The sequence below is a fragment of the Paraburkholderia sp. OAS925 genome, assembly GCF_040543975.1.
In the GTDB taxonomy this organism is placed as follows: Bacteria; Pseudomonadota; Gammaproteobacteria; order Burkholderiales; family Burkholderiaceae; genus Paraburkholderia; species Paraburkholderia graminis.
The window spans coordinates 1,606,192-1,663,436 of record NZ_JBEUNO010000001.1 but is presented as its reverse complement, the minus strand read 5'-3'; the positions used below and the strand labels follow the sequence as shown (position 1 = coordinate 1,663,436).

Sequence of the window (57,245 nt, the reverse complement as noted above, 5' to 3'; positions counted from 1 at the left end):
GTGGAATAGAGGCGGATACGATGATGCCATGGAATTGTGGCGGGGCTCGGGGCGCGGGGCGCGGCGGGGGTGGTGGCGGTGGCGGTGGTTGGGGTGGAGGGATGCCGGGGGTTCGCAGACGGATGGTCGTGTGGCGGTAGGAGGCGAGGCGTCATACGATGTCTGTGCTGGCGGCGGACGCATATCGTTAAGGTTTATTCGATGCCTGCCATCGGCCGCAGGAATGTGCATGCATCCGCCCGTGTCGGCAGGCGTCGAATAAACCCGATGGAGGAAACCGCGGGGTGCGCCGGTGCGGCTGGAGGCTTCGTGGCTATGGCGATTGATAGGCCGCTATGCTTTGTGGTGCAGGATGCGGCACGCTCAGGCGGGGTGCCGGAGCGTCGCTAACGCCGGAGCGAAGCGGTGCAGTCGTGCATTCACGGTGATGAAGTGGGTGGGCGAAGCGCTTTGCGAAGCGACACACGCAAACGTCCTCTCGTGGGCTGCGTTGCCGCAAAGCCGACGGTCGGTTCGGATATCGAGGACCCGTGTAGTTCATGTCTGATCCCGGCGCATCGGCGGTGCGCGGATCGGGGCGCTGCGCGCGAGGATATCGGTGACGATCATCGGCGCGCCGCAGTGCCGGCAGGTGAAGACGGGCCGGACTTCGATGATGGCGTCGTCCGTTGGCGGGCGGATTTCGGGTACGACGTGCAGCAGATCGCGTATCCTCGCGAGCCTGGCGCAGCGCACCGGGTTCGCAAGCAGTCCGTAGTGACGGATCCGGTGGAATCCACCGGGCAGCACATGGAGCAGGAAACGGCGCATGAATTCGCTGGCCTCCAGCGTCATGGTCTTGTAGCGGGTGCGTCCCTTCGCACGGTAGTCCTTCCAGCGGAACGTCACGCCACGCTCATCGAAGGCGACCAGGCGCTGGTTGGAGATCGCGACGCGGTGCGTGTAGCGTGAGAGGTATTCAAGTACCGCCTTCGGTCCGGCGAATGGGTGCTTGGCGTAGACCACCCATTCGCATTTATGCATTGGCGCAAGCCACCGCGCAAAGGTGGCGGGATCAGCGAGCCCGGCGTACTCACCGAAGAACTGTAGCTGGCCATGCCGGTGTGCCGCTTCGAGCGCTTCGAGGAAGCGCCGGCGAAACAGGCGTGAGAGCACGCGCACCGGCAGGAAGAAGCCGGGCCGGCACGCAATCCAGCGCTCGCCATCGGGAGAGAGTCCGCCGCCGGGTACGATGCCGTGCACGTGGGGATGATGCGTGAGTGCCGAGCCCCAGGTGTGCAGGACGAGCGTGGCCCCGATCTGCGCGCCGAGATGCCGGGGATCGGCGGCGATCGTGCGCAGGGTGTCGGCGGCGATGTCGAGCAGCAGGCCGTAGATGATCCGTTTGTTGTACCAGGCGATCGCACTGACGGGCGCGGGAAGCGTGAAGACGACGTGGAAGTATTCGACGGGTAGCAGATCGGCCTGACGTGCCTCCAGCCAGCGGTGTGCGGCGCTGGCCTGGCACTTCGGGCAATGCCGGTTGCGGCACGAGTTGAAGGACACCTCTGTCCTTGCGCAGCCTGAACAGCGCAGCACATGCCCGCCCAGTGCCGCCGTGCGGCACCGTTCGATGGCCGACATAACCTTCAGCTGCCCCAGGCTCAGGTGCGTTGTAGCCCGCCATGCTGGCCCGTGGCTGCCGAAGATGTCCGCAACCTCCAGCATGAGGCGCTAAAGCCCAGGAGCCGACTCGGTGGGCAGACGGTCCAGCGGACTGGTGACCTCGCGCAGCAGGTCGGTGGCCACCTGGACGTAGAGCGCGGTGTTCTCGAGCTTGGCATGGCCGAGCAGCACCTGGATCACGCGGATGTCTACCTTCTGTTCAAGGAGGTGTGTCGCGAAGCTGTGCCTCAGCGTGTGCATGGATACACGTTTGTCGATGTGCGCAGCCTCGGCGGCGGCATGAATGGCGCGGTTCAGTTGCCGCGTGCTCAACTGATCGAGCGGATCGAGCCCGGGAAACAGCCACCCACCATCGGGCATCTTGCCCTGCGCACGGGCCACGCGCCACCACACACGCAGACGCTCGAGCAGCACCGGCGAGAGCATGGCGTAGCGGTCACGACGGCCCTTGCCCTGCTCGATACGCAGTGTCATGCGTTCGCTGTCGACGTCGGCGACCTTCAGCGCGACCACTTCGCTGGCGCGTAGCCCCGCGCCGTACGCGACCGACAACGCGGTCTGGTGCTTCAGGTTGCCGGCGGCCTCGATAAGCCGCCGCACTTCGTCGGGGCTGAGCACGACGGGCAATACGCGGGGCACGCGCACGGGTCGCATCCTGACCATCAGTTCGGGCCGGTCGAGCGTCACCGTAAAGAAGAACTTCAGTCCGGTGATCGCGTGATTCAGCGACACGGCTGATGTGCCGTGGTCGACCAGATAGAGCTGGTAGCGGCGCAGGTCCTCGACGGTGGCTGTGTCTGGCGAGCGCCCGAGAAACCGGGTGAACTCACGCACGATGTGCAGATAGATGTCCTGCGTCTTGGGGGCAAGCTGGCGCATGTGCATGTCGTCGATCATGCGCTGGCGCAATGGGCTGACGTTTGCTGGTAAGGAGGTCATGATTCGGCTCCTGCTGAAGAACGAGGCGGATTGCCTCATTCGCCAACATAAAGCCGCGTGACCGGCCTCTCCCTCACCTCCAGCGTCAGCCCGTAGCCCCTACCGCGCGAGCGGTTTAGTCCGTCGACCCTTTGCGGCCAGTCACATCGTTACAGCCGAACGTCTTATATTAGAGCGAAGCAGACGTCCGAATGCCCCTGTCTGAGCGAATACGAATGGCGCTTACCGAACGACATCTCGTGATCGACGGTGTCAAGGGAGAGAAAGGCGGAGTTAGATCTCCACACAAACCGGACGGACCATTAGTCGGAGCGATGAGCGGACTGAGCACCGATAAATCGGGTTCCCTGTGAATTTTCCGGATCTATATCTAAGGCGCCTAGGCCGACATTTGCGATCAGAGATGCAAATGAGAGCCTGGTCTCAAGCCGATGATGTCGCGAGCCTCCGCCGGCGTGGCCGGCTCGTAACCCATCTCGCGTACGAGCCGCACGATGCGCTCGGTGAGTTGCACGTTCGTGGCGAGTTCGCCGGGACCGTAGTACAGATTGTCTTCGAGACCCACGCGCACGTGGCCGCCAAGCAGGAGCGAATTCATCGCCGAAGGCAGTTGCGCCGGGCCAATGCCACTCACGCAAAAGATACTGCCTTTCGGCAGTAGATCCACCATCGACTGCAAGACGCGCGGCGTATACGGCATGGCGTTCTGAAAGCCACGATGCGCGCCCAGCACGATGTTGACGAAGAACGGTTCTGTGTCGAAACCGGCGGCCGTGAGCGTCGCCACGTCCTGCGCGATATGCGTCGGGCTGAAAACTTCCCACTCGGGTTTGATGCCGCGCTTTTTCATTTCTGCCGCGAGCTGCTTCGAGCGCTGCGGCGATGTATGCATGAGCAGTTCCTTGTCATCGAAACTCGCAATGATGGTGGTCGCGTCGAGCGTGCACATTTCTGCGCCCGCTTCGAGTCCCTTCAGCCGCTCCTCCCAGAGAATCTCCCAATAGCCGTTGGGCGCCTGCGCGATCATGTCGCCGTGCACGCCGCCACCCGTCGAGTTGTTGATGACGATGTCGCATTGCGCGCGAATGCGGGCGTTGATGTCGCGATAGATCGCGGGATCGCAGGTCGCGCCGTCGTCGGGCCGGCGCGCGTGGATCGCCACGACGCTCGCGCCCGCGTTGAAGCAGTCGTACACGTCGCGCGCGATTTCGTCGGGTTGCGTGGGCAAGTGCGGATTCTGCTTTTTGCTCGCCATGCCGCCCGTTGGCGCGATGGTCACGATGACTTTCGGTTTGCTCATGGGTGTCGTCTCCGGGAAAAGTTGCTTCGGTGATTTTTTTGGCCGAAGAACAGTTTTTTGTTGTTCATCGTACAATGAAATCTATTCCCGCTTGGCGGACGCATCAACCTGGGGATAACGTGAGCCTGTAACAGTTCACGCTCGCCGCTTCCGCCGCTCTAATGGACGCCGCAACATGAACGAACCTCTTTCACGCAAGGGTCGCATTCAGACCGTGCTCGGTCTGATCGAGCCCGACGAGCTCGGTCCCACGCTGATGCACGAGCATCTGCTGATCGACCTCGTGCCGCCGCGCCTTGCCGAAGACGCGGATCACGATCAGACCGACATCGACATTTGCAATTGCTGGAAGATCAACTATGGGCAGGTGCCCTCGCTGAAGAACTATCGGCTCGACCAGAAGGACGTGGCGATCGAGGAACTGGCGGAATTGCGCGCGGCGGGCGGCGCTGCCATTGTCGATTTGACTACGGGCGGGCTAAAGCCCGATCCCGAAGGACTCGCGCAGATTGCGTGCGAAACGGGCGTGCAGGTGGTGATGGGTTGCGGCCATTACGTGCACGAGTATCAGGACCCGGCAAACGCGCAGCGCAGCGTCGACGACTTCGCGCGCGAGATGATCGGGCAGATCACGGAAGGCGCGTGGGGCACGGCGGTGCGCGCGGGCATGATCGGCGAGATAGGCTGCCAGTCGCCGTGGACGGATCAGGAAAAGCGCGTTGTGCATGGCGCGCTGCTCGCGCAGCAGGAAACCGGCGCGGCGCTCAACCTTCATCCGGGGCGTCACGCCGATCAGCCGCAGGAGCTCGTCGATACGATCCGGCGTTTGGGCTTTCCGCTGGAGCGCGTGATCATCAGCCATATCGACCGCACGATTTTCGACGACGAGCGTCTGCTGCGTCTCGCTGACTCGGGCTGCGTGATCGAATTCGACCTCTTCGGCTGGGAGCAGAGCGCGTATCCGATGTCCGACATCGACATGCCCAACGACGGCGCGCGCCTGCGCATGGTGCGCTCGCTGTTCGACCATGGTCACGCGGAGCGCGTGCTGATCAGCCATGACATCTGCACGCGCACGCGCCTGGGTCGTTACGGCGGCCACGGCTATCAGCACATTTTCGCCAATATCGTGCCGCGCATGCTGCGGCGCGGCTTCACACAGGACGAAATCGACACGCTGCTTACGCGCAATCCTCGCCGTCTGCTGACGTTCGTTTGACGCGGCTCGATCCCCAACTCACTGCGCGAGCATGCGTTCCATGCCCGCGATGGTGACTTCCACGAAGGTGTCGAAGCTCGAATCGAGCGGCACCTCGCTGCCGCTTTGCCAGCGCACGATAAACGCGCGATTCGCGAGCGCGGGGAGATGACGCGCGAGTGTCGGGTATTCGAGCGCGCGAATATCGTGAACTTTCTCCTGCAACTGGTTGGTCCAGATCGCGAGATCGTCGGTGGGCAGCGGCGCGAATTCGAGCGTGGCGAAGCCGACCATGCTCGCGACCGCCACGTTGTACATGTCGACGAGGCGCGTTTCGTCGCAGCCCGCCTGCAATAGCACTGCGAGGATGCGGTCGATTAGCAGCGGGCTCAGACTGGCGTTCGACACGAGTTGCGCGCCCACGAGTTGCGCCACATTCGGATGCTGCTGCACCGACTTGCGGTAGCGGCGGAACAACTCGCGAAACCAATCCTGCCAACTGAGCTTGCCGATTTCGGGTGTGACGCCTGCCATGGTTGCTTCGACCACGGCGGCGAGCACTGCGTCGCGATTGGGCACGTGCCAATACACGGCGGTGGGATAGACGTCGAGCTGGCGCGCCACTTCGCGCAGGCTGAAGGCCGCGAGGCCGTTCTGGTCGATCTGCTCGATCGCCACCGCGACGATGCGCTCGCGCGTAAGCGCCTTGTTGGCAGGTGCCGCTTTCTTTCTGGTCGTGCTGCTGGTGCGTTTCGCGGGCGTTTCCGCCGATGCTTTGGCTGACGTTTTAGCCGCCGATTTGACTGACGTTTTAGCCGGCGATGTCGTTGAATGGGCCGTGCCGTTTGCCGTGGCTTTCGCCGCCGTCTTCGTCGTTTTTGCTGCGGCTTCCTTTGCAGTGATAGCTTTCTTCACATGTGATCCGTTATTCGATGAAGCGCCCAGTGCGCCACCCTGGCCAGTGAGGTCAAGTAGGGCCGGGTCGGACAAGCTTTCATTGTATACCGCACAACTGTCTCTTCACCGCGACGCCAGACGCATCTCCGTTTTTTTCCTGGTTGCGTTTCCATTTTGATCGCCATATAACCTTGTCTTGTTCACTGAACAACAAAACAATGTTCGAAGGACAGATGAGCGGCTGGCAACGTTCAGCCGCGACATTCACACGACGGGTATCGGAGATCGTTATGAAACGGAAACTGTTGGGGAGCGCAATAGGCCTGATGGCGGCGAGCGTCGCTGCGCACGCGCAATCGTCGGTCACGTTGTACGGCGTGATCGACGACGGGCTCACATTCGTGTCGAATCAGGGCGGCCATCACGCGTATCGCATGGACGACAGCATCAGCCAGGGCGACCGCTTTGGTTTTCGCGGCGCGGAAGACCTGGGCGGCGGCCTGAAGGCTATCTTCAATCTCGAAGGCGGCTTCAATCCCAACACGGGCGCGTCGCGTCAGGGCGGCCTGGAATTCGGACGTCAGGCATATATTGGGCTGCAAAGCGACCGCTTCGGCACATTCTCCCTCGGCCGCACCTACGACCAGATGACGACCACGCTGATCCGCTACCACTCGGGCTACTGGTCCGGAATTTACGCGTTCGACGCGGGCGACCACGACCGCATCTCCGGCAACTGGCTCAACAACGTCGTGACCTACGTGAGCCCGACCGTGCGCGGCCTGCGTTTCTCCGCGCAATACGCTTTCAATTCGCTCAGCGCCACGGCGAACAACTACGGCGTGGCGTACAGCCTGAGCGCGACCTACGAGCATGGGCCGTTCAGCATCGGTGCGGCGACCACCAGCATTCACGACTACACGGTCACGCCCGGCAGCAGCCTTGGTGTGGGCAGCTTCCTCGGCACGAACGTGGCGTTCTCGTCGCAAGCCGTGGTGGTCGATCGCTATCGCACGGCCGGCCTGGGCGCGTCGTACGATTTCGGCATCGTCGGCCTCTCGGGCTTGTACACGAATACGCGCTACGAAAAGGGCGCGAACGCCTCGACGATGCAAAGCTTTAACGTGATCCTGCACGGCAATCTGCGGCCGGATCTTGTGCTCGCGGGCGGCTACGGTTACTCGAAGATGTCGCCGTATCAGTGGAACGAATTCAACGCGGTGCTCGACTATCTGCTTTCGAAGCGTACCGATGTGTACTTGAGCGCGAACTACGACAAGGCCAACGGCGGCGCGCGCGCCGTGCTCGTGACGCTGCCGATCTCGGGCAACGACAAACAGCTTGCCGTGCGCGTGGGCATTCGCCACAAGTTCTGATGCTCGCCACTGCGCCAACGCACTCCTATTTCCAGTCTCTCTGCCGGACGCGATCATGAACAGCAGCTCCTCTCACGCAGCTCCCTTCGATACCACCACGCCCGCTACGCTGCGAGCCGAGCAGCGGCGCGCCATCGGCGCAGGTATGGTCGGCTATATCCTCGAGTGGTTCGATTTCGGAGTGTACGGTTTTCTCGCGGCGATCATCGCGAAGAACTTTTTCCCGTCGACAGACGAATTCACCTCGTTGTTGGCCTCATTCGGGGTGTTCGGCGTGGGCTTCGTCGCGCGGCCCATCGGCAGTGTCGTGCTCGGCCGAATCGCCGACGTGCGCGGCCGCCACATCACGCTCGCCACCACCATGATCCTGATGGCGCTCAGTACTGTTGCGATTGGCTTTCTGCCCACGTACGAGAGCATCGGCATCGGGGCGCCCGTGCTGCTGGTGGCGGCGCGTCTCGTGCAGGGTTTCGCGGCGGGTGGCGAGTGGGGCACGGCGGCGGCGTTTCTGGTGGAGTGGGGCGGCGCGAACCGGCGCGGCTTCTTCGGCGCGTTTCAGCAATCGAGCATCGCTGCGGGCCTGCTGCTGGGCTCGCTCGTCGCGGCCATACTTAGCAGCGCGCTCGATTCGAACGCACTCGCTTCGTGGGGTTGGCGAATTCCGTTCTTTCTCGGCGCATTGCTCGGGCCGGTGGGTATGTACGTGCGCCGTCGCGTGCAGGAGTCGCCGTCGTTCGAGAGCGAGGCGGCGCGCGCTCACACATTGAGCGGCGTGCAATTCGCGAAGTCGCTGTTTCACGCGTTTTCGTTCGTGATTTTCTGGGCCGTGAGTTCGTACATGGTGGCGGTGTATATGCCCACGTTCGCGAACAAGTATGCGCATATCTCGCGCACGCAGGCACTCTGGACCAGCACGGCCTCGCTCGCCACGGTGATGATCGTCGCGCCGCTCATGGGCGCGCTGTCCGACCGGATCGGCCGCAAGCCTGTGCTGCTCGCGAGTTGCGTGTTCTTCGCGCTGCTTTCGTATCCGCTCTATGCGTTCATTGTCTCGGGCATCGGTTTCATGACGTTCTTCTGGACGCAATTGCTCATGAACGTGGTGTTCACGATGTATTCGGGTGCGGGCCCGGCGGCGCTCGCGGAGATGTTCCCGACGCGCGTGCGCTCCACCGGCGTGGCGTTCGGCGGCGCGCTTGCGACCATCCTCGGCGGCTTTTCGCCGTTCCTCACCACGTGGACGATCGCCTCGACGGGCGCGAGCGCGAACGCGGGTTGGCTGCTCGCGGGCAGCGCGTTGTTCACGCTTCCCGCGCTGGTTGTGATGAAAGACCGCGCGCGCGAAAAGTCGATTTGATGCGCGCTCCGCTGCGAAATTTACTTGTTCACCGTACAATAAAGTTAAGATCCACCGCTCAACGAAGCAGGAATACACAGAATGACGACGTCGATTCTTCCCGAAACGCAGGTCCACGCGCGCAGCGATGCCGCGACGGTCGGCGAAGCGCTGGCCGCTGCTGCTGCCGCGTTCGCCGCGCGCAACCCGCAAAGCGCGCAGCACTACGAACGCGCGACCGAAGTCATGCCCGGCGGTAACACGCGTTCGGTGTTGTTTTACGAGCCGTTTCCACTGGCAATGGCGAAAGGCGAGGGCTGCCGCCTGTGGGACGCGGACGGTCACGAATACCTCGATTTCATCGCCGAATTCAGCGCGGGTATTTACGGCCACTCGCATCCGCAGATTCGCGCGGCTATCGACGCGGCGCTCGACGACGGCCTGAATCTGAGCGGCCACAATCTGCTCGAATCGCGTCTGGCCAAAGCGGTGTGTGAGCGTTTCGCGTCGCTCGAAACGGTGCGCTTCACGAACTCGGGCACCGAGGCCAACCTGATGATGCTGGCCACCGCGAAAGCCTTCACGCGGCGCAGCAAGGTGATCGTGTTCGTGGGCGGCTATCACGGGGGCGTGCTCACGTTCGGGCGCGGCGCGAATGTTGTCAACGTGCCACACCCGTTTCTCTATGCCGAGTACAACGATCTCGACAGCGTGCGGCGTCTGCTTGACGAAAACGCCAACGAAGTCGCGGCGATTCTCGTCGAACCGATGCAAGGCGCGTCGGGTTGCATCGTCGGTGAACCGGCCTTTTTGCAGGGTTTGCGCGAGCTTTCGAGCGCGCATGGCGCATTGTTGATGTTCGACGAAGTGATGACCTCGCGGCTTGCGCCGGGCGGCTTGCAAGCCGAACTCGGCATCACGCCCGATCTCACGTCGCTTGGCAAGTACATCGGCGGCGGCATGTCGTTCGGCGCGTTCGGCGGCCGTGCCGAAATCATGGCGTTGTTCGATCCGCGCAGGAGCGGCGCGTTGCAGCACGCGGGCACCTTCAACAACAACGTGATGACGATGGCGGCGGGCTGGACCGGCCTCACGCAGATCTTCACGCCCGAGGCCGCGCGTGCGCTCACGGCGCGCGGCGACGCATTGCGCGAAGCGCTGAACTCGCGTTTTGCGGCATCAAACGTTGCGATGCGATTTATCGGCATTGGCTCGTTGATGAATGTGCAGATCACCGGGCGGCCCGTGCGTTCGGTACGCGACATCGACGCCGGGATGAACGAGTTCAAGGACCTGTTGTTCTTCCATCTGATCGAGCAGGGCATTTACATCGCCCGGCGCGGCTATGTGGTGCTGAGTTTGCCTGTGGGCGACGCGGAAATGGCGCGCTTGGAAGCGGCACTCGCGAGTTTCATCGAACGCTACGCACACCTGCTGCCGCGCGACGATAATTCGGATCGCTAGCAAGATGAATATCGTTGAATTGCCCGCGCCCGAGTTGCGCAAAATGATCGGCAGCAAGGCCCTTTCGCCGATCGAACTCACCGAGGCGTGCATCGCGCGTATCGAGGCGCTCGATCCCTACGTGAATGCCATGGCGGCCACCGACTTCGACGCCGCTCGCCGCGCGGCGCAAGCGGCGGAAGACGCTGTGATGCGCGGCGTGCCGCTTGGTCTGCTGCATGGTTTGCCCGCAGGCATCAAGGATCTCGAAGCCACGGCGGGCTTGCTCACCACTCACGGCTCGCTGCTGTATCGCGATCTCTTGCCAGCCGAGGACAATCTGCTTGTAGCGCGCTTGCGGGCGGCAGGCGCGATCGTCGTCGGCAAGACCAACGTGCCGGAACTGGGCGCGGGCGCGAATACGCGCAACCCCGTGTGGGGCGCAACGGGCAATCCGTTCGATCCGAACCGCAACGCGGGCGGCTCGTCCGGCGGTTCGGCGGCGGCGCTCGCGTGCGACATGCTGCCTGTGTGTACCGGCTCCGACACGGGTGGCTCACTGCGCATTCCGGCGGCGTTGTGTGGCGTAGTGGGCTTTCGGCCGTCGCCGGGGCTCGTGCCGAGTCCACGAAAGCTGCTGGGCTGGACGCCCATTTCCGTGGTCGGGCCGATGGGGCGCAACGTGGCGGAAGCGCGCCTGCAACTCGCGGCCACGGCCGGCCTCGATAGCGGGGATTTGCTCAGCTACGAGGTGGATGCGGGGGCGTTTCTCGCGCCGCGCGAGATCGACTTGAGCCGCCTGCGCGTGGGCTGGACCGAAGATTTCGGCGTGTGCGATGTCGACGACGATATTCGCCGCACGTTCCGCCGCAAGCTCGAGGCCATGCGCGGGATGTTCGCGGTTTGCGAGCCGATCGACGTGGATTTCGCTGATGCACATCGCGCCTTCGACGTGATTCGTGCCGAGAGTTTCGTTGCGGGTCTGCGCGCGGCGTATGAGAACGATCCCGGATCGCTCGGCCCGAATACGCGCGCCAATTACGAGCAGGGCGCGGCGATGACGCTCGCCGATTCGGCCTCGGCGCACGCGGCGCAAACGGCCATCGCGCGCCGCTTTCAGCAGCTATTCGGCCGCTACGACGTGATACTCGCGCCGACCACGCCGGTTTCGCCGTTCCCGTGGACGCAAATGTTCGCGAGCCGCGTAGGCGGTCGTGCGCAGGAAAACTACTATCGATGGCTCGCGCTGACTTATGTGACCACGCTGTGCACGAATCCGGCCGCAAGCTTGCCGTGCGGGAAGGACGAAGCCGGCATGCCGTTCGGGTTGCAGGTCATCGGACCGTTTCGCGGCGATCGGCGTACGCTGGATATCTGCGAGGCGCTGGAAGCGGCGTTTTCGCGATCATCTGAAATGTGCAGGCCTCGCCCCGACCTACAGCGGCTCTCGAACGCGATTATCGCCCCGCCGTTGCGGTCAATCGTAGCCGTCGCGCAGGGCGATGGACGCACTCACGAGAGCCGAACGGGCAGCACTTCGTTGGTCTGAGGAATTGACGAAATTCTCACGTTGGCGCCTGCCTGCCATGTCGGCGGCCTGCTTACTAGACGGCAGAACTACCGTTGTCGAAAGCCTTCTTCCTTCCGGTTCTTAGGCGAGACACCCAGCTCAGCTGAGTTCCGAACGGCCTTATCTCGCTTGCATCGAGAACTCGAGCGGGGTGAGAGTTTGAGTTTTCTGATGCAAGCAGTTGGCGTCGAGTATCTTGATGTCGCTCACCGTCAACAACACGCCGCATTGCCTGCGGACGATTCAGCTACCCCAGTCATCAAGCGTGCCGATGATTTCGGGCCAGTTCTCGAAAGCGAACGACCGCTTTTGGAGTGGTGGCGCCGCCTGAATGCCTGTGGTAAGGCGCAGACGATAGTCGCCTTGTGGCCGATCTCAGCCTAAGACGTCAACCCACCTGACCCTCTTCCAACAATCACCCGCCAACCTTCGTCCGACAGCGACTACAGTGCCCAAAACCAAACAGTACGATATTGTGCTGATGTAGTTCAAACCGAACGACTTCACGCCGGCGCTCATCTTCCCGCGAGACAACACCATGACCCTCACCCAACCCGTCATTTCCGCATTCACCCCGACCGGCAAACTACGCGCGTCGATCAACCTAGGCAATCCGATCCTCGCCAACAAGGACCCGCAAACCGGCGAGCCGTTCGGCGTTTCCGTCGATCTCGCGCGAGCGTTCGCGAGGCAACTCGGCGTCGAACTCGAACTGGTGGTGTTCGACGCCGCGGGCAAATCGGTGCAGGCCGTCAGCGAAGAGCGCGCCGACTTCGGCTTTTTCGCCGTCGATCCGTTGCGTGGCGAGACCATCGCATTCACGGCGCCGTATGTGCTGATCGAAGGCTTCTATCTGGTGCGCGACGACTCGCCTGTGCGGACCAACGCGGACGTCGATCAGCCGCATAACCGCGTCGCGGTCGGCAAAGGCAGCGCTTACGATCTCTTTCTCACGCGAGAGTTGAAGGCCGCGCAAATCGTTCGCGCGCCGACGTCGCCGACGGTCGTGCAAACGTTCCTCGAACAGGGGCTGGAAGTCGCCGCGGGCGTGAAGCAGCAACTTGAAGCCGATGCGCGAGCCGCTTCCGGCCTGCGCCTGCTCGACGAGCGCTTCATGGTGATTCAACAGGCGATGGGCACGCCGAAAAGCCGCGGCGAAGCGGCCGCAGCCGCGCTGCGCAGCTTCGTCGAGGAAATGAAAGCGTCCGGGTTCGTCGCCGAAGCACTGGCGCGACATCGGATTGCGGGAGCGTCGGTCGCGCCGGCATCGCCGGATTGATCGATAAGTCGGGGCGTCGCGTGGCGAAGTAACTAGCGCCGCGCCCCTTTCCTGCGCGATGTGCGTCGAGCCGGCACCACCGAACTGCGCGCCGCGGCCGCGAGAATCCATTTCTCGAATGCGATGACCGCGTCGTCGCGGGCCCGGTCGGTGTTCACGACCAGGGTGTAATCGGGTCCGCGCCCCGCGGGCTCGGATATCGGACACACAAGACGCCCGGTCGCGATGTCGCGCTCGATCAGCGGCAGCGATGCCAACGTCACGCCGAGCCCTTCCGCCGCCGCGCCGAGTTGCAGAAAGACATGATCGAAGTCGAGATGGCCCGCGCCCTGCAAGCCCGGCGCGCCGGCCTCGCGTAACCAGTCGGACCATGCCGTGCGCGTGCTCATCGAGTGAAGCAGCGTGTGATTTCGCAAATCGGCAACCGTCCTGATCGGATGGCTTTGCAGCACCGCTGGACTACAGGCGGGCAGGCGCAGGTCGGGCATCAGCGGCGTCGACGTGAGGCCCGCTGCGTCCTCGGGCCCCGAACGCACGCCGATGTCGAATGCGCCGCCGACATAACGCAGCTTGCGTGAGGTTGTCGAAAGCCGGACATCGATGTCCGGATAAAGAGCGCGGAAATCGGTCAGGCGCGGTATGAGCCAGCACAACGCGAAGCTCGCCAGCGTATTCACGCGCACGACGCCCGTTACGCGACGCGTAATCGATTCGTGGCGCAGCCGCGTGACCGAACTGCTCAGCCGCGAAAACGCACCTTTGACATCATTGAGCAGAGCGGCGCCCTCGTCGGTCGGGACGACGCCGCGCGAGCGGCGCTCAAAGAGAGGCACGCCGAACCAGTCTTCCAGCATTCGGATCTGTTTGCCGACCGCCCAGTGCGTGACGTGCAGATCGCTCGCCGCCGCGGCGAAACTGCCCAACCGCGCGACCGCCTCGAAGTGCCGCAATGCATTCAACGGAGGCAGGTTTCCGGCGTGTTTACCCGTGCGTTCGTCTGTGTCCATGTGGTGACTTTTTCTCCCGGCTGACGCTATTTTACGTCAGTTGTGCGCCGCTCCCGACGACCCATAGACTATGGGTGCGCTTCAACAAACGCTCGAACTGTCGCCAGGCCGCGCGCTTTCACCACTCGATTGAACCATGAGACCTTTCTCTTCCTCGTTGCCAACGACGGCGGCGGCCAACGCATCCGGTAACTCGTCCTCCGTGTCACGCACGCGCGTGCTCTGGCTGTCATGCACGGCGCACGCGCTGCACGACGGCTACACCGACATGATCTACGCGTTGCTGCCGGTCTGGCAGACGGACTTCGGACTGGGTTATGGCGCGCTCGCTATCGTGCGCGGCGTCTATGCGGGCACGATGGCGACGCTTCAATTGCCCGCTGGGCGCCTCGCGCGCGCTTGGGGCACGCCTCTGACGCTCGCGTTGGGTACGTTGCTGGCCGCGCTGGGCTACGCCGTCGCCGGGATGTCGGGAACGCTCTTGGGTTTGTGCGTCGCGCTCGCCATCTCGGGAAGCGGTTCGAGCACGCAACATCCACTGGCTTCGGGAGCAGTTGCGCGCGCGTATGGGCGCAACGCTCGCGGGCCGCTGAGCGTCTACAACTTTGCAGGCGACCTTGGAAAATCCGCGCTTCCTGCGGCTATCTCGCTTCTGATCACCGTCATGCCGTGGCGCCATGCGCTCTGGGCAATGTCGACCATCGGAATTTTAGTCGCGGCCGTGATTGCACTTTTTCTCCCTTCGATACCAGCAAGCGAGCCGTCCGCAGCCGAAGCGCCGAGCCAGAACAGCAACGGTTCGCGCTCGGGCTTCTCACTGCTGTTCACGATCGGCGTACTCGACACCGCCGTGCGCATGGGCTTGTTGACCTTTCTGCCATTCCTGCTGAAAGCGAAAGGCATCTCGCCGCCGATGATGGGCACCGCGCTTCGCGCTCGTCTTCATCGGAGGCGCGGCGGGCAAGTTCGTGTGCGGCTGGCTCGGCGCACGCATGGGCGTCATCGGCACTGTGTTTGCAACCGAAGGCGGCACGGCCGCGCTGATTCTTGCCGTGCTTTACCTGCCATTGACGCCCGCCCTCGTCTTGTTGCCGTTGCTCGGCGCGATGCTCAACGGCACATCGTCGGTGCTTTATGGAACGGTGCCCGAACTGACTTCGGTCGAGCGGACAGAGAGGGCATTTGCGCTCTTCTATACCGGCACTATCGCTTCTGGCGCGCTGTCTCCGGTGGCTTATGGTTTTCTCGGCGACGGCATCGGCGCACACGGCGCCACGCTTGCAACCGCGGCCACGGCGCTGGCGGTCTTGCCACTCGCGCTTGCGCTCCGTCCGCATTTGCGCAAGACGTGAGCTTGCGCGCGGTCTCACAGCAAATGCATTACCTCGCACACCACTGCGGTCGTCGCGAGAATGATCAATGCGCCGCAACACAAACCCGTTAGGTACGCGAACAATGCCTGCTGCGCGTCGAACGTAACGGGGTCGCCATCCGGCGGAATCCGCGGATAAATAGCGTCGTCATAGTAAGCCTGTTCAATGTCGGACATGGCGTCTCTTCGTGATCGATCCATCGTGGACCATGCATCGAACGGCAGACGCCGGGAAGCCGCACGTCTGCTTGCGCAATGCAACGGATGACGTTAGCGTGTCACGAAACGTGCTGCTTTCAAACCGGCTGCCGCGTATTTCTGTGATGACATAATCGAATGGATCGTCATGAAAACACTCGATTTCGAAGCGGTACAAGCTTTCGTGCTGGTCGCCGATCTACGCAGCTTCACGCGCGCGGCCGATGCGCTGAACAGCACGCAATCGGCAATCAGCATCAAGCTCAAACGGCTCGAAGAACGGCTCGGCCACCGCCTGATCGAACGCACGCCGCGCATGGTGCGTCTGTCGCCGAAGGGCGAAATCTTTCTGCAGGCCGCGCGCAATCTGCTCGGCGCGCACGACGACGCGCTCAGCGCGCTGGCGCGCGAGCGCATCACGCTCAAAGTCGGCATTAGTCATCACATCGTCGGCAGCGAATTGCCGCTGCTGCTGCGGCATATGCATCGCGCCGATCCGGGTCTGCTGGTTGAGATGCGCGTATCGAGTTCGCGCGATATCGAAGCGCAATTCGACAGCGGCGCACTGGATGCCGCGCTCGTCCTGCGGCATGACGACAGCCGGCGCGACGGCGAAACGCTGCTCGACGAACCGTTCGGCTGGATAGCGACACCCGACTGGGTTCATCACGCAGGGCAGCCGCTGCGGCTCGCGACTCAGGCTCACCCGTGCCGTGTGCGGGCAATGGCCGTGAGCGCGCTCGATGAAGCACGCGTGCCGTGGGTCGAAGTATTCGTCGGCGGCGGCATTGGGACGATCGGCGCGGCTACGCAAGCCGGGCTCGCGGTCGCCGCGCTCGCGTTGCGCGTCGCGCCGCCGGGCACGGTCGATGTCGGCCCGCGCCTCGGCTTGCCGCCGCTGCCGTCGCGCGAAGTCGTGTTGTATTCGTCGACGTCTGACGCGCAGGTCCGCGCGGCGTTGCGCACGCTGGTCAGCGCTTTCCGCTCGACGCCGGCCAACGCGCCTGACCGGCACATCAGTCGTTCAGAGGAAGCTTCGCAATTACCTTGATCTCGAAGTCGAAGCCGTAAAGCCATGTCACTCCGACGGCGGTGAGCGCCGGATGCGGCGCGTCGCCCCAGAATTCGGGAACGACCTGCCACACGCGCTCGAATGTCGATTGCGGGTCGACCATGAACACGGTCACGTCGACCACATCGTCGAATGTGCATCCGGCCTCGTGCAGGATCGCATTCAGGTTTCTAAACGCGAGACGCACCTGCTCCTGCAGGTCCGGTTCAGGCGTCCCGTCGTCGCGGCTGCCGACCTGACCCGATACGAACAGCAACCCGTTCGCCCTCACGGCCGGTGAATACCGGTTACGCTCGTAAAGCGCCCGACGTCCCGGCGGAAATACCACATCGCGCTTCGCCACGTTTGCCTCCGTTGATCAATCGCTGGTTTCGATCAGCCACTCTACCGATCGACGCGTGCACGATAAACCGTCAACGCTGTCCATGACTATTTGTAGAATGCAAACAATCTGATCACGAGGCAAACGTTCATGGACCGCTTCGACGCAATGCGCGCTTTCGTCCGGGTCGTCGAGGCAGGCAGCTTCACGAAAGCGGCCGAAACGCTGCATATGAGCAAGACCACGGTGACGCATCTGGTCCAGCAACTGGAAGCGCGCTTACGCGTCCGTCTGCTGAACCGGACGACGCGCAGGATCAACGTCACGCCGGACGGCATCGCGTATTACGAACGGGTGACGCGGCTGCTCGCCGACATGGACGACGCCGAGACGAGTCTCTCGAGCGCATCGGCGGCACCGCGAGGCCGCCTTCGCGTGGACGTGCCGAGTCCGCTCGCCCGCCTGATCCTCATCCCGGCGCTTCCGGCATTTCTCGCCCGCTATCCGGACATTCAACTCGACATGGGCGTCAGCGACCGCACCGTCGATATGATCGGCGAGAACGTGGATTGCGTCGTGCGTGGCGGCGAGCCGAACGACCAGTCGATGGTGGCGCGGCGCGTGGCGGATCTTGCGCTCGGCGTGTTCGCTTCGCCTGGATATCTTGCGTTGGCGGGTGTGCCTTCGCATCCCGCGGAGCTTGAAAACTCGCATCACCGTATTGTCGGGTTTTCGTGGGGACGCGCGGGCAATCTCTATCCGGCCGTCATGCGTCGTGCAGGGGAAACGGCAAAGGTGCAAGGCCGCTACGCGCTCGCGGTGGATGACGGCAACGCCTATCTCGCGGCCGGAGTCGCGGGGCTCGGCATCATGTGGCTGCCGCGTTATATGTCGAAAGCGCATCTGAAACGACGCGAACTGGTCGCACTATTCGAGGACTGGCAGCTCGATCCGATGCCGCTTTACATCGCGTATCCGCCGAACCGCCACGTCAGCGCGAAGCTGCGCGTGTTTATTGATTGGGTGGTGGAACTGATGAATGAACGGGACGTGTGATGGGAAGCTATCTGAGCACCGTCGATGCGATAGTGAATGATGGACGCAACGATGCCGTCACTGTCCCGTCGCGGACTGCCTCCCGCTCACTCCCTACTCTCAGGAAAAATACATCCGCCATTGCGGACCAGTTCCTTCACTTCTTCGCTCACCTGCACCGGGCTTGCCTTCAAACGTGCAACGAAGTCCTTGCGGCGCCTCACGTACGACTTCGAATCGTGCCTGGCGCTCCAAACGACTATGCTAAGCACGATCGGAATCAGGTCGAGACCCTTCTCGGTCAGCGTGTAGAAGTCCTTGCGCCTGTCCTCGGGGCTGGGCGCCTTCGAGAGAATGCCTTGCTCTTCAAGAAACGCAAGGCGCGTAGCCAGCACGTTGGTCGCGATTCCCTCTTCCGATTTCAGGAATTCGCCATACGTCTTCTTGCCGGCAAACACGATGTCGCGAATGATCAGCAGCGACCACCGGTCGCCGAAGATCTCCACGCCGTAATTGACCGCGCAATGGGACCGAAGGTCTTCTGTACACGTCGTCTTCATGGCTGGATTCTAACATCGCTTGCATGTCGCAAGTTAATTTCGGTCGTTGACTTCCAGGTTGAGGGGACCGGTTATCGACTGATCTGCGTATCGACGTGGCCGGAGATGCGTTTCTGACGAACCGTCCATTGATATCGCTCCACCAGCTTTTCCGCAGCGGCGACCGCCTTCTCATTCCACAATTTCTCGGCAGCATCAATACGGACGTCCTCACGTTCCAGCGCATCTGCCGCCCAGTACGCACGGACGCTGCCAACCGGAAGATCATCGGTCGCCGATGCAATCGCGCGGAACAGTAGAAACTCCGGCTCGCCCTCAACCTTGGTCCAATACGCCAATTGAAGCATGGCGCGAGCGGCTTCAATGACGCCGAGGCGACCTTCGAGCAAGTCCAGCGCTCGGGCGCGAATCTTCCGGCAATGCTTGCGCCAAAGCTCTTCGTTCGTGACTCCAGGCGGGATCTTCATTTTTTTATGCATCGCGTGTGCTGACGCCGAATCGTGCAAATGTCAGTTTTCAAGTCGAGGAGCAGTCCGGCCGCAGGGCATTGCTAAGGTCGGCGATGAGTTCATCGGCGTCTTCCTGGCCAACTGAAACTCTGACAAGGCCAACTGAACACGTCGATCACAACTTTTCCATCGACGCATACCGAACCATCTTCCTTCCGTGCCCCACGACATCCCCTCGCCGCACCAACCCAAGCTTCTCCGCAACGCGAATAGACGCCAGGTTCAACGGATCGATTTCAGCCACCACTTCCGCCAAACGCAGCGTTGCGAAAGCATGCTGCAGCACCGCTGTTGCAGCCTCCGTCGCTATGCCCGAGCCCCACGCTTTTCGCGGCAAGCGCCACCCAATTTCAATCTCCGGTCCAACAGCATCCGCGGGAATCAGGAGAACCCACCCAAGAAAATCCGCCGCATCATTCCGGCTTCTGATCGTCCAATAGCCCATGCCCGCCGGGTACGGGCCGAGCGTGCGCGCTTCGACGAATGCGCGATGCTTCCGTGCGTCCGACCAGGGCCCATCGACGAAGCGCGTGACCAGCGGATCTCGATCCATCGCAAGACATTCATCCGTATCCGCTAGCGTCCGCGGTCGCAATATCAAGCGAGGCGTTGCGAAAACAGGTTGCATATAAGAGCCTTCCTCCGGTTGCCGCTAACCCTCGCGACCGCCAAACAGCCGTTCAGCAAGGAAATCGACGAACACGCGCAGCTTCGGCGACAGTTGCCTGCTCGACGGCCACAGCACCGAGAACTGGCCTTCGTGTTTCAGATGCGCGTCGAGTACGGTTCGCAGCGTGCCGGCGGCGAGATCGTCGCGCACGAGGAAGTCGGGCATATAGCCGATGCCGAGTCCGAGCACAGTCGCGCCGCGCAGCGCCTCCATGTTATTGCAGGTGAGCACCGTCGGAAACGACGCCACGAAGTTCGCGGGCTGGTCGCGGAACTGCCAGTCGTGCAGCTTGCCGGTGGTCGGAAAGCGAAAGCGGATGCAAGCGTGCCGCGCGAGATCGGCGGGCACGCGCGGCACGCCGTGTTGCGCAAAGTAAGCGGGCGTCGCGCACAACACGAAGCGAAAAGGTCCGAGACGGCGCGCGGTCAACTGTGAATCGGCGAGATCGCCGCTGCGGATGGCCGCGTCGAAGCCGCCTGCGATCACGTCGACGATGCGGTCGTTGAAATCCAGTTCCAGCTCGACGTCGGGATAACGCTGCATGAACTCGGGGACGACCGGCAGCAGGAAGCGATAGCCGATGGTCGGCAACGTCACGCGCAGGCGGCCGCGCGGCGCGGCGTTGGCCTGCAGCATCATCGTCTCCGCATCGGTGAGCGCGTCGAGGATACGACGGCAGCGTTCATAGAAGCGCTCGCCGTCTTCGGTCACGCTGACGCGCCGCGTGCTCCGCTGCAGCAGACGCACGCCGAGCCGCGTTTCCAGCCGAACCACGCTCTTGCCGACCGCCGACGCGGACAGCCCGAGCCGCCGCGCAGCGCCGACGAAGCTCTGCGCTTCGACCGTATGAACGAACGCCACGATACCGGTGAGATTTTCCATGGAAGGCGCTCAGCAGATTACGGAATTAAAGTCCGCATTGATTGTACCTGTCGGGCATTTATCGATTGCATGTCCGCAACTAGACTGCCCGGCATCACGTCACGCCTGGATGGACACATCATGACTTCTTCAATCGATCGATCCGCGTCAGCGCGCTGGATGGTGCTGCTCGGAGTGTGCTCGGCAGCCGTCGTGCTGCCGCTCAGTTTCTCGGCGGGAGCGATAGCAACGCCCGCGATCGGCCGCGCGATCGGCGGCGGCCCTGTCGCGCTGAACTGGATCACGAACGCGTTCATGCTGTCGTTCGGCAGTTGCCTGATGGCAGCCGGCGCGCTGTCGGATCAGTTCGGCCGGCGCCGCGTGTTCCTCGCGGGCATCGCCGCGTTCGCGCTTTTTTCGCTGCTGCTGACGATCGCGCCAGACATCGTCTGGATCGACGTGCTGCGCGGCGCGCAAGGCATCGCGGCAGCCGGCGCGCTCGCGGGCGGCTCGGCCGCGCTCGCGCAGGAGTTCGACGGCCACGCGCAAACGCGCGCGTTCAGCCTGCTCGGGACGACCTTCGGCGTGGGACTCGCATTCGGCCCGGTACTCGCGGGCGGCTTGATCGAAGCAGCGGGTTGGCGTGCGGTGTTTGCGTCGACGGCGGTCATCGGCGTGATCGCCCTGCTACTCGCGGCGCCGTGGATGCGCGAGACGCGCAATCCATCGGCGGGCCGGATCGACTGGCCGGGCATCGTCAGCTTCACCGCGATGCTGTGCCTGTTCACGGTTGCCATTCTCGAAGCGCCCGCGCGCGGCTGGTCGGACCCGGCGATCCGCGCGTTGTTCGTGGCGGCAGCGTTCGCGCTCGCGGCATTCGTCGCGATCGAGCGGCGCAGCGCCCATCCGATGCTCGACCTGTCGCTGCTCCGCTATCGCCGCTTTATCGGCGTGCAGATGCTGCCGATCGCGACCTGCTATTGCTTCGTTGTGCTGCTGGTGCTGCTGCCGATCCGCTTCGTCGGCATCGACGGTCATACGCCGTTGATCTCCGGCCTGATGATGCTCGCGCTGTGCGGTCCGATGCTGTTCGTTCCTTCACTCGCGGTGTGGCTCACGCGTCACGCGTCGCCGGGCGTCGTGTCGGCGGCGGGCTTGCTGGTGTCGGCGGCGGCGCTTGTGTGGCTCGGCAGACTGCCCGCCGACGCCACGCCGTTCGCGATGCTCGCGCCGATGGCCGCGATCGGCATCGGCGCGGGACTGCCGTGGGGCTTGATGGATGGACTGTCGGTGAGCGTCGTGCCGAAGGAGCGCGCGGGCATGGCCACAGGCATCTTCAGCACGACACGCGTGGCCGGCGAAGGGCTCGCGCTCGCGATGGTCAGTGCGGCGCTCTCGGCGTTGGTCAGTGCACGGTTGCGCGCGGCGCTGTCGTCGTTGTCGTCGTTGTCGTCATTGCCGTCGTTGCCCGGCATCGACCGGGACCGGCTTGCGGCCGCCGCTCAGCAGCTCGCGACCGGCGATCTCGCCGGCGCCGCGGCGCGACTGCCAGGCGTTCACGCAGCGTTCTTACGCGAACAATACGTCGACGCGTTCTCGTTGCTCGCAGATGGACTCGCCATCGTGACCGTGCTCGCCGCGCTCGCGACGCTGCATTACCTTCGGCCCGATCCGCAGACCGCAACGCGCATCACGAACGCACCAGTGCCGGAAGCCGCAGACCGATAGACGCCTCGCTAAAAAGCACGCACTCAACTGCGTCCTTTCGCCTGACTGGTTCCCGGTCCGAGCGAGTTGCCGCTGCCGCTCGTCGGGGACTTTCCGGACACCTTCCGTTTGCTGCCGCTCGCGTCGTGCGTCTTCGCGCGCCTGCTCGGAGGGCTCGCGGCGAACGCCGCTTGCCTGTTGCCTATCGGCTTCGCCGCGGCTCGGCATGGATGATTGCTTGGTTCGATTCATTGCGCCTCCTTTTTTGCGCCGGACTACAAAATACCGCTACGCCGCAAGCGCGATACCCGAGCGCGATTTCCGCGGCACATGCAGGGGCAGTCAGCGTAATAGCGGCGGCAATCAGCACTGTTGAACCGCGCAATTGAAGGATTTACGAGTCGACGTGTACTTGCTACACCGCATCGGTTGCGTCATCCAGCAAGCGTCGGCGTGCGCGTGGCATACCGGTTGCGACGACAAATCAGCCGGAAGCGCTCGCTGCAATTCGACGGCGAACCGGCAACGCCAAGTCATCCACGATCCAGCCTGGAGATTTTCATGAGCACAGGAAGACACGCCAATAGCCCGTCGGGGCCGGGGAAACCGACCGCGGTTGAAACGTCGATCGTCAAGGAAGAGGAAGGAATAGTCGAACTAACGAACGAGGACGATGCGCCTGGCGGCGCCGAAGGTGTCCAGCCACAGCAGCAAGATGAGCAACGCCGCGACGACGATTCCGCCGCCAGGCCGTAGACCACGACAGCCGACCGAAGTACACCGAAGCAACACCGAAGCAACACCGACACAACAACAGGACCGCTGCCACCGTTGATATATGATCGCGTTTTAACCTGCTGGAATGGCCTTCATGCAAGTCCTGGTCGACGCCGACGCTTGTCCCGCCGTCATCAAAGACATGTTGTTTCGGGCCGCGCGGCGTGCCGAAATACTCGTGACGCTGGTCGCAAACCAATATCTGCGCACGCCGCCGTCGCCGTTTATCAGGTCGATCCAGGTGCCGGCCGGTTTCGACGTGGCCGATGCGCGCATCGTCGAACTCGCCGCGTCAGGCGATCTCGTGATTACCGCTGACATACCGCTCGCCGCCGCGGTACTCGACAAGGGCGCGCATGTGCTTGATCCGCGCGGCAACCGGTTCACACGCGAAAACATCCAGGAGCGTCTGACGATGCGCGACGTGATGGATCAATTGCGCAATACGGGTATCGATACGGGCGGCCCTGCGCCCTTCACCGCACGCGACAGCAAAGCGTTTGCCGGCGAACTCGACCGCTTCCTCGCGCGTCACGGCACGCCGCCTCGCGCGCCAGGTGGATAGGCCGCAAGCGAGTCAAACGCTTCAATACACCGGTGCCATGCCCGGCGGCCGGTGCTTGAAGCGCCGGTGCACCCAGTAATATTGCTCCGGAAACCTAACGACCTGCTCCTCGAGAAACGCGTTCATCCGACGCGCATCGACCTCATCGCTGTCCGAGGGAAAGTCGGCGAGCGGCTCGAAGATCGTCAGCTTGTAGCCTTCGTAATCCGGCAGCACCTCGGTCACGAACGGCACGACGCGCGCGCGCCCAAGTCGCGCGAGACGCGAAACAGCCGTCAGCGTGCAGGCGGGAACGCCGAAGAAAGGCACGAAAACAGAGTTGTCGACGCCGTGGTCCATATCCGCCGCGAGCATCACGTCTTTGCCCGAACGCAATAACGCGACGATCCTTTTGGCGCTCGACCCGCGCTCGATCATCTCGGCGCCGAACCGGCCGCGTTGCCGCTTTGCCAGCTCACATAGACCTGCGTTCGACATGCGCGTGTACAGCGACGCAATCGGCAGGCGCGTCGAGTACAGCATGCAGCCGACCTCAATGCCCACGAAGTGAAAGCCCATGAAAATAGTAGGCGGCGCGGACTCGTCGTCGAGATCGATTCTGCTTTCGATCTGCACGATGTCCCGGATCGATTGCGCACTGCCGAACCACTGAATGCCTCGCTCGAGATAGCTTCGGACAACGTGGCGAAAGTGCGCTTTCGCAAGCTGTTGATGTTCGTGCGCCGTCTTCTCGGGGAAGCAAAGCCGCAAGTTCACCAGCACGATGTGCTTGCGGCGGCCGGGAAGCGCATACAGCAGCGTGCCGATAACGATTCCAAGCCGTGCGACGAATTTATAAGGAAGTACGGAAAGCGTGCGTAGCAACGCCACGATGAGCGCAAGGCTGAGGCGTTTCAAAGGTTGTCCCCTACCGGTGGTAAGTGTTGGAAAGCGAAGTGCAGCAGCGGCCGTCCGACCGTTGCGACGGCCGCCGATTGCCTAAGAACAGGAATGTCTTCGCTCGAAATACCAACCGTGGACCGCACAGCCCAAGCGTGATTACCGAATGACTGGGACGACTCGCGAATCCCGGCAGTGTAACAGGCGGCTCAGTGGCGACTCACTTCACGATCGAGCCCCGAATCTTTGCGAGCGCATCGACGCCGGCGCGCCACGATGCAAACCGGCGCACCTGTAGCCCCTTCAATGCAGATAGAGATAAGCGGCAATGTCGCGCGCCTGATCCTCGGTGAGGCCGAGATCGGGCATCGCGGTGCGCGGGCTGAACGCTTGCGGATGCATCAGCCAGCGCTCGAGGTTGGTCGCCGAATTGGCCGCGACTCCGCCGATATATGTCCGTTGACGAAGGCCCATGAGCGGCGGCCCGACCAGGCTGTTGGCGCCTTCCACGCCCTCGATCGTGTGGCACGAGCCGCAACCGGCGTGCACGATCAAGGCCTGGCCTCGAGCCGGATCGCCGCCGGTCAACGGCTCGCGTTGCGGCGTCTGTTGTCCGCACGCGCTCAGCGTGAGGACGGCGAGACCCGTCATCGTGTAAGCGACGACCGCTTTAGTGACCGTGGCTCGCCGCGCCGCCAGCCCGCTCGCGCATCCACCGATGCGTGCGAATGGAAACCGCCGAGTCATCATTGCGCGCATGGCTGAAGCACCCATTGCGGCACATACTGCGCGAACAGCACGAAGGTCGACAGCAGACCGACCAGCGTCGCGACCTGCGCGAGAAAATGCGCGCGCGCGGTGCTTTCCGCGGTGGCATCCGGTGGAAACAGGCCGCCCATCCAATGCCGCCACGCGCCGACCGTCGCCGCCGCGCTCAACACCGCACTCGCAAGCGTCACGGCGTGCAGCATCCAGGTCGTGCCGGCATCGCACGATCGCGGCACCAGCGCATAGGTCAGCGACAGATTCGAGAGCGTCAGGAAAGGCGCGAGCAATAGCGCGGACCATACTGCCATGTCGATCTCCTCACAAACGCGGCGCCCAGTAGACGACTGCATAAATCGGCAGCCAGCTAAGCACGACGAAGTACCAGTAGGCGGCGTTCTCGCTGACGTCGACATAGCGCTTGCCTTCCACTGGCCCCGTGAACAGCAGGACGTCGAGCACGGCTGTGTCGAACGTATCGGTGATCAGGTGAACGGTATGCAAGCCCATCAGCATCCACAGCACGGACCCATAAGCGTTGTCGTACCAGGTCACGTTGAGCGCCTTGAACTCCAGCGCCCGCACGCCGAGAAAGGCGAGCGAAAACGCGAGGCACACCAGCAGCCAGAGCCGCGAGGCTGCGCGATCCTCCCGCTCGGCCGCGCGCTTCGCGAGATGATTCGGCAGCATGCTCACGACGAGGATCGCCGTATTCACGCTGCCCCATAGCAGGCCGGGGCCTGGCGCGTTCATCGGCCAGACGGAGGCGAGCGTGCGCAGATAGAAGTACATCATGACGGCGATGGCGAACACCGTCCCTTCTATCACCATCAGTCCCATCGTTCCCCACCACATCAGGCTGCGATGGCTGAAGCCATACGTCGGCAGCTCTCCGACGTGGATCGCCTTGCGGGCCGCGCGCGGCCGACCCTCGGCATAGCGCTCGTCAACGGTAGTCACGGGCGTTTCTCCAGCGCGAGATGCTGATCGGTTTCGCGCCGCCGCGGCCAGAACCACGCGGTCATCGCGATAGCGACGGGCACCGTGCCCCACACCACCGCCCACGGCGTGAAGATTGAGCCAATGAACAACACGGTCGTCGCCACGGCGCTCACGAACGGCCAGATGTTGGGCATCGGAAAGACCGGCCGATGATCCGGCATCGCGTCGAGAACGCTCGTCACCAGCACCTGCCGGCTATTCGAATCCAGTCCGCTGACGGTGGAAGGTTCGCGCGGCGCGTCCCACAGCGGATAGCCGCTATGCACGACCGGCACCTTCACGAAATTGCCCGCGTGCGGCGGCGACGCGGTGCTCCATTCGAGCGTTCCGGCGCCCCACGGATCGTCGCCGGCAACGAGTCCTCGTCGACGGCTATGCAGCACGTTGACGATAAACAGCAGCACGCTCACGGCGATAATCGACGCGCCGATCGTCGCGGTCAGATTCATCGTGTCCCATCCCATTCCGGACGGATACGTGTACACCCTGCGCGGCATGCCATGCAGCCCGAGCAGATGCATCGGAAAGAATGCGACGTTAAAGCCGATGAAGAACAGCCAGAAATTCCAGCGCCCGAGCGTCTCGTCGAGCAGGCGTCCGGTGAACTTCGGAAACCAGTAGTAGAACGCGCCGAATAGCGGAAACACCGCGCCGCCGATCAGCACGTAATGCAGATGCGCGACGACGAAATACGTGTCATGCACCTGATAATCGAGCGACACCGACGCGAGCATGATGCCCGTCAGCCCGCCCAGCACCAGAATGAAAAAGAACGCGAGGACGAACAGCATCGGCGTCTTGAAGCTGAGGCGTCCGGTCCATAGTGTCGCGATCCAGCAGAAAATCTGGATCGCCGAAGGCACCGCGATCATAATGCTCGCCGCCGTAAAAAAGCTCTTGCCGAGATCGGGCAGATTCGTCGCGAACATGTGGTGAACCCACAGTCCGAACGATAGAAACGCCGTCGCGATCAGCGCGAGCACCATCGCCGGATAGCCGAATACGGGCCGTCGCGAGAAAGTGGGAATGATGCTGGAGATAAAGCCGAGCGGCGGCACGAAGATCAGATATACCTCCGGGTGCCCGAAGAACCAGAAGAGATGCTGCCAGAGCACCACGTCGCCGCCCTCGCCGGGGTTATAGAAATGCGTGCCGACAAGCCGGTCGAGAATCAGCGCAGTACTGCCAAGCATCACCGACGGCATCGCGAACAGCACCATGAACGACGTCACGAGCACGCTCCAGACGAAGAGCGGCATGCGGTTGAGCGTCATGCCCGGCGCGCGCATCTTGAAGATCGTGGTGATCAGCACGATGGCCTCCAGCAGCGCGGACAACTCGGTGAAGGTGATCATCTGCGCCCAGAAGTCGATGCGCTTGCCCGGCGAATAGTCCGGACCCGAGAGCGGCACATAGGCGAACCATCCGGCGTCGGGACCGATGTCGAGTGCGAAGGCCACATACAGCATCAGTCCGCCGAACAGGAACACCCAGTACGCGTATGCGTTCATGCGCGGAAACGCGACGCTGCGCGCACCGATCATCAGCGGCACGAGGTAGACGGCGACCGCCTGCATGACCGGCACGGCGAACAGGAACATCATCGTGGTGCCGTGCATCGTGAACAACTGGTTGTACATGTCGGGGCCGACAAGCCGGTTGCCCGGACGCGCAAGCTGCAGGCGCATCACCAGCGCGAGGATGCCGCCCGCGACGAAAAAGCCGAACGTCGTGGTCATGAAGCGGCGGCTGATCGTCTTGTGATTGATCGCGGCGAACACGCCTAGGAAGCCCGGCGGGTCGCGCCAGGTTGCTTCGAGCCTGTCGGCTTCCTGCGGGTCGGTTTGCGGTTCGTCGATCACGTCGAACCGGTCCGTCATCGAGGCATGATTCATCTGAGCGTCGCCATGTAGGCCAGCAGCGCGTGCAGTTCATCGGGCGCCAGCGGGTTGGGAGGCATCACGGTGCCGGGCTTGATGCGCTGTGCGTCGACGATCCAGCCGGCGAGGTGTCCTGGTGTATTCGGCAGCGTGCCCGCAGCCAGCGTCTGCCTGCTTGCAACATGAGTCAGGTCCGGCCCGAGCACCGCGTTCGCACCGATGCCTTGCACCGTGTGGCACATCGCGCAACTGTGCGTGAGGAAAATCTGCTCGCCGCGCGTTTCGAGTTCGTTCGACGGCGGCGGCGCATCCTGGCGCTGATGCGCGAGCCAGGCCGCGTATTTGTCGGGTGTCTCGGCGATCACGAGGAACGACATCAACGCATGTTCGTAACCGCAGAACTCGGCGCACTGACCGCGGTACTCGCCCGCGTGGTCCGCGCGAAAACGGATCGTCGCGGTGCGGCCGGGAATCAGATCTTTTTTGCCGTGCAGATTCGGCACCCAGAACGAGTGAATCACATCCGACGATTTGAGCGTGACGAGCACGGGCTGGCCGACCGGAATGTGCATCTCGTTGGCCGTAATGAACACGTTCGACGCTTGCGGGTCGTTGTACCGTATCTCCCACCACCATTGATGCGCGGTCACTTCGATCTGCACGGCATCGCGCATCGAAAGCCGCGCGAGCGCGCGGTCGGTCAGCACGTCGGCGAAAATGAGGCCGAACAGCAATACCGTCGACACGATTGTCGCGACGATGACCGCCCTTCTCAGGCCAGGTTCCGCGACCGCTTTCGGACCCACGGCGGAGTCCGCCTCGGTCGACATATCGGCGGGCGTTTCGCGCGTGCCTCGCGGCGCGCGCCACAGCGCCCAGAAGAAGGCGATCAGCACGGCGGCGAAGACTGCCGTGCAGACAATCACCGTCAGATTCAACAGATCGAGGATGGTCCTCGCCTGGACACCGGCCGGTCGCAGCGCATCCTGCAATGGCGCGGCCCACGCCGACTGAACGGTTGCCGTTGCGGTTGCGATGGCGGCAGCGCCGGATAGCGGAAGAACGACTCGCGCAGTCATGTCAGTGCTCCGCGGCGGGCGGCGCCGAAGAGCGCTTCGGCTCTTCCGGCGGGCGCCGTTGTTCGGGCTTGCCGGCCTGCAGACTGTCGCTGCGCGGCGGTTCGATATCGGAGCGCAACTGGCCGCTCATCGAACGGACGTAGGCCACGATTTGCCAGATCTGATCGTCGGAAACGTGGCCGCCGAACGCCGGCATGCCGTTCGGCCTGCCTTGCTTGATGGTCGTGAACACGCTGGCCGGGTCCGCGCCGTAAATCCATTTATCGTCCATCAGCGCCGGACCCGAATCGCCGCTGCCTTGCGCGTGACAACCACTGCAGTTGTACGCGCGAAACAGGCGCTTGCCTTGCGAGACCGCGTACGCGTTATTTTCATAGGGATTGCTAACGGTAGCGCTCACAGCGGCGGCCACGGGTTGAGTCGAGCTCGTCGTCACGGCGGAAGCGACCGGTTGTATCGAACTCATGGTCACCGCGGACGCCGCCGATGCAGCCGGAGGCGGCGTGTGCAATTGCCGCTGCTCGCGTTCGCAGCCCGCGAGGCACGCGACGCTCGCGATCACGACCGGCGCGATGAGCCAGAGCGCCCGAGGCATCTGTCGACGAAAGCGGGCGGCTGTCATCGCGCACTCTCCCTCGCAGCCGACGACACTGCGCGCGGCGCGTCCACGCGAACCACGTTGTAGTCCGCGAGAATAGCATCGATCTCCGCGTGCCGACGATCGAGCGCCGCTTGCAGTTCATCGCGCAACGCCGGCTTCGCGCGGTTCACGCCGACCGCCACGGAGAACTCGAACGGCAGCGCCGAGCCAGCCGGCGGGCGGGCTCGCTCGACCGTCAACGGCACAGCGGCGCGAGTCGCGAAATAGGCAAGTTGCGGGCCCCAGCCGAGTGCGACGTCGATGCGGCCCGCCGCAATGTCGTTCACCATGCGCTCGCTCGCGGGACCGTCGCCGTAGACGGTATAGCCGGTCACGTTGTCGGTCGCGCCCGCACGCGCGAGCGCGTAAGCGGGCGGCGTCGCCGCGAGGTCGTCGCCGATCAGTTGCACGCCGATGCGGCGCTGCGACAGCGCACGCGGTTCAAAGCCGTCGAGTGGCGGGTCCGCCGCGCGTTGCACGAACACATAACTCGACCGATAGTAAGGCCGCGTCAACAACAGACGCTCAAAGCCGTCGGGCACGCCGATGAACACATCGCATAAGCCCGCGCCGACCGTCTTGCGCACGAACCCGCGGCGTTGCGGAAGCCACGCGTAAGTGAGGCGCAGATGCAGGTCGCTTGCGAGCACCTGCGCGATGCGGTTTTCGAAGCCGCTGCCGTCTTCTTTCGAATAGGGCAGATTGTCGGGATCGGCGCAGACGCGCAGTTCGGTCGCGCCGGACGCGGCTTCGTCGACAGGTCGATGAGCGCATGCGCCAAGCGCAACGGCGAGCAAACCCAGCACACCGAAAATAACCGCACGCGGCAGCCCACCGCAACGCCGCACAACACACATTTCAAGGAAGCGCGAACACATAGAGCGTGCCCCCCTTGGTCGTGCGCTGCGGCAGATCGCGCATCGCGTTGACGAAGCCCTTCGCCCCGGTGCCGTCGCGCGGATCGAGATTGTTCGAGACGATCGCGCCGGCCCATCCGCCGACGCCCGCGAGGATCGCGATGTATTCCTTGCCGTCCGGGCCGCGATACGCAACCGGCTGGCCGATGATCCCGGAGCCTGTCTTGAACTGCCACAAGAGCGCACCGCTGCGCGCGTCGACGGCTTTGAACCAGCCGTCCATCGTGCCGTAGAAAACGACGTCGCCGGCCGTGGCAAGCGCCCCGCTCCACACGGGAAAGTCTTCCTTGATCGACCACGCCTTCTTGCCCGCGATCGGGTCCCACGCCGAGAACTCGCCGCGATTGCCTCCGGGCCCGGCGTACATTTTCGTATCGACGCCCACGTACGGCGTACCCGCGATGTAGCTCGTCGCGTAAGCCTCGGCGTCCTCGCACAGATTCTGGTGCGGGATATACAGCAGGCCCGTGCGCGGCGACCACGCGGACGGCTGCCAGTCCTTGCCGCCAGGCGACACCGGACAGATGTTGCGCACCGAATGGCCGACCTTCGGTTCGGTTGCCGGGTTGTATTTCAACAGCCCCGTCCTGAGATCGACGCCCTCGCTCGTCGTGATGTGAACAAACGGTTTCGCCGACAACACTTCGCCGGCCAACCGGTCGAGCATATACACGTAGCCGTTGCGATCCGGATGCACGAGCACTTGCCTCGGCTTGCCGCCGACGGTGAGCGTCAACAGCACGTTTTCGTTGACGCCGTCGTAGTCGTGCAGATCGTGCGGACTCCATTGATAGAACCAGCGCGCCTGCCCCGTGTCGGGATCGCGCGCGAAAATGCCGGCCGTCCATTTGTTGTCGCCGGGACGCTGCTCGGGATTCCACGGGCCGGGGTTCGCGGTGCCGTAATAGATCAGGTTGGCGTCGGGGTCGTAGGAAATCCAACCCCACACGTTGCCGCCGCCGATCTTCCACGCACCGGATGGCCAGGTCGTGACGCCGAGATCCTTGCCCTTGTCCTGTCCGTACCAGGGCTTGAACTGATCGCCGATCAGCACGTCGCTGTCGGGCCCCGTGCTATACGCGCGCCAGACGATGCGGCCGGTCGCGGCGTCGAGCGCGGTCAGCCATCCGCGCACGCCGAGTTCGCCGCCGCTATTGCCGACCAGCACCTTGCCCTTGACGACGAGCGGCGCCATCGTCGTCGTTTCGCCGCGGCTGATGTCGCCGAGCCGCGTGCGCCACAATTCCTTGCCGCTTGCGGCATCGAGCGCGATGGTTTGTGCGTCGAGCGTGTTGATGAAGATTCGACCGTCCGCATACGCGGCGCCGCGGTTCACCACGTCGCAACACGCGACGCCCTGCGCGCTCGCGTTGGGCGCCGGGTCGAACTGCCATTTGACGGGAGCGCCGGGTTTCGTCAGATCGAGCGCATACACGCGATTGGGATACGGCGTGACGATGAACATCGTATTCGACACGACGAGCGGCGCCGCTTCCTGGCCGCGCAGCACGCCGGTCGAGAAGGTGAACGCGGGCTTTAACCGGCTCACATTCGATGTGTTGATTTCAGCGAGTTCGCTGTAGCGCGTGTTCTGGTAATTCTTCGCCGCCATCGGCCAGTCGCCGTCGCTGGTCTGAGCGCAGGCCGTCGAACCATAGGCGAGCGACGCCGCCGCTAACGCCGCCATCAGGTTCCGTACCGGTCTGGCCCACGCCATGATGCGCTCCTGTTGCAAGGCACTCGAGGCGCATCCAGCAAAATTCGTGCATGAGGGTGAGATCGAAGCGGCAGCGGCGTGTGCGTCGAACTGGCGGCGTCGATCACGCTGCTTTAGTGGCAGCAATAGCAACTGGTCCCGGACTATTTTTCAACGCATACCGGGCTGGAATGGTGTCGCAGGCTTAGCCGCGCTTAGCCGACCTTTTGACTGCTCGTCGACTTGGCCGACTCGAGCGCCAGGCGCCTGACGGCCTCGACCGCTGCCTCGAGCGGAGCTATCTCGTCGCGCAGCGCTTCGGCGTCGTCGCTGTGCGTCGCTTCCGCGAGCGAAAGCCGGTCACGTACCAGCAGCAGTTCTTCTTCGAGGCGCCGCACCGCGGACCACAGCGCGTCTTCGGCGCCGGAGCGCTGGCGCGACTCGAGCGACATCGCGGAAAACGCATGCCCCGTATGGCAGCGATACCTCAGCGGATACCCTTCGCCGATACGCCAGATCACGCCGCCGCACTCCGGGCAGGTCAGGCTCGTTCGGTGGCCGATCCGCTCCATTTCCGCAGGCGAAGAATAGCCGGTCGCTGCAATCTTCAGTTCCAGCGCGGCGCGCTCGCTTTCGTCCATGTCGATGCGCCTCGGTGTGCGGTCTGTCAAGGCCCTGACGATGGCCGGACCGATGTCGTCAATCGGCGCGACCACGTCGGGGGGAACAGCTTTAAGCGCAGCGTCGGGCATATCGGGCGCCGCGCAAGTCGACGGGTCCTGCACGATGGTGAAGCCGCCACACGCGTGAATCGCCTTCAGTCCCGCCGCGCCGTCGTCCAGTTTGCCGGTCAGCACGACGCCGATCGCGCGAGCGCCATAATTGACCGCCGCCGAACGAAACAGCGGATCGGCGGCCGGGCGCGCGAAGTTTTCCTTGGGTCCGGTCGACAGCACCACCGTATCGTCGCGCAGCAACATGTGGCGGTCGGGTGGCGCGACGTAGATCGTGCCCTTCTCTATTGCTTCGCCGTCCGATGCATGGACTACCGGTAGCCGGCTGTCCGACGCAAGCAGATGTGGCAACTGGCTCGGCCACGTGCCGACGTGCATGACGATGAACACGCTCGCCGGAAGATCGGCCGGCAGCACGCCGACGATCTTCTTCAGCACCTGAAGGCCGCCGAGCGACGCTGCAACGACGACGATGTCCCGCCCATTCGAAATCTTTGCCATGAATGCCCTCCGCTGGAGAGGAGCAGCAAATGGCAAGCCTGTCGTCCGGCGCGCGCGGCCTTCGTGGCTGCGCACGCGCGCAATCGCCATCAGCTCAGCTTAAAACCAGTGTCATGACCGCCTGACGGATTGTCCTTGCCTCGATGATTCAACCCATTGCCTGCGGCACTACGGCTACGGGATCGCCCGTTATCGCGTGCCGACTGTCAGCGCCCTGAAAAGCATCTGATGGTCGAACGGCTTCTGACAACGCTCGTACTGACGATACTCTCCATCGACGGCGTCCGCGCCATAACCGGTCACGAATACAAAGCGGATATTGCGCGACACAAGCGCATCTGCGACCCGATATGACTTCTCGCCGTTCAGATCGACGTCGAGAACTGCGACGTCGACCTGCTCCTTGCCTTCTTCGATCATGGCCACCGCTTCCTGCGCGCCCGAGATGGGACCGACGACACTGGCTCCCGCGTCCTCGAGCGCACTCGACAGCGCCAGCGCAACCAGGTAGTCGTCTTCGACCACCATGACTCGCCGGCCCTGCAGCAATTTGGCGACACTGCCCATTTCTATCCCTCCTGCGAACCGCTGCGCACGCGTGGCGATGGCAGCGGTATCTCAATGTGACATGAGACGCCGTCGGTCTTGAACGCGAGTTCAGTTGTTGCATGCAGCGTGAACTTCAGCGCTTTCTCGATCAGCCGCCGGCCAAAGCCCGTTCTCGACGAGTCGGGCACTGAGCGCAGACCGCTCTCGGTCCAGTCGATCACGAGCGAGGCGGCACCGGACGCCGTATTGCGCACGTCCCATGTGACTTCGAGCCGCGCCTCGCAATCCTTGAGCGCGCCGTACTTGACGGCATTCGTCGCCAGTTCGTGCAACACCAGCGCGAACGTCTGCACGTTGCGGAATCCGAGCGGCACAGGCGGACCGGCCACGGCGATCCGCTCGCTGTCCGCGACCCCCAATGCCTCCAGTTCCAGCCGCACGATGTCGGTCAGATTGATGAGATCGCCGTTCGCTTCGCCGATAAGTCCCTGCAAACGTCCAAGCGCCGCGAGACGGCTGATGAACGTTTCGAGCGAGGGAGCGGCCGGAAGCGTCTGCTGGGCGATCGACTGGATGACAGCCAGCAGATTGCGGGTGCGATGCTGCAACTCGGCAATGAGGACACTCTGCCTTTCTTCAGCATGGACCATTCCCGTGACGTCCACGAACGCCACCACCACGCCGTCCGTTGCGCGGTCGCCGTTGCGGTACGGCGCGAGGCGGATCAGAAAGTGCGTCAGCCCGTCGTTGCTGCTCACGTGCCGTTCGCGCGGCGCATTGGTGCGAAAGACGGTCGCAATGTCCTTCTCGAGCCCCGGCAAATCGAGGCGGCTCGCGAGTTCGGTGATCGGCCGGCCGCGATCCGTCGGGCGAATGTGGAAGATGCCGTTCATCGCCGGCGTGAACGAACGGATCACCAGGTCGCGATCGAGAAACACGGTCGCAACCGACGTGCTTTCAAAGAGATTCTGCAGATCGGTGTTCGCCCGGTCGAGCGCTTCGATCTTGCCGTTCAGTTCGAGATTGACGGTATGCAGTTCCTCGTTCAGCGAAACGAGTTCTTCTTTCGACGCCTCCAGTTCTTCATTGGACGACTGCAGTTCCTCGTTGACCGACACGAGTTCCTCGTTCGACGACTTCAGTTCCTCGAGCGCGGTTTCGTATTCCTCGATCATCGACTGCAAGCGTTCGCGCGTGTCGCGCAGTTCTTTTTCGGCTTCGGCCACCGTGCCGTCGCGCGGCAACTGCGCGCGTGCGATGGCTTCTTCGCGGCTCAGACCCGGGCCTTGATCCGCGAACACGACGAGGTACATCCGCTCGTTCTGCGGGTTTCCGTTCAGCGGCTCGACCGTCAGACTGAGAATCTGCACGCGGCCGTCTTCTCCCTCGACCGCGACGCCGTCGCGCGTCACCGCTCTGCCCGATTCGACCGCTTCGCGGAACACCGAGCGCAGGTCGAGGCCGAGACCCTTGCGCGCCATCGCAAAGAGCTGGCGCGACGGGACGCCGGGCGCGGCTTCCAGATACTTGCCGGTGCGGCTCGAAAAGTAGACGACGTCGCCGTCGCGCGTGGCAAGCACGTGCGGCGGCGTGAACCGCTCGAGCATGTGTGTATCGACCGTATGACGCATTGCGCCGCTGCCGAGCACGGGCCGGCCGGGCGCGAGCGCGGCCGGATGCCCGACGCGCAGCGCAGAGACGGTCATGGGCAAACGGATCTGCGGCGACACGTCGGCGCGACGGCGGAAGATCCGGTGCTTCTTCTCGACAGCCACGAACAGTTCGTCGAACTGACTGACGTTCTCCGACGTACCGAGAAAAAGGTAGCCGCCCGGACGCAACGCATAGTGAAACGTCGGGATCACCTGGTTCTGCACGTCGGCGCCGAGATAGATCAGCAGGTTGCGGCACGACACGAGGTCGATACGCGAAAAAGGCGGGTCGCGAATCACGCTATGCGGCGAGAAGATGCAGAGATCGCGTACGTCCTTGGCCAGTACATAACTGCTGCCCTCGAGCCGGAAAAAGCGCTGCCGGCGTTCCTCGGAAACGCCGTCGAGCAGCGCTAACGGATAACGCGCCGCGCGTGCCACGGCGAGCGCGCCGTCGTCGATGTCGGTTGCGAAAATCTGCACGCGCGGCGTATCGGCCTGGCCGTCGAAATGCTCGCGCATCAGAATCGCGATCGAATAGACTTCTTCGCCGGTCGCACAGCCGGGCACCCACACGCGAACCGTGTCGGCCGAACTGCGCCCCTCGAACAGCTTGGGAATCACGACGCTCGCGAGCGTCTCGAACGCCTGCGCATCGCGAAAGAAACTCGTCACGTTGATGAGCAGGTCGCGGAACAAAGCGGTGACTTCCTGCGAGTCCGTGGAGAGCCGCGCCACGTAGGCGTCGGGCGTGCCGATCTCGAGGACCTGCATGCGCCGCTGCACGCGGCGCACGAAAGTCTTGACCTTGTAGCCGCTGAAATCGTGTCCGACCTGGTTGCGCAAAATCGCATAGATCGCTTCGCGCGCCACGTCGAACTCCGACGTTTGAGCTTGCGCGGTCGCGTTTCCGGCCAGCCCGTCGAGCATGAAGGCGCCCGTTGCGAAGGTGGCGAGCTTTTCGCCCATCTGTCCGACCGGCACGGCGAAATCGACGAGTCCAGTGGCGATTGCGCTGCCCGGCATGTCGGAATGCTGCGGGCCGAAGCCGTCCGCCGCCTGGGCGAGCGTCAGTCCGCCGCGCTCCTTGATGGCCTTGATGCCCAGCGTTCCGTCCGAATCCCCGCCGGACAGCACGACGCCGGCAGACAGTTCGCCGAACTCCGCGGCGAGGCTGCTGAACAGAACGTCGATCAGCTTCCGTTCCCGCCGATGACTATCCTGCGGCTGAACATGAAGCGCGCGTTTCTCGACGCTCAGCACCGCGTCGGTCGGTAACAGGTACACGTTATCGACTTCGATCTGCATACCATCGGTAATGACGTGCACCGGCAACGACGTAAATCGCGCGATGATTTCCGGAAGCAGGCTTTCGCGGTCCGGACTCAAATGCGTGACGATCACGAATGCAAGGCCGGGGGCTTGCGGCATGCCGCGGAAAAATCCTTCGAGTGCTTCGACAGCCCCCGCTGAAGCGCCCACGCCCACTACTGGAAAGTTATTTGCTGGCATCATGACTTCTCCGCCAGCAGAGCGCGTTCCCGCGCACGGGCGCGCTGCTTGCGCTTGAGGCTCGCGGCGTCGCCGCTATTGTCCGCAACCGCGCGGCCGGGGGTTCGTTCCTGCAGCAGGCGCAGGCCCGCGCGCACGACCTCGCTGGCCGTGCCATAACGGCCAGAGGCGATTTCTGTTTTGATAAACGAAGCGAGATGCTCCGTCAGGCTAATGCTTATTGCGTACTTGGCCGGCATGGCGTTTCGAATCGCGAGGGTGGTTGTTTATACTACCCTTGCGATTCCCACCTGGCATGAATTTTTGCAGACGTTTCCGACTTGGCGGCGCTTGAACGCGGTTCTACGGCCCGAGCAAATTCCGCAGTCCCGATGCCGTCACCGGTCGCGAAAACCAGAAGCCTTGCGCCTCGTCGCAACCGAGCGCCTGCAATTGCGCCGCCTGCTCCGGTGTTTCGACGCCTTCGGCCGTGACGCGCAGCTCGAGCGCATGCGCCATCGCGATGATCGCGCCGACCAGCGCAAGACTTTGCGGATCGTTGCCCATGCGCGCGACGAACGAGCGGTCTATCTTCAGGCGGTTCAACGGAAAACGCGTCAAATACGCGAGGCTGGAATAGCCCGTGCCGAAGTCGTCGACGGCAATTTCGACGCCGAGTTCGCGTAATGCGTGCAAGGTTTCCAGCGCCTGGTCCACATCGCCGAGCAACGCGCCTTCGGTGATCTCCACTTCCAGGTAAGACGGATCGAGCGCGGCCTGGTCGAGCGCGTCGCGAATCGTGTCGAACAGGTCCGGCCGCCGGAACTGCTGCGGCGACACGTTGACCGCCACGCGCGGCAAGTTGCCGGTCAGCCGCAGCAGCCTGCCCGCTTCGCGGCACGCGGTGCGGATCACCCACTCGCCGATCTGCTCGATCAAGCCGGACTCTTCGGCGACCGGCACGAATTCCGCGGGGCTGATCATGCCCCGCTGCGGATGATTCCAGCGCAGCAGCGTTTCGACTTGCGCGATGCGTCCGTTGGCGAGCGTCACCTGCGGCTGATACACGAGATGCAATTGCCGGCGCTCCAACGCTTCGCGCAGCATCGTCTCGATCTGGAAGCGGCGCGCGGCCTGTCCTTCGAGCGCCGTCGAAAAACGCCGGACCGCATTGCCGTTCACCGCCGACGCCGCCGACAGCGCAACGCCCGCGCGCCGCATGAGCGTGGCCGCGTCGCCGCCGTCGTCCGGATACGCGGCGATGCCGATGCTCGCCGCGATGTTGAGCGCCGTGCCGCCATAGTCGATCGGCTCGGCGATGCGCGCGAGCGCCTCCGCGGCGAATGCGTCGGCGGCGGCGCCGGTTTCGTTGATCAGCAGCGCGAACTGCGTGCCGCCGATCGACGCAATCGTGCCGTCGTTCGGAAAAAGTCCGCGCAAGCGTTCGCCGACAATCTGCAGCACCAGTTCGGCCGCATGCAGGCCGAGCGCGTCGCGGAGCTTGCGCAGATGATCGAGTTCGGCGATCAGCACGGTAAAGGATGTTTGGCTGCGTGCGCAGCGCGAGATCGTCAGTTCGAGGCGTTCGGTAAAGAGCGTCTGATTCGGAAGACGCGTGACGCCGTCGTGATGCGAGACGTACCAGAGGCGCGCTTCGGACTGCGCATAGCGCGTCATGTCGACGACCACGCCGACGTAACGCGCGTCGGACGCGTGGCACGCTGACGCGTCGGACGCCGGCGGCAGCGGCGACAGCGCGAGCACGACGCGCACCGATGTGCCGCTGCGTCGCAGGTACGTCCATTCACCCTCGTAGCGAGCGCCGATGTCCGCGAGCAACGGCAGTTCGGCGCGGCGTCTCGCGAGTTCGGCGGGATCGTGCAGCGATTCGAAGCTGCGCCGGCCGATCAGTTCGTCGGCGCTCCATCCGGTCAGCTTTTCTAGCGCCGCGTTGACGAACTGAAAGGTGCCGCGCTCGTCGCAAATGAACATGCCGAAGGGAGCGGCGGTTAGTGCGGCGGCTAGTGCCGAGGCCGGCGCTTCATCTGCAAGACGCGACTCAGCTTGCGTCCCGCCGGCGTGGGTCGTGTTCAAAACGCGGTGTCTGTGCGGTGACTACGACGCGCGCGGCAATGCCGCTTCGATGAACACCGCGCACAGCGCCTCCATGCCCTTCGCGTCTTCTTCGTCGAAGCGCGCGAGGACCGGACTATCGACGTCCCATACGCCGATCAGCGTGCCGTCGGGCGCAACGAGTGGCACGACAACTTCCGATTGCGACGCCGAATCGCACGCGATGTGGCCGGGGAATTCGTGGACGTCGCGCACGACCTGCGTCTCGCGCGTTTGCGCGGCCGTGCCGCAGACGCCTTTGCCGAGCGCAATGCGCACGCACGCCGGCTTGCCCTGGAAAGGCCCGACCACCAGCTCGCGGCCGTCATGAAAGTAAAAGCCGGCCCAGTTCAGATCGCTCAACGAATGGAACACGAACGACGAGAAGTTCGCGGCGTTGGCGATCCAGTCGGTTTCGCCGGCGAGAAGCGCGCGCGCCTGCGCGACGAGTTCTTCGTATTGCGCGGCCTTGGGCAAGTGCGATGCGGAGGAGACTTCGAACATGACGGGTCCGTGATGAAGGCGGGAAACGATGCAACGTGGCGCTCCAGTGTAAAGCAAGCAGCTTGCTCGATCACTGGAACGCGGCCACTACGACTCGACGCCGACGATCACGCTCGACGCCTTGAAGATGGCCGTCGCCGCCTGGCCGACCGCGAGGCCGAGGCGCTCGACGCTCTCGTTGGTCACGATCGCGGCGATCTGCGCGCTGCCCGCGCCGATCGTCACTTCGGAATTCACCGCGCCGGTCGTCACGGCGGTCACCGTGCCCGCGATGCAATTGCGCGCCGACACCTGATCCTTCGATACGTCGACCATCACGATCACCGACGATGCCTTCACCAGCGCAAACGCCTGCTTGCCCGCGGCGAGCCCAAGCGTTTTAGCGCTGCCGTGCGTGATGATGGCGACGATGTCGAGGCCGTCGACGGTTCGCAGCGTGACCTCGTCGTTGACTGCGCCGTGCGTGAGCTGAACTACTTCGCCTTCGAACTGATTGCGTGCGCTCGTTTTCATGTTGGGCTCCTTTGGAGTTTGGGAAGCGCTGATGTGTTGCTTTGGCTGGCGGTCAAGTGTAATGGAAGGCGCAACGCCGTATCATCGTGCCCTTGCAGTCTCCCTTGCACTCTCTTTGCCGAACTCATGTCTTTAGCCGTTCCTTTTCGCGTTGCGCGCGTTGTTTATTTTGGGCGCGTTGTTTATGTTGTGAGCGCTGTTCGCATGGTCCGCGTTGTCCGCATTGCGCACGCGTTGCCGCATGCCTGGCGCCGTGTGGCGTCGTTCATGGCGCTCGCTTCGCTCGCGGCTCTGGCCGCTTGCAGCAATCCGTCCCAGACCCATGACGCGCGCGTTGCCGCCGATAACCTCACGCTCTTTCCGCTCGCCCGCCTACGACCAGAACGTCGATCACTGGCTCGAGCCCGACAGCGCCGGCTACGACAAGCCGTTCCTGAGCCCCGCCGATCAGCAGGCGCATTTCCAGGCGCTTTACGCCCGCTACTTCGGCACCGGGACGAGCGCGCCGTCGCCGTGGAATTCCGCGTATGTGACGATGCGCGTCTACCGTCAGGAAGGCGCGGATGTCGCCGCGCTGCAGCAGCGCCGCATCGCCCGCTTCGACAATACCGGCAAGAGCGGCGCGGGCATCGGCTATGGCGAGAACTTTCGTCCGCACGACAAGGCGTGGATCGACGCCATCGCGCGCAATATGAACGTCGCGCAATTCACCGAGGCGCCGGTCTACCAGCCGGCGCGGCGCGCGATCGCGACCACCAATCTGATGGTGCGCGAACTGCCGACGACCGATCCGTCGTTCTACGATCACCGTCTGGCCGGCGAAGGCTATCCGTTCGACAACCTGCAAATCTCCGCCGTGCGGCCGGGCACGCCGCTGTATGTGCTCGGTATGAGCGTCGACGGCGCATGGCATTACGTGCAGACGCCCGATGTGCAAGGCTGGGTGCGCAGCGACGGCGTCGGCATGGCGAGCGAGCGTTTCGTCGATAGCTGGCGCGCCGCGAGTGCGAAATCGCTCGGTGCGGTGATCGGTGCTTTTACGCCGGTGCGCGATAGCCGCGGCGTGTTCCGCTTCGAGGCGCCCGCAGGCACGCTGCTGCCGTTGGTGGCGGCGTCGGCGGATCGTGCGGTGCGGGGGAAGATGCGGGCTTCCGCGCCAGCGTCCGATGTGAGTTCGAACGACAATGAGACGGGCATGGACGCCAATGCCGCGCCTCCACCGCCGACGCCTCGCACAGTCCTCGTGCCCGCGCGCGGCGCGGAAGGCGAGGCGTTGATCCGCACGGCCGAACTCGACGACACGCAGATTGCGCCGATGCCGCTCGCCGCCACGCCGCGCCATCTCGCGACGCTGATGAAAGCGCTGATCGGCCGGCCTTATGGCTGGGGCAACAGCGGACTCTACAACGATTGTTCGTCGGAACTGCAAAGCATCTTCGCGACCTTTGGCGTGTGGCTGCCGCGCCATTCGTCCACGCAGATGAGCGCCGGGCGCATGATCGACCTGTCCGCGTCGACACCCGCGCAACGCCTCGATTATCTGGCCGCGCATGGCGTGCCGCTGCGCACGCTGATCTACATCGGCGGGCATGTGATGCTTTACATCGGCAATACGACTCGCAACGGCGTCACCGTGCCGGTGGTTTATCAGGACATCTGGGGATTGCGTCCGTCCGACAACAGCCGGCGCGCGGTGATCGGCGGCTCGGTGATTCTGCCGCTCCTCGAGCACATTCCCGAGGACGCAACGCTGCAATCGCTCGCGGGCACGCCGACGTTCCAGATCAGCATACTCGGTGCGCCGACCGGCGCGACTGCGCCTTCGCCAGGGTCCGCGCCGACGCCCGCCGCACCGGCTGATGAGGACAATCCGGCGGGCTAACGTCGTCTAACGATCCGTAGGACTAATAGCCGGGGCGCAGACGTGCGCACGTGCGTACGTGCGTACGTGCGCGAAATATTTTTTTCGGAGTGTCGATTCGGTGGCGACCCGTTCGTCGTAACGTTGAAAGGCTCGCTGAAACAGTCGGACTTTCAATCCACGAACCAGTTACTTCAAGGAGTCGCCGTCATGAGCAGCCCCGCTGTCAAACCGATCCCGGACGGGATGCACTCGCTCACGCCGTATCTGATTTGCGCCAACGCCGCCGAAGCCATCGCGTTTTATACAAAAGCCTTCAACGCCGTCGAGCAGTTCCGCTTGCCAGGGCCGGGCGGCAAGGTGATGCACGCGTGCCTGAAAATCGGCGATTCGATGCTGATGCTCACCGACGAATGGCCGGAGCACCAGGCGTTCGGCCCGAATCATCTGCAAGGCACGCCGGTGACGATTCACCACTATGTCGAAGATGTCGACGCAAGTTTTCAGCAAGCTGTCAATGCCGGCGCGACCGTGAAGATGCCGGTCACCGACATGTTCTGGGGCGACCGCTACGGCCAGTTGAAAGACCCGTTCGGGCATAGCTGGTCGCTGGCCACGCACAAGCGCGATCTGAGCAAGGAAGAGATCGAGCAGGCGATGGCGGCAATGAAGTAACGTCTTTTGCCGTTTGGCGACGATGGTCGGTGTGGGCCGTTATAAAGCCGGGCGCGCGCAAGCGTGCCCAACTTCGATGTCTCTGCAAAAACGGCCAGCGCGTCAATGAGTTGCGGAGATTGCGGGGTAGTTATGCACAGCCTTGCAAACAGAAACTGTGGGTAACTTTCCCCGCTGCAAACCACCCCTCTCTCAAGCCGCCCGCGCCATCGCATCGCCCTCTTCACCACCCAACGCATCGACGAGATCGCCCAGCATGCGCTCGAGTTCCGCGGTCATCAGCGTGAAGTCGGAATCGAACAGCTCGTCGTCGCCTTGAGCGGTTGGGTCGCTCGCCTCCTTCAGCACGTCGAGCGGTGCAATGCGCTTGATCGTCAGCGAAGGCGTCAGCACGAACGACACGCGGTCCTTCCACGTCATCGCGAGCCGCATGCATTGCTTGCCCGCTTCGATGTGACGGCGCATATCTTCCGCGTCCAACGTATGGCCGACGTAACGGACCGTCGCGTTGCCTTCGGTCGGCGAGCGCAGTTCGGTATCCTGATCGACGGTGAAGCCGCTCGGCCCCTCACCGGAAAGCAGCCACTCGGTCATGGCCGCGACCGGCGATTGCGTGACGCGCACCGTGCCGAGCGGCAACTGATCAATCGACTTCACCAGCAGGCCGCGCACTTCGTCGGCGACCGTCTGTGACGCCGCGTCGATCACCAGCCAGCCGTTGCGGCAATCGATCCACACGCGCGTATCGCGGCGAATGCTAAAGGCGCGCGGCAGCAGTTCGTCGGTGACCTGCTCCTTGAGTTCGCGCATCTGCTTGCGGCCAGGTTTGAAGCCCTGCTGCTCTTCGAGTTCGGCGGCACGCGCTTTCGTCACTTGCGTGACGACCGAAGCCGGCAGCAGCTTCTTCTCCGTGCGGAACGTGAGCAGCAACTGGCCGTTCAGCGCATAAACGAGCGAGTCGTTATCGCGCGGCGACGCCCAGCCGTGGCTTTGCATTTCGACGCTATTGCCGGGCGCGAACGCGTGCGGCGCGAGCCACTTTTCCATTTGTTCCGCCGTGACGGACCACGGAGCGGGAAGACGGTGAAGCTGTAGGTTTTTGAACCACATAGGCGAGATGTCCGACGGGCAAAGCGCGTCATTCTATATGACGGCGCTGGTCAAGCAACTGTGGTGGCCAATTGGCCGATGTCCGCTCGGGCTTCATGAAAAGTCCGCAATGTGCTGCGTCGGTGGCCATTCGACTGAGGCGCGGTCAAGCCGTAATCGTTTAATGGTTTTGCCGTAGTCGTCGAGGCCCGCGCTTCGCCGCTAAATCGCCTAGACTTTCCGATATGCGCGACGAAGACGGAGGCGGCCATGGCCGACGAAACCGCACCTTGGCAAATGGTCGAATACGAGGGCTTCGAGATTCACGTGGCGCTCATGCCAAAGAATGAGCCGGACGAAGGCAACGCGTCGTACGCGCCGCCGAATGAGGCGAATAACCGCTACACGTATGTCGGCTACGTCTGTCATCCGGGCGCGGACCCGTCGATTCCCGGTCACGCGGTCCCGTTTCATGCGGACGGCGAGGAAAGCTTCGCCAGCAAGGACGACGCGCTGTACGAAGGCGTGCACGTGGGGCGGAGCATTGTCGATGGCACGCACCCGGATTTGACCGTGCTGCCGCTGGTCACGGGCGGTGTTTGAGCGTCTGTCGTCAATCACCCGGCAACGGCACGCCGACCGGCACTAGCAAGCCAGCGTTGCCATCTTCCAGCAAGTCCCGCGGCGCGGTCGGACAACCAGAACCGTGGAACGGAGACGCCGCTGGCAGGCGACGCAACTGCCGGACACTTATGCCGCACTCTGCTGAAACTGAATCCGATGCAGATGCGCGTACAACCCGTTCTGTGCCAGCAGTTCCCGATGACTGCCGCACTCGACGATATGCCCCGCCTCCATCACGAGGATGCGGTTCGCGCGCTCGATGGTGGACAGCCGGTGCGCGATGACGAGCGTGGTGCGGCCTTTCATCAGCGTTTCGAGCGCGGCCTGCACGTGGCGCTCTGACTCGGAATCCAGCGCCGACGTGGCTTCGTCGAGAATCAGGATCGGCGCGTCCTTGTAGATGGCGCGCGCGATCGCGAGACGCTGGCGCTGGCCGCCGGACAGCATCATGCCGTTGTCGCCGACGAGCGTGTCGATGCCGTTGGGCATCGCGTCGACCGTGTCCCACAGGTTGGCCGCGCGTAGCGCCGCGGTCACCCTGTCGCGATCGGCTGTCTGGCCGTAAGCGACGTTGTTGGCCACCGTGTCGTTGAAGAGCACGACGTCCTGGCTCACCATCGCGATCTGGCTGCGCAGCGCGTGCAGGTCGTATTCGGGAAGCGCGACGCCGTCGACGAGAATCTCGCCGCCGGTCGGATCGAAAAAGCGCGGCAGCAGGTTCACCAGCGTGGTCTTGCCGCTGCCCGACGGACCCGCGAGCGCGACCATTTCACCCGGCGCCACCTTGAACGAAACCTTGTCCAGCGTGTGGCGATTGTGCGTCGCGTTGGCGCTGTACATGAACGAGACGTCGCGGAACTCCACTTCGCCGCGCGCGCGCTCGAGCGGCTTGCCGCCGCCCGCTGGCTCCGCCGGTTCGTCGATCAGGCCGAAGATCAGCTCGGCCGCCGTCATGCCCCGCTGCAGCGGCTGGTTCACATCCATCAGATGCTTGAGCGGCGAGATGATCAGCAGCATTGACGTGACGAAGGCGACGAAGCCGCCGACCGTGGTCTGATCCGACGACGACTGCACCACCGCGATCGTGATCACGACGGCAAGCGCGATGGACGCGAGGAACTGCGTCAGCGGTTGGGCGAGGCCGCCCGAGACCGTCATGCGCATCGCGTAGCCGCGCAGACGCTTGCTCATCGACGAGAAGCGGTCCATCTCGTACTTCTCGCCGTTATGAACCTTGACGACCTTGTAGCCGCCCACGGTTTCCTCGACGATGTAGGACAGCTCGTTGGTCAGCAGTTGATGCTCGCGGTTCAGCCGCCGCAGCCGGCGATTGATCTTGCCGACTAGCCAGCCGATGCCCGGCAGCAGCACCGCGACGATCAGCGTGAGCCGCCAGTTCAGATAGAACAGATAGCCGAGCAGGAAGACGACCGTGAGCGAGTCGCGCACCAGCGTGACCAACACGCTCAACAGCACGTTGAGAATCTGGTTGACCTCGAAGACGATCGCGTTGATCACCGTGCTCGCGGTTTCGCGCTGAAAAAACGCGACGCTCGTGTGAATCATGCGGTCGAACATGCGCAGCCGCAGTTCGAGCAGGATCTTGTTGGAGACGTATGCGAGCAGATAACCGGACGCATATTGCGACACGCCTCGAATCAGCGCGAGGCCGATCACGGCGACGGGCACGAACCATTTCGCGTTATCGCTTGCATGCGCGCCGAAACCTTTGTCGAGCAGCGGCTTGAGCAACGCGGGAATGGCGGCGTCGGTGGCGGCGCTTGCGGCCATCGCGATAATGGCCCCGATGATCACCCACAAGAGCGGCTTGACGAACGGCCACAGGCGCCGGAAAACGACGGCGGGCGACGACGCTTCGCCTTCACCGATGGGTTTGCTTAACGTTGGCTTCGCGCTCAAGGAATCCTCTGGGAATGCGGAACGAGATTCGCGCCGGCGACCGGCTGCCCGCGGCGCGAAGATCGAAAAGCAGCATTGTAAACGGTTGGTGTGGACGCTCGGCCGACGTTTTTGGGGGGTTGCGCCGCTTGCCGAAGCATCGTATTGCCCGGGTATACTTGCGCGGCCCGTTGCGCCTCACCGCGCGATCCCTTGCGTCGCTCCGCCTTCACGCCACTCGCCATCACCACTTCAGGTATGCAAGAAACTACCCTCGGCGTCGCCATCATCACTAAAAACGCGGCGGCGCGGCTCGCCGAATGCCTGCGGTCCGTGGCCTTTGCGGACCAGATTGTCGTGATCGACGGCGGCAGCGTCGACGGCACTGCCGACATTGCCCGCGCGCACGGCGCCCAGGTGATCGAACAGACCGACTGGCCAGGCTTCGGCCCGCAAAAGAACCGCGCGGTGAACGCGCTCAACACCGCCTGGATTCTCTCGCTCGACGCCGACGAGATCGTTTCGCCGGAGCTTGCCGCGTCGATCCGCGCGGCGCTCGCGGCACCCGCCGCCGACGTCTATGCGGTAGACCGTTTGTCGAGTTTTTGCGGGCACTGGATTCATCACAGCGGCTGGTATCCGGACTGGATTCCGCGCCTCTTCAAGCGCGGCGCCGCGCGTTTCTCGGACGACCTCGTTCACGAACGGCTTGTCTTCGACACGCCCGCGCAACGCCTCACCGGCAAGCTGATGCACTACTCGTACGAGGACTTCGAGTCCGTGCTGCGCAAACTCGATGCCTATTCGAGCGCCGGCGCGCTGCAGCGTCATGCGGCGGGCCAGCGCGGCAGCTTCGGCAAGGCGCTTGGCCGCGGCGCGTGGGCCTTTGTGCGGACTTACCTGTTGCGCCGAGGCTTTCTGGACGGCCGCGCCGGCTTCATGATCGCGATGTTCAACGCGGAGACGGTGTACTACCGGTTTCTGAAGCTTGCGCGACTCGGGGAAGCGTCGCGCTCGAAGCCGGGCTCACAGCAACGCCCGTAGCAGCGACACACCCTTAATACACAATCTCGATCGCGCTGCCGGCGAACTGGCCGCGCAGATCGGCCAGCAATTCGTCGGTCGGCTTCACGCGCCAGGCGTCGCCAAGACGCATTTCGCCCTCGGCATTCTCGCTTCGATACACGATCTGAACCGCGAGCCCGTTCGGGATTTGCACCGGCTGACGCTGGCGTCCGTTGTCGCCGCCGTAGCCGCCACCGAAGCCGCCGCTACCGCCATTGCGCCCGCCGCCGTTGCCGCGCGCCGAAGCCGCGGGTGCCGGCGCCGCCTGCGGCTCATCCTTGCCCGCGCTATGCGCTTCGAGCACGCGCCGCAGCGCCAGCGCGTCGGCGTTGCCGTTCATCTTCACTTTCACGGCCTCTGCGTAACGGCAGCGTGCGCGGCCGAGGTCCATGACCGTATCCACCGTGAAGCGGATGCCGCCCGTGAACGCGTCGTTGCGCGCCTGGCCCTGCACGACCAGCAACTCGTCTTCCTTGAAGAGTTGCTTGTTCGCCTCGAAAGTCTCGTTGAACACCGTCACTTCGCATTGACCGGTGCCGTCGTCGAGCAGCGCGATCAGCATCTTGCCGCGCTGGGTCATCTGCGTGCGCAGCGACGCGATGATGCCCGCGACCAGCTTGTCGCGTCCTTCTTTCAATTCGCCGATCTTCTGACGCACGAAGCGCCGCACTTCGTCCTTGTAGGCGTCGAACAGATGGCCCGACAGATAAAAGCCGAGTGCGGCCTTCTCTTCCTGGAGCTTCTTCTTTTCCGGCCACTCGGGTTCGTCGACGAGTTCGTGGCCTTGCGACGGCGCATCGCCCATATCGAACAAACCGGCCTGCAACGCATTCGCGCTCGCCTGCTCGGCGGCTTCCATCGCGAGCGAAACGGACGCGATGAGTTGCGCGCGATTCTGATGCAGAGTATCGAACGCGCCGGCGCGAATCAGCGCTTCGACCGTGCGGCGATTAACCACGCGACGGTCGATCCGGTTGCAGAAATCGAAGATGTCGATAAACGGACCGTCTTCGCGCGCACGCAAAATTTCTTCGATCGCATTCTGCCCGCTGCCCTTGATTGCGCCCAGGCCGTAGCGGATGGTTTTCGAGCGCTTGCCGTCAGGCTCCGCAACCGGCTCGAAGCGATACGCCGACAGGTTGATGTCCGGCGGCAGCCACCGTCATTTTGTTCGTGATGCAGTCTTCGAACAGGATCTTGACCTTGTCCGTGTCGTCCATCGCGAGCGACATATTCGCCGCCATGAATTCCGCCGGATGATGCGCCTTGAGCCACGCGGTGTAATACGCGAGCAACGCATACGCGGCCGCGTGCGACTTGTTGAAGCCGTAGCCCGCGAACTTCTCCATCAAGTCGAAAATTTCGTCGGCCTTCTCGCCGGTCAGGCCATTCTTCGCGGCGCCCTGGCGGAACAACTCGCGATGCTGGGCCATTTCCTCGGCCTTCTTCTTGCCCATCGCGCGACGCAGCAAGTCCGCGCCGCCGAGCGAGTAACCGCCGATGATCTGCGCCATCTGCATCACCTGCTCCTGGTAGACCATGATGCCGTAGGTCTCTTTCAGAACAGGTTCGACGCGCGGATCCGGATACTCGACGACTTCGCGCCCATGCTTACGCGCGCAGAAGCTCGGGATCAGGTCCATCGGCCCCGGACGATACAACGCGACGAGCGCGATGATGTCTTCGAAACGGTCGGGCTGCGCGTCCTTCAGCATGCCCTGCATGCCGCGGCTTTCCAGCTGGAACACGGCGACCGTATTCGCTTTCTTGAGAATCGAGAACGACGCGGGATCGTCGAGCGGCACTTGCGCGAGCGACCAGTCTTTCTTCGACGGATCGAGACGGCGGATATAGCGCTCGGCCCAGTCGAGAATCGTGAGCGTGGTCAGGCCCAAAAAGTCGAACTTGACGAGGCCGACGGCTTCGACGTCGTCCTTGTCGTACTGGCTCACGACGCCGCTTTCGTCGCCCTGTGTGTACAGCGGACAAAAATCGGTCAGCTTGCCGGGCGCAATCAGCACGCCGCCCGCGTGCATGCCGACGTTACGGGTGAGACCTTCGACGCGTTGCGCGAGCTCGAGCAACTGATGCACCTCGTCTTCGTTGTCGAAGCGCTCCTGCAAGAGCGGCTCTTCCTTCATCGCGTCGGCAATCGTGACGTGCTTGCCCGGCTTGAACGGAATCAGCTTGGCGATGCCGTCCGTGAACATATAGCCGAGATCGAGCACGCGGCCGATGTCGCGCACCGCCGCCTTCGCCGCCATCGTGCCGAAGGTCGCGATCTGCGAGACGGCGTCCGCGCCGTACTTTTCCTTCACGTACTGGATCACGCGGTCGCGGCCGTGCTGGCAGAAGTCGATGTCGAAGTCGGGCATCGACACACGTTCCGGGTTCAGGAAACGTTCGAACAGCAGGTTGTAGCGCAGCGGATCGAGGTCGGTCACGCCGAGCGCGTACGCGACGAGCGAGCCCGCGCCCGAACCCCGGCCCGGCCCCACCGGCACGCCGTTGTTCTTTGCCCAGTTGATGAAGTCCGCGACGATCAGGAAGTAGCCCGGAAAGCCCATCTTGATGATCGTGCCGCACTCGAATTCGAGCCGCTGGTAATACGTGTCGCGCTGCGCGGCGCGCTCGGCTTCATCGGGGTACAACTGCTCGAGACGCTTTTCCAGGCCCTCTTTCGACAGATGCACGAGGTAGTCGTCGAGCGACATGCCGTCGGGCGTCGGAAAGAGCGGCAGTTTCGGCTTGCCGAGTTCGAGTGTGAGATTGCAGCGCTTGGCGATCTCCACCGTATTGGCAAGCGCCGACGGAATGTCCGCGAAGAGCGCGGTCATTTCGTCTTGCGTGCGGAAATACTGCTCGGGCGTAAAGCGCTTCTGACGCCGCGGATTCGCGAGAATGTCGCCTTCGGAAATACACACGCGCGCTTCGTGCGCGGTGAAATCGTCGGGCGTCATGAACTGCATCGGGTGCGTGGCGACCACCGGCAGTTTCAGCGACGCCGCGAGCGCGACCGCCTGCTGCACGTACTGCTCGCCGCCCGGCTGACCGCAGCGCTGCAACTCGATGTAGAAGCCGCCCGGAAACACCTTCGCCCAGTGCAGCGCGTTGCGCTTGGCCGCCTCCTGATTGCCGGCGGCAAGTGCCAAGCCGATGTCGCCCTGCTGCGCGCCCGACAAAGCAAGCAAGCCTTCGCCGAGGCCGGATTCCAACCAGCCGGCCTCGATTTCCGCGCGTCCGCGATACTGGTTCGTGAGCGAAGCCTTGCTTAGCAACTCGCACAGATTCAGATAGCCGCGCCGGTCTTTCACCAGTAGCAACAGGCGCGAAGGCTTGTCGCGGTCGTCGGGATTCGTGATCCAGACGTCGCAGCCGGCAATGGGTTTGACCCCTTTGCCGCGCGCTTCCTTGTAGAAACGAACGAGACCGAACGCGTTGCCGAGGTCGGTGAGAGCGAGCGCGCCCTGACCGTCTTTGGCGGCCGCCTTGACGACGTCGTCAAGACGCACGATGCCGTCGGCGATCGAGAATTCGGAGTGGACGCGGAGATGGACGAAGCGGGGATCTGACATGGGCGACATTGTAACCCCAGCCTCCCGGAGATTTCAGCCGCAAAACCGCGCGTTAGCCATCCGGCCTAAGACGCTGCCGCGAGAGCCGCGGGCGTCGACAGTTTCCAGGCTTTTCTGCGCGTCGCTTTGTTCGCGCGGCGGCATCGTGCGGCGACATACAGGCGCGTAAGTTTGGCCGTGGTTTGCGCTAACGCAAGCGGCTGGCCGTTTGGCCGAATCGGGGAAAGCGCCGGCTTGAGGGATAATATGGGTTTCGCCTATCCGACGTGGCTGCGGCGCAAGGCATTCAAACGCTCTGACGCGTTCGAGTGCATCCAACAGGCTTTCGGGCTCGCGAGGCATGCGCGCCGCCCGCGGTCGCACCGCGCGCCCGCCTGGCCCCACGCCGCCACTTATTACCGCTGGACACCCATGAGTATCGTCAATCTCGCCGCGTATCATTTCGCGACCATCGAAGACACCGCCGCCTGGCGCCCGCACGTCACCGAGCGCTGCAACACGCTCGGCTTGCGCGGCACTATTCTGCTCGCGCCCGAAGGCATCAACCTGTTCGTCGCGGGCACGCGCGAGAACACGGACGCTTTTATCGACTACATCCGTCACGATCCGCTGTTCGAAGGCAAGTTCGCGAACCTGCAGTTCAAGGAAAGCCTGTCGGACAAGCAGCCGTTCACGCGCATGCTCGTCAAGCTCAAGCGCGAAATCATCACGATGAAGAAGCCGGCCATTCGCCCGGAACTCGGCCGCGCGCCATTCGTCGACGCCTCCACGCTGAAGACATGGCTCGACCGCGGTCACGACGACCAGGGCCGTCCCGTCGTCATGCTCGACACGCGTAACGCGTTCGAAGTGGATGTCGGCACCTTCGACAATGCGCTCGACTATCGCATCACCAAGTTCAGCGAATTCCCGGAAGTGATCGAGCAGAATCGCGCGGACCTGGAAGGCAAGACGGTCGTATCGTTCTGCACGGGCGGCATTCGCTGCGAGAAGGCCGCTATCCATATGAAAGAGGTCGGCATCGAGCACGTGTATCAACTCGAAGGCGGCATCCTCAAATATTTCGAGGAAGTGGGCGGCGCGCATTATCACGGCGACTGCTTTGTGTTCGATTACCGCACGGCCCTCAATCCGCAGCTCGAGCCGACCGCGACTGCGCAGTGCTTCGGCTGCCGTGCGGTGGTGACGCCCGAAGAGCAAAAATCGCCGATGTATGTGGCGGGCAAGACGTGCCCGCACTGCCATCCGGACAGCAAGGCGGCTCGCGCGGCTTAGGCGGCTTGGCGCGGCGGCGTTTTTCGCCGGCCGCTTCTCACCGCGCACGGAATCAATCTCCAACGCATCGATTCATGACCTATCGCGGACGCTTCGCGCCCTCGCCTACCGGACCACTGCACTTCGGCTCGCTGGTGAGCGCGCTCGCAAGCTGGCTCGACGCGCGCGCGCATCGCGGCGCATGGCTCGTTCGCGTCGAAGATATTGACGGCCCGCGCACGGTGCCGGGCGCCGCGCAGGACATTCTCGCCACACTCGAGCGCTTCGGCATGCGCGCCGACGAGCCGCCTGCCTGGCAAAGCACCCGCGTCGAGCGTTACAGCCAAGCGCTGGAACAGTTGAAGGCGGACGGCTTCGTCTATCCGTGCGGCTGTACCCGCAAGGAAATCGCCGACTCGCTGCTGCATGCGCATGCGCGCAACACGACGCTCGCCTATCCCGGCACGTGCCGCAACGGCCTGCACGGCAAGCCGGCGCGCGCGTGGCGGCTGCGCGTGCCGGACGGCAATGCGGCTGTCATCACATTCGAAGATCGCTGGCAGGGCAGGCAGACGCAGAATCTCGCCACCGAAGTGGGCGATTTCGTGCTGAGACGCGCGGACGACCAGTGGGCGTATCAATTGGCCGTGGTTGTCGACGACGCCGACGCGGGCATCACGCACATTGTGCGAGGCGCGGATCTGATGGATTCCACGGCGCGGCAGATTTACCTTCAGCAATGCCTCGGCGTGCCGACGCCCCGCTACCTGCATGTACCGGTGGTAACGAACGAGCACGGTGAAAAGCTGAGCAAGCAGAACGGAGCGACCGCGCTCGACTGCGACAAGCCGCTCGAAGCGCTTAACGCGGCGGCAACGCACCTGGGATTGAATCTGGAGGATGGCGGCGCGAGCGGCTCAGTGCACGCCACGCTGGATGATTTCTACGCCGCGGCCACCGCGGCATGGTCGAAGAAAATGCGCTTGGCCGTGTGATATGCGCTTGGCCGTTTCACGGCTAACTAACGCGCCTGGCAATGCGTGCACCGCGGTTAAGCGGCTTGGCGCGAAATCTTGGGACGGTGCGGCTCGGGGCGAGCCCGCACGACGAGCCCGCAACAACCAACCTTACGACGACGACTTCCGCGGCATGCCAAACCCGCCCAGCAACGCCGCGAGCGGCTGCTTCGAAGACGGCTTCTGCGGCGCGGACCCTGCGGCCTCGGCCTCTTCCACCTTGCGAACCGAAGCGGGCGACGGCTCGTAAGGCTTCAGGAAAAAATCGTCCACGGGCTGCGCGCGGTGATGATGCGGCCGGTCGTACGAACCCGACGGCGCACCCGAACGGCGGCGAGCGCCCCGCTCTTCACGACCCTCACGGCCCTCGCGACCTTCGCTGCGCTCACGGCGCGGCGCGCGCTCTTCGTGATGATGACGCACAGGCGTGTCCACGGTCAGACGCAGCACCTCCAGCGGACGCTTGATGAGCTTCTCGATGTCCGCCAGTTGCTTGCGCTCGTTCGGGCTGCACAGCGACAACGCGTCGCCGGAAGCGCCCGCGCGGCCCGTGCGGCCGATACGGTGCACATAGTCTTCCGCGTTGAACGGCAGATCGAAGTTGATCACGGCCGGCAATTCGGCGATGTCCAGACCGCGCGCGGCGACGTCCGTTGCGACCAGCGCCTCGATCTCGCCGCGCTTGAACGCGTCGAGCGCCTGCATACGCTCGTTCTGCGTTCGGTCGCCGTGAATCGCGGTCGCGACCACGCCGTCGCGCTCCAGGCTGCGCGCAAGACGGCTCGCGCCGATCTTGCTGTTGCAGAACACGATCACCTGCTTGAGGCTGCGCTCGCGGATCAACTGGACGACGGCGCCGGTCTTGTCGCCCTCGGCCACTTCATAGACGATCTGCGTGACATTGGTCGCCGTCGAGTTGCTGCGCGCGACTTCGATGGTTTGCGGATCGCGCAGATACGTGGCCGCGAGCTTCTTGATTTCGCCGGAGAATGTGGCCGAAAACAGCAGCGTCTGACGCTCTTTCGGCAGCAGATTCAGAATGCGCTGCAAGTCCGGCAGGAAGCCCATGTCGAGCATCCGGTCGGCTTCGTCGAGCACGAGGATCTGCACCTGACCCAGATTCGCGGTTTTCTGCTGCACGTGATCGAGCAGACGGCCCGGCGTGGCGATCAGAATTTCGACGCCGCGGCGCAACTGCTCTGACTGCGGGTTCATGTCCACGCCGCCGAACACCACGGCGCTGCGCAGCGCCGTGTGCTTCGCATACGACTGGACGTTCGCGGCAACCTGGTCGGCCAGTTCGCGGGTCGGCGTGAGGATCAGCGCGCGCACCGGATGGCGCGCGGGCGACGCGCTCGTGCTTGCCTGCGGCAACAGCCGCTGGATGATCGGCAGCGAAAAACTCGCGGTCTTGCCGGTGCCGGTTTGCGCGGCGCCCATGACGTCGCGGCCTGCCAGCACGACAGGAATGGCCTGCGCCTGAATCGGCGTGGGCGTGGTGTAGCCCGATTCCTTGACTGCTTTCAGGATGTCGGGCGCGAGACCGAATTGGTCAAAAGTCGCAGTGCTGGGCGTGACGGCTGTGTCGGACATGGTGGCTTTCGCTAAAAATGCGCTTGGCGCGTGCGCGCGGCAGCGGTCGGAACCGCAGAAGGCATCAGGATGAAGGCGGAGCCACGGCGTTCCGCACGGACCCGTCGCTATTGCGGGAAAGGATGCGGCCGGCTCCGGCCGGCGGAAATACCCGCCGGAAAGGCCGGTATTGTAGCACTTCAGCAAAAACACTCATGGCGCATGCGCCGGCTTTCTGCTTGTGCGGCGACGGCACGGCGCCGCATCCCGGCGCGCGCCGCCGTGCGCCTCGCCCGGCGAGCGTAGTGCGTTGAAACGACAGTCGCATGACAGAGCGGAAAAGCGGTTTTGCGGGACCGTGCTGCTGTCGTCGCAGCAGGTCCCGGCAGACGCAGCGTCGAGCGACACCTTGGCCGCCGCTATTCGGCCCATTTTGCGGCCGCTACAGGCAATCGCGTGCATTGCCGCTGCGCGCGCCGCCCGTGAATCTCGCCGCCTCGCCAACTCGCGTGCCTCACCAACTCTTATGCCTCACCACGTCTCGCGCATCACCATCAGACGCAGCTCGGTCATGTCCTCGATCGCGTAGCGCACGCCCTCGCGCCCGAGCCCCGAGTCCTTCACGCCGCCATAAGGCATGTTGTCGACGCGGAACGACGGCACGTCGTTGATCACGACGCCGCCCACTTCCAGTTCGTCCCACGCGCGGTGCGCGTGCGCGAGCGAATCGGTGAAGACGCCCGCCTGCAGGCCGAAGTCGCTGTCGTTGACGGTCGCGAGCGCCGCGCCGAAATCGTCGAACCGCTCCAGAATGGCGACCGGCCCGAACGCTTCCTTGCGATACAGGTCGGTGTCGCGCTTCACGCCTTCGAGCAGCGTCGCCTCGAACATCGCGCCTTCCACCTTTCCGCCCGCGACGATTTTCGCTCCCGCCTGCACCGCGCTTTCCATCCAGCCGGCGAGGCGCTTCGATTCGGATTCGGAGATCATCGGCCCGACGAAGGTCTTTTCGTCCTTCGGATCGCCCATCACGAGCGACTTGGTTTTAGCGATCAGCTTCTCGCGCAGCGCGTCGTAGAGGCTCGCGTGCACGAGAATGCGCTGCACGCCGATACAGCTTTGCCCCGACTGATAGAACGCGCCGAACGCGAGCCGGTCGACCACGTAGTCGAGCTTGCCGCCCTGATCGCCGTCGACGATCGCGGCCGCATTGCCGCCCAGTTCGAGAATCACCTTCTTCTTGCCGGCTTTTTTCTTCAGCTCCCAGCCCACCGCCGGCGAGCCGGTGAACGACAGCAGCTTGAAGCGTTCGTCGGTGGTGAAGAGATCGGCGCCGTCGCGATGCGCGGGAAGAATCGAGAACGCGCCCTTCGGCAGGTCCGTTTCCGCAAGAATCTCACCCATGATCAGCGCGCCGACCGGCGTGCGGCTTGCCGGCTTCAGCACGAACGGCACGCCCGCGGCGATGGCCGGCGCGACCTTGTGCGCGGTCAGATTCAGCGGAAAATTGAACGGCGAGATAAACGAGCACGGGCCGATCGGCACGCGCTTTACATAGCCGTGATAGCCGTTCGCGCGCGGCGAAATCTGCAGATTCACGATCTCGCCGTCGATGCGCACGGCTTCCTCGGCCGCGACCTTGAACGTGTCGATTAGCCGCGTGACTTCACCCTTCGAATCGTTGATCGGCTTGCCCGCCTCGATGCACAGCGCGAGCGCCAGTTCGTCGTAACGTTCGCGAAAGCGCTTCACGCAATGTTCGAGCACCGCCTGGCGCTTGAACGGCTGGAACGCGCGCAGCGCGGGCATCGCATCGACCGCGAAGCCGATCGCCTTGTCGATCGCGGCCGCATCGGCCATCGCGACGCGCGTCGCTACTTCGCCGCTGAATTTGTCGGTGACTTCGAGATCCGTATTCGCAGCCACCGCTTCGTTCGCGAGGTAGTACGGGTAGGTCTTGTTCAACATTACGCGTTCTCCTTCCGATAGATGACAGCGGCAACTCGGGCCTTCTTGCACGAGCAGGAAGCCGAACCGGCGCCG

At 63.6% G+C, this 57,245-nt stretch carries 48 protein-coding genes and 3 pseudogenes; 19 read left to right on the top strand and 32 right to left on the bottom strand.

Annotated features, from left to right (window positions below; genetic code table 11):
• Nucleotides 1–537 precede the first annotated feature (537 nt).
• From ABIE53_RS07260 to ABIE53_RS07250, 3 genes are all read right to left on the bottom strand, one after another.
• Nucleotides 538–1,707, bottom strand: a complete 1,170-nt coding sequence (locus ABIE53_RS07260; RefSeq protein ID WP_192700173.1) for an IS91 family transposase — start codon at nt 1,705–1,707, stop codon at nt 538–540.
• 6 nt (nt 1,708–1,713) lie between these two features.
• Nucleotides 1,714–2,604, bottom strand: coding sequence for a site-specific integrase (locus ABIE53_RS07255; protein ID WP_192700172.1), 891 nt, complete (start codon nt 2,602–2,604; stop codon nt 1,714–1,716).
• Between the two features lie 397 nt (nt 2,605–3,001).
• Nucleotides 3,002–3,904, bottom strand: coding sequence for a beta-keto acid cleavage family enzyme (locus tag ABIE53_RS07250; protein WP_192700171.1), 903 nt, complete (start codon nt 3,902–3,904; stop codon nt 3,002–3,004).
• 175 nt (nt 3,905–4,079) lie between these two features.
• Between ABIE53_RS07250 and ABIE53_RS07245 the strand changes: the two genes are divergently transcribed.
• Entirely contained in the window at nt 4,080–5,123 is a 1,044-nt protein-coding gene (locus ABIE53_RS07245) for a phosphotriesterase family protein (protein ID WP_192700170.1), read from the top strand.
• 18 nt (nt 5,124–5,141) lie between these two features.
• Here the strand turns inward: ABIE53_RS07245 and ABIE53_RS07240 are convergent, their stop codons facing one another.
• Nucleotides 5,142–6,017, bottom strand: coding sequence for a TetR/AcrR family transcriptional regulator (locus ABIE53_RS07240; protein WP_192700169.1), 876 nt, complete (start codon nt 6,015–6,017; stop codon nt 5,142–5,144).
• 272 nt (nt 6,018–6,289) lie between these two features.
• Here ABIE53_RS07240 and ABIE53_RS07235 point away from each other — a divergent pair, with 272 nt between their 5' ends.
• From ABIE53_RS07235 to ABIE53_RS07210, 6 genes are all read left to right on the top strand, one after another.
• Nucleotides 6,290–7,375 carry a porin gene (locus tag ABIE53_RS07235; protein WP_192700168.1) on the top strand — a complete coding sequence of 362 codons (1,086 nt, stop codon included), beginning with the start codon at nt 6,290–6,292 and terminating at the stop codon, nt 7,373–7,375.
• A gap of 55 nt (nt 7,376–7,430) precedes the next feature.
• Entirely contained in the window at nt 7,431–8,732 is a 1,302-nt protein-coding gene (locus tag ABIE53_RS07230; protein ID WP_006050636.1) for an MFS transporter, read from the top strand.
• An 81-nt stretch (nt 8,733–8,813) separates the two neighbouring features.
• Nucleotides 8,814–10,175, top strand: a complete 1,362-nt coding sequence (locus ABIE53_RS07225; protein ID WP_006050635.1) for an aspartate aminotransferase family protein — start codon at nt 8,814–8,816, stop codon at nt 10,173–10,175.
• Nucleotides 10,176–10,179: 4 nt separating this feature from the next.
• Entirely contained in the window at nt 10,180–11,703 is a 1,524-nt protein-coding gene (locus tag ABIE53_RS07220; RefSeq protein ID WP_192700167.1) for an amidase, read from the top strand.
• Between the two features lie 220 nt (nt 11,704–11,923).
• Nucleotides 11,924–12,055 carry a hypothetical protein gene (locus ABIE53_RS07215; RefSeq protein ID WP_310075703.1) on the top strand — a complete coding sequence of 44 codons (132 nt, stop codon included), beginning with the start codon at nt 11,924–11,926 and terminating at the stop codon, nt 12,053–12,055.
• Nucleotides 12,056–12,262: 207 nt separating this feature from the next.
• Entirely contained in the window at nt 12,263–13,003 is a 741-nt protein-coding gene (locus tag ABIE53_RS07210) for an ABC transporter substrate-binding protein (protein ID WP_107710218.1), read from the top strand.
• A 32-nt stretch (nt 13,004–13,035) separates the two neighbouring features.
• Here the strand turns inward: ABIE53_RS07210 and ABIE53_RS07205 are convergent, their stop codons facing one another.
• Nucleotides 13,036–14,010, bottom strand: a complete 975-nt coding sequence (locus ABIE53_RS07205; protein ID WP_006048313.1) for a LysR substrate-binding domain-containing protein — start codon at nt 14,008–14,010, stop codon at nt 13,036–13,038.
• A 136-nt stretch (nt 14,011–14,146) separates the two neighbouring features.
• Between ABIE53_RS07205 and ABIE53_RS07200 the strand changes: the two are divergent.
• Nucleotides 14,147–15,362 (top strand): annotated as a pseudogene (locus tag ABIE53_RS07200) (MFS transporter).
• Between the two features lie 14 nt (nt 15,363–15,376).
• Here the strand turns inward: ABIE53_RS07200 and ABIE53_RS07195 are convergent.
• Nucleotides 15,377–15,559, bottom strand: coding sequence for a hypothetical protein (locus ABIE53_RS07195; RefSeq protein ID WP_107710222.1), 183 nt, complete (start codon nt 15,557–15,559; stop codon nt 15,377–15,379).
• A 169-nt stretch (nt 15,560–15,728) separates the two neighbouring features.
• Here ABIE53_RS07195 and ABIE53_RS07190 point away from each other — a divergent pair, with 169 nt between their 5' ends.
• Nucleotides 15,729–16,631 carry a LysR family transcriptional regulator gene (locus ABIE53_RS07190; protein WP_107710224.1) on the top strand — a complete coding sequence of 301 codons (903 nt, stop codon included), beginning with the start codon at nt 15,729–15,731 and terminating at the stop codon, nt 16,629–16,631.
• Here the strand turns inward: ABIE53_RS07190 and ABIE53_RS07185 are convergent.
• Nucleotides 16,597–16,995, bottom strand: a complete 399-nt coding sequence (locus ABIE53_RS07185; RefSeq protein WP_006048317.1) for a RidA family protein — start codon at nt 16,993–16,995, stop codon at nt 16,597–16,599. The two genes, ABIE53_RS07190 and ABIE53_RS07185, sit on opposite strands and share 35 nt — an antisense overlap.
• A 129-nt stretch (nt 16,996–17,124) precedes the next feature.
• Between ABIE53_RS07185 and ABIE53_RS07180 the strand changes: the two genes are divergently transcribed.
• Nucleotides 17,125–18,030 carry a LysR family transcriptional regulator gene (locus ABIE53_RS07180; protein WP_029969921.1) on the top strand — a complete coding sequence of 302 codons (906 nt, stop codon included), beginning with the start codon at nt 17,125–17,127 and terminating at the stop codon, nt 18,028–18,030.
• Between the two features lie 86 nt (nt 18,031–18,116).
• Here the strand turns inward: ABIE53_RS07180 and ABIE53_RS07175 are convergent, their stop codons facing one another.
• The 4 genes from ABIE53_RS07175 to ABIE53_RS07160 form a co-directional block, all read right to left on the bottom strand.
• Entirely contained in the window at nt 18,117–18,569 is a 453-nt protein-coding gene (locus tag ABIE53_RS07175) for a winged helix-turn-helix transcriptional regulator (RefSeq protein WP_107710225.1), read from the bottom strand.
• A 71-nt stretch (nt 18,570–18,640) separates the two neighbouring features.
• On the bottom strand, nt 18,641–19,036 hold the full coding sequence (locus ABIE53_RS07170) for a hypothetical protein (protein ID WP_181324945.1): 396 nt from the start codon (nt 19,034–19,036) through the stop codon (nt 18,641–18,643).
• Between the two features lie 157 nt (nt 19,037–19,193).
• On the bottom strand, nt 19,194–19,706 hold the full coding sequence (locus tag ABIE53_RS07165) for a GNAT family N-acetyltransferase (RefSeq protein ID WP_107710229.1): 513 nt from the start codon (nt 19,704–19,706) through the stop codon (nt 19,194–19,196).
• 24 nt (nt 19,707–19,730) lie between these two features.
• Nucleotides 19,731–20,630 (bottom strand): LysR family transcriptional regulator, encoded by a 900-nt coding sequence (locus ABIE53_RS07160; RefSeq protein WP_006048322.1) that lies wholly within the window; start codon nt 20,628–20,630, stop codon nt 19,731–19,733.
• A 120-nt stretch (nt 20,631–20,750) separates the two neighbouring features.
• Here ABIE53_RS07160 and ABIE53_RS07155 point away from each other — a divergent pair, with 120 nt between their 5' ends.
• The 3 genes from ABIE53_RS07155 (at nt 20,751) to ABIE53_RS07145 (ending at nt 23,658) form a co-directional block, all read left to right on the top strand.
• The gene (locus ABIE53_RS07155; protein WP_258196189.1) at nt 20,751–22,337 is read left to right on the top strand and encodes an MFS transporter; all 1,587 of its coding nucleotides are present in this window, start codon (nt 20,751–20,753) and stop codon (nt 22,335–22,337) included.
• Between the two features lie 540 nt (nt 22,338–22,877).
• Nucleotides 22,878–23,072: a hypothetical protein gene (locus ABIE53_RS07150; RefSeq protein WP_107710236.1), complete on the top strand. Its 195-nt coding sequence runs from the start codon at nt 22,878–22,880 to the stop codon at nt 23,070–23,072.
• Between the two features lie 115 nt (nt 23,073–23,187).
• Complete coding sequence (locus ABIE53_RS07145; RefSeq protein ID WP_006048326.1) at nt 23,188–23,658, top strand: YaiI/YqxD family protein; 471 nt, start codon at nt 23,188–23,190, stop codon at nt 23,656–23,658.
• Nucleotides 23,659–23,679: 21 nt separating this feature from the next.
• Here ABIE53_RS07145 and ABIE53_RS07140 read toward each other — a convergent pair whose 3' ends face one another.
• From ABIE53_RS07140 to ABIE53_RS07065, 16 genes are all read right to left on the bottom strand, one after another.
• Nucleotides 23,680–24,555, bottom strand: a complete 876-nt coding sequence (locus ABIE53_RS07140) for a lipid A biosynthesis lauroyl acyltransferase (RefSeq protein ID WP_006048327.1) — start codon at nt 24,553–24,555, stop codon at nt 23,680–23,682.
• Between the two features lie 285 nt (nt 24,556–24,840).
• Complete coding sequence (locus tag ABIE53_RS07135) at nt 24,841–25,287, bottom strand: c-type cytochrome (protein WP_258196190.1); 447 nt, start codon at nt 25,285–25,287, stop codon at nt 24,841–24,843.
• Nucleotides 25,284–25,613, bottom strand: coding sequence for a hypothetical protein (locus ABIE53_RS07130; protein ID WP_006048329.1), 330 nt, complete (start codon nt 25,611–25,613; stop codon nt 25,284–25,286). Before ABIE53_RS07130 ends, ABIE53_RS07135 begins: the two co-directional genes overlap by 4 nt.
• Before the next feature lie 10 nt (nt 25,614–25,623).
• Nucleotides 25,624–26,262: a cytochrome c oxidase subunit 3 gene (locus ABIE53_RS07125; RefSeq protein ID WP_181324946.1), complete on the bottom strand. Its 639-nt coding sequence runs from the start codon at nt 26,260–26,262 to the stop codon at nt 25,624–25,626.
• Nucleotides 26,259–28,184 (bottom strand): cytochrome c oxidase subunit I, encoded by a 1,926-nt coding sequence (ctaD, locus tag ABIE53_RS07120; protein ID WP_053858979.1) that lies wholly within the window; start codon nt 28,182–28,184, stop codon nt 26,259–26,261. The genes ABIE53_RS07125 and ctaD overlap by 4 nt, the downstream gene beginning before the upstream one ends.
• 11 nt (nt 28,185–28,195) lie before the next feature.
• Nucleotides 28,196–29,263 (bottom strand): cytochrome c oxidase subunit II, encoded by a 1,068-nt coding sequence (gene coxB / locus ABIE53_RS07115; protein WP_181324947.1) that lies wholly within the window; start codon nt 29,261–29,263, stop codon nt 28,196–28,198.
• 1 nt (nt 29,264) lies between these two features.
• A complete protein-coding gene (locus ABIE53_RS07110; protein ID WP_053857758.1) occupies nt 29,265–29,885 on the bottom strand; it encodes a c-type cytochrome in 621 nt (206 codons plus the stop codon).
• Nucleotides 29,882–30,709, bottom strand: coding sequence for a substrate-binding domain-containing protein (locus ABIE53_RS07105; protein WP_258196191.1), 828 nt, complete (start codon nt 30,707–30,709; stop codon nt 29,882–29,884). The genes ABIE53_RS07110 and ABIE53_RS07105 overlap by 4 nt, the downstream gene beginning before the upstream one ends.
• 52 nt (nt 30,710–30,761) lie before the next feature.
• Nucleotides 30,762–32,537 carry a methanol/ethanol family PQQ-dependent dehydrogenase gene (locus ABIE53_RS07100; RefSeq protein ID WP_192700166.1) on the bottom strand — a complete coding sequence of 592 codons (1,776 nt, stop codon included), beginning with the start codon at nt 32,535–32,537 and terminating at the stop codon, nt 30,762–30,764.
• Nucleotides 32,538–32,731: 194 nt separating this feature from the next.
• Complete coding sequence (locus ABIE53_RS07095) at nt 32,732–33,751, bottom strand: chemotaxis protein CheB (RefSeq protein ID WP_053857755.1); 1,020 nt, start codon at nt 33,749–33,751, stop codon at nt 32,732–32,734.
• Nucleotides 33,752–33,940: 189 nt separating this feature from the next.
• Nucleotides 33,941–34,318, bottom strand: a complete 378-nt coding sequence (locus ABIE53_RS07090) for a response regulator (RefSeq protein ID WP_006048337.1) — start codon at nt 34,316–34,318, stop codon at nt 33,941–33,943.
• A gap of 2 nt (nt 34,319–34,320) precedes the next feature.
• Nucleotides 34,321–37,467, bottom strand: coding sequence for a CheR family methyltransferase (locus ABIE53_RS07085; RefSeq protein WP_192700165.1), 3,147 nt, complete (start codon nt 37,465–37,467; stop codon nt 34,321–34,323).
• Nucleotides 37,464–37,703 (bottom strand): type II toxin-antitoxin system ParD family antitoxin, encoded by a 240-nt coding sequence (locus tag ABIE53_RS07080; protein WP_029969953.1) that lies wholly within the window; start codon nt 37,701–37,703, stop codon nt 37,464–37,466. The genes ABIE53_RS07085 and ABIE53_RS07080 overlap by 4 nt, the downstream gene beginning before the upstream one ends.
• A 103-nt stretch (nt 37,704–37,806) precedes the next feature.
• Nucleotides 37,807–39,537 (bottom strand): putative bifunctional diguanylate cyclase/phosphodiesterase, encoded by a 1,731-nt coding sequence (locus tag ABIE53_RS07075; RefSeq protein ID WP_107710247.1) that lies wholly within the window; start codon nt 39,535–39,537, stop codon nt 37,807–37,809.
• Nucleotides 39,538–39,558: 21 nt separating this feature from the next.
• A complete protein-coding gene (gene msrC, locus ABIE53_RS07070; RefSeq protein WP_107710249.1) occupies nt 39,559–40,059 on the bottom strand; it encodes a free L-methionine (R)-S-oxide reductase MsrC in 501 nt (166 codons plus the stop codon).
• Between the two features lie 87 nt (nt 40,060–40,146).
• Entirely contained in the window at nt 40,147–40,572 is a 426-nt protein-coding gene (locus ABIE53_RS07065; RefSeq protein ID WP_107710251.1) for a TOBE domain-containing protein, read from the bottom strand.
• A gap of 204 nt (nt 40,573–40,776) precedes the next feature.
• Here ABIE53_RS07065 and ABIE53_RS07060 point away from each other — a divergent pair.
• Together ABIE53_RS07060 and ABIE53_RS07055 are read left to right on the top strand one after the other, a co-directional pair.
• Nucleotides 40,777–42,454 (top strand): annotated as a pseudogene (locus ABIE53_RS07060) (SH3 domain-containing protein).
• A gap of 189 nt (nt 42,455–42,643) precedes the next feature.
• Nucleotides 42,644–43,108 (top strand): VOC family protein, encoded by a 465-nt coding sequence (locus tag ABIE53_RS07055; protein WP_006048344.1) that lies wholly within the window; start codon nt 42,644–42,646, stop codon nt 43,106–43,108.
• A gap of 192 nt (nt 43,109–43,300) precedes the next feature.
• On the opposite strand, the gene ABIE53_RS07050 is transcribed toward ABIE53_RS07055, so the two are convergent.
• Entirely contained in the window at nt 43,301–44,218 is a 918-nt protein-coding gene (locus ABIE53_RS07050; RefSeq protein WP_029969958.1) for a recombination-associated protein RdgC, read from the bottom strand.
• Nucleotides 44,219–44,467: 249 nt separating this feature from the next.
• Here ABIE53_RS07050 and ABIE53_RS07045 point away from each other — a divergent pair, with 249 nt between their 5' ends.
• Nucleotides 44,468–44,800 carry a hypothetical protein gene (locus tag ABIE53_RS07045; RefSeq protein ID WP_006048346.1) on the top strand — a complete coding sequence of 111 codons (333 nt, stop codon included), beginning with the start codon at nt 44,468–44,470 and terminating at the stop codon, nt 44,798–44,800.
• 147 nt (nt 44,801–44,947) lie between these two features.
• On the opposite strand, the gene msbA is transcribed toward ABIE53_RS07045, so the two are convergent.
• A complete protein-coding gene (gene msbA / locus ABIE53_RS07040) occupies nt 44,948–46,741 on the bottom strand; it encodes a lipid A export permease/ATP-binding protein MsbA (protein WP_006048347.1) in 1,794 nt (597 codons plus the stop codon).
• Between the two features lie 237 nt (nt 46,742–46,978).
• On the opposite strand from msbA, the gene ABIE53_RS07035 reads away from it, so the two are divergent.
• Nucleotides 46,979–47,764 (top strand): glycosyltransferase family 2 protein, encoded by a 786-nt coding sequence (locus tag ABIE53_RS07035; RefSeq protein ID WP_006048348.1) that lies wholly within the window; start codon nt 46,979–46,981, stop codon nt 47,762–47,764.
• Between the two features lie 13 nt (nt 47,765–47,777).
• Here the strand turns inward: ABIE53_RS07035 and dnaE are convergent.
• Nucleotides 47,778–51,369 (bottom strand): annotated as a pseudogene (dnaE, locus tag ABIE53_RS07030) (DNA polymerase III subunit alpha).
• A gap of 402 nt (nt 51,370–51,771) precedes the next feature.
• On the opposite strand from dnaE, the gene ABIE53_RS07025 reads away from it, so the two are divergent.
• Both ABIE53_RS07025 and gluQRS read left to right on the top strand, forming a co-directional pair.
• Nucleotides 51,772–52,635 carry a sulfurtransferase gene (locus tag ABIE53_RS07025; protein ID WP_107710319.1) on the top strand — a complete coding sequence of 288 codons (864 nt, stop codon included), beginning with the start codon at nt 51,772–51,774 and terminating at the stop codon, nt 52,633–52,635.
• Between the two features lie 74 nt (nt 52,636–52,709).
• Nucleotides 52,710–53,609: a tRNA glutamyl-Q(34) synthetase GluQRS gene (gluQRS, locus tag ABIE53_RS07020; RefSeq protein WP_107710255.1), complete on the top strand. Its 900-nt coding sequence runs from the start codon at nt 52,710–52,712 to the stop codon at nt 53,607–53,609.
• Between the two features lie 132 nt (nt 53,610–53,741).
• On the opposite strand, the gene ABIE53_RS07015 is transcribed toward gluQRS, so the two are convergent.
• Together ABIE53_RS07015 and ABIE53_RS07010 are read right to left on the bottom strand one after the other, a co-directional pair.
• A complete protein-coding gene (locus ABIE53_RS07015) occupies nt 53,742–55,223 on the bottom strand; it encodes a DEAD/DEAH box helicase (RefSeq protein WP_006048352.1) in 1,482 nt (493 codons plus the stop codon).
• Nucleotides 55,224–55,733: 510 nt separating this feature from the next.
• Nucleotides 55,734–57,170 carry an aldehyde dehydrogenase family protein gene (locus tag ABIE53_RS07010; protein ID WP_107710257.1) on the bottom strand — a complete coding sequence of 479 codons (1,437 nt, stop codon included), beginning with the start codon at nt 57,168–57,170 and terminating at the stop codon, nt 55,734–55,736.
• Nucleotides 57,171–57,245 lie beyond the last annotated feature (75 nt).

Bases quoted from the DNA above. Each gene is read 5' to 3' on its own strand.
- ABIE53_RS07175 (WP_107710225.1), bottom strand. From the start codon at position 18,569: ATGAAGACGACGTGTACAGAAGACCTTCGGTCCCATTGCGCGGTCAAT.
- ABIE53_RS07010 (WP_107710257.1), bottom strand. From the start codon at position 57,170: ATGTTGAACAAGACCTACCCGTACTACCTCGCGAACGAAGCGGTGGCT.
- ABIE53_RS07150 (WP_107710236.1), top strand. From the start codon at position 22,878: ATGAGCACAGGAAGACACGCCAATAGCCCGTCGGGGCCGGGGAAACCG.
- ABIE53_RS07235 (WP_192700168.1), top strand. From the start codon at position 6,290: ATGAAACGGAAACTGTTGGGGAGCGCAATAGGCCTGATGGCGGCGAGC.
- ABIE53_RS07220 (WP_192700167.1), top strand. From the start codon at position 10,180: ATGAATATCGTTGAATTGCCCGCGCCCGAGTTGCGCAAAATGATCGGC.
- ABIE53_RS07025 (WP_107710319.1), top strand. From the start codon at position 51,772: ATGAGTATCGTCAATCTCGCCGCGTATCATTTCGCGACCATCGAAGAC.
- gluQRS (WP_107710255.1), top strand. From the start codon at position 52,710: ATGACCTATCGCGGACGCTTCGCGCCCTCGCCTACCGGACCACTGCAC.
- ABIE53_RS07135 (WP_258196190.1), bottom strand. From the start codon at position 25,287: ATGATGACTCGGCGGTTTCCATTCGCACGCATCGGTGGATGCGCGAGC.
- ABIE53_RS07170 (WP_181324945.1), bottom strand. From the start codon at position 19,036: ATGAAGATCCCGCCTGGAGTCACGAACGAAGAGCTTTGGCGCAAGCAT.
- ABIE53_RS07245 (WP_192700170.1), top strand. From the start codon at position 4,080: ATGAACGAACCTCTTTCACGCAAGGGTCGCATTCAGACCGTGCTCGGT.
- ABIE53_RS07230 (WP_006050636.1), top strand. From the start codon at position 7,431: ATGAACAGCAGCTCCTCTCACGCAGCTCCCTTCGATACCACCACGCCC.
- ABIE53_RS07080 (WP_029969953.1), bottom strand. From the start codon at position 37,703: ATGCCGGCCAAGTACGCAATAAGCATTAGCCTGACGGAGCATCTCGCT.
- ABIE53_RS07225 (WP_006050635.1), top strand. From the start codon at position 8,814: ATGACGACGTCGATTCTTCCCGAAACGCAGGTCCACGCGCGCAGCGAT.
- ABIE53_RS07155 (WP_258196189.1), top strand. From the start codon at position 20,751: ATGACTTCTTCAATCGATCGATCCGCGTCAGCGCGCTGGATGGTGCTG.
- coxB (WP_181324947.1), bottom strand. From the start codon at position 29,263: ATGACTGCGCGAGTCGTTCTTCCGCTATCCGGCGCTGCCGCCATCGCA.
- ABIE53_RS07165 (WP_107710229.1), bottom strand. From the start codon at position 19,706: ATGCAACCTGTTTTCGCAACGCCTCGCTTGATATTGCGACCGCGGACG.
- ABIE53_RS07130 (WP_006048329.1), bottom strand. From the start codon at position 25,613: ATGGCAGTATGGTCCGCGCTATTGCTCGCGCCTTTCCTGACGCTCTCG.
- ABIE53_RS07260 (WP_192700173.1), bottom strand. From the start codon at position 1,707: ATGCTGGAGGTTGCGGACATCTTCGGCAGCCACGGGCCAGCATGGCGG.
- ABIE53_RS07215 (WP_310075703.1), top strand. From the start codon at position 11,924: ATGTCGCTCACCGTCAACAACACGCCGCATTGCCTGCGGACGATTCAG.
- ABIE53_RS07255 (WP_192700172.1), bottom strand. From the start codon at position 2,604: ATGACCTCCTTACCAGCAAACGTCAGCCCATTGCGCCAGCGCATGATC.
- ABIE53_RS07090 (WP_006048337.1), bottom strand. From the start codon at position 34,318: ATGGGCAGTGTCGCCAAATTGCTGCAGGGCCGGCGAGTCATGGTGGTC.
- ABIE53_RS07160 (WP_006048322.1), bottom strand. From the start codon at position 20,630: ATGGAAAATCTCACCGGTATCGTGGCGTTCGTTCATACGGTCGAAGCG.
- ABIE53_RS07015 (WP_006048352.1), bottom strand. From the start codon at position 55,223: ATGTCCGACACAGCCGTCACGCCCAGCACTGCGACTTTTGACCAATTC.
- ABIE53_RS07045 (WP_006048346.1), top strand. From the start codon at position 44,468: ATGGCCGACGAAACCGCACCTTGGCAAATGGTCGAATACGAGGGCTTC.
- ABIE53_RS07190 (WP_107710224.1), top strand. From the start codon at position 15,729: ATGAAAACACTCGATTTCGAAGCGGTACAAGCTTTCGTGCTGGTCGCC.
- ABIE53_RS07055 (WP_006048344.1), top strand. From the start codon at position 42,644: ATGAGCAGCCCCGCTGTCAAACCGATCCCGGACGGGATGCACTCGCTC.
- ABIE53_RS07085 (WP_192700165.1), bottom strand. From the start codon at position 37,467: ATGATGCCAGCAAATAACTTTCCAGTAGTGGGCGTGGGCGCTTCAGCG.
- ABIE53_RS07050 (WP_029969958.1), bottom strand. From the start codon at position 44,218: ATGTGGTTCAAAAACCTACAGCTTCACCGTCTTCCCGCTCCGTGGTCC.
- ABIE53_RS07100 (WP_192700166.1), bottom strand. From the start codon at position 32,537: ATGGCGTGGGCCAGACCGGTACGGAACCTGATGGCGGCGTTAGCGGCG.
- ABIE53_RS07205 (WP_006048313.1), bottom strand. From the start codon at position 14,010: ATGGACACAGACGAACGCACGGGTAAACACGCCGGAAACCTGCCTCCG.
- ABIE53_RS07065 (WP_107710251.1), bottom strand. From the start codon at position 40,572: ATGAAAACGAGCGCACGCAATCAGTTCGAAGGCGAAGTAGTTCAGCTC.
- msrC (WP_107710249.1), bottom strand. From the start codon at position 40,059: ATGTTCGAAGTCTCCTCCGCATCGCACTTGCCCAAGGCCGCGCAATAC.
- ABIE53_RS07110 (WP_053857758.1), bottom strand. From the start codon at position 29,885: ATGACAGCCGCCCGCTTTCGTCGACAGATGCCTCGGGCGCTCTGGCTC.
- ABIE53_RS07095 (WP_053857755.1), bottom strand. From the start codon at position 33,751: ATGGCAAAGATTTCGAATGGGCGGGACATCGTCGTCGTTGCAGCGTCG.
- ABIE53_RS07180 (WP_029969921.1), top strand. From the start codon at position 17,125: ATGGACCGCTTCGACGCAATGCGCGCTTTCGTCCGGGTCGTCGAGGCA.
- ABIE53_RS07145 (WP_006048326.1), top strand. From the start codon at position 23,188: ATGCAAGTCCTGGTCGACGCCGACGCTTGTCCCGCCGTCATCAAAGAC.
- ctaD (WP_053858979.1), bottom strand. From the start codon at position 28,184: ATGACGGACCGGTTCGACGTGATCGACGAACCGCAAACCGACCCGCAG.
- ABIE53_RS07035 (WP_006048348.1), top strand. From the start codon at position 46,979: ATGCAAGAAACTACCCTCGGCGTCGCCATCATCACTAAAAACGCGGCG.
- ABIE53_RS07250 (WP_192700171.1), bottom strand. From the start codon at position 3,904: ATGAGCAAACCGAAAGTCATCGTGACCATCGCGCCAACGGGCGGCATG.
- ABIE53_RS07195 (WP_107710222.1), bottom strand. From the start codon at position 15,559: ATGTCCGACATTGAACAGGCTTACTATGACGACGCTATTTATCCGCGG.
- ABIE53_RS07210 (WP_107710218.1), top strand. From the start codon at position 12,263: ATGACCCTCACCCAACCCGTCATTTCCGCATTCACCCCGACCGGCAAA.